This window comes from Pedosphaera parvula Ellin514, from assembly GCF_000172555.1.
Lineage (GTDB): Bacteria > Verrucomicrobiota > Verrucomicrobiia > Limisphaerales > Pedosphaeraceae > Pedosphaera.
Map to the genome: position 1 here is coordinate 230,687 of NZ_ABOX02000002.1, position 57,671 is coordinate 288,357.

General features: G+C 51.1%; 40 protein-coding genes (2 of these 40 running past the window's edge). 35 read left to right on the top strand and 5 right to left on the bottom strand.

What is annotated here, in order from left to right; genetic code table 11:
- The 9 genes from CFLAV_RS02095 to CFLAV_RS34700 form a co-directional block, all read left to right on the top strand.
- Nucleotides 1–3,366 carry the 3' portion of a sensor histidine kinase gene (locus CFLAV_RS02095; RefSeq protein WP_160164453.1) on the top strand. Its footprint begins 300 nt before the window's first position, so the window shows 3,366 of its 3,666 coding nt (coding positions 301–3,666); the start codon falls outside the window, past its left edge; it ends in the stop codon at nucleotides 3,364–3,366.
- Nucleotides 3,367–3,453: 87 nt separating this feature from the next.
- Nucleotides 3,454–4,080, top strand: a complete 627-nt coding sequence (locus CFLAV_RS02100; protein ID WP_040546602.1) for a response regulator — start codon at nucleotides 3,454–3,456, stop codon at nucleotides 4,078–4,080.
- Nucleotides 4,081–4,194: 114 nt separating this feature from the next.
- Nucleotides 4,195–5,550, top strand: a complete 1,356-nt coding sequence (locus tag CFLAV_RS02105; protein WP_007412949.1) for a CBM20 domain-containing protein — start codon at nucleotides 4,195–4,197, stop codon at nucleotides 5,548–5,550.
- Between the two features lie 73 nt (nucleotides 5,551–5,623).
- Nucleotides 5,624–6,466 (top strand): type II secretion system protein, encoded by an 843-nt coding sequence (locus CFLAV_RS02110; RefSeq protein ID WP_040546501.1) that lies wholly within the window; start codon nucleotides 5,624–5,626, stop codon nucleotides 6,464–6,466.
- 579 nt (nucleotides 6,467–7,045) lie between these two features.
- Nucleotides 7,046–7,588, top strand: a complete 543-nt coding sequence (locus tag CFLAV_RS02120) for an RNA polymerase sigma factor (protein ID WP_160164454.1) — start codon at nucleotides 7,046–7,048, stop codon at nucleotides 7,586–7,588.
- A gap of 30 nt (nucleotides 7,589–7,618) precedes the next feature.
- Nucleotides 7,619–7,816, top strand: a complete 198-nt coding sequence (locus CFLAV_RS34695; protein WP_150107223.1) for a hypothetical protein — start codon at nucleotides 7,619–7,621, stop codon at nucleotides 7,814–7,816.
- A gap of 310 nt (nucleotides 7,817–8,126) precedes the next feature.
- Complete coding sequence (locus CFLAV_RS33625; protein ID WP_007412952.1) at nucleotides 8,127–10,691, top strand: glycosyltransferase family 9 protein; 2,565 nt, start codon at nucleotides 8,127–8,129, stop codon at nucleotides 10,689–10,691.
- Between the two features lie 108 nt (nucleotides 10,692–10,799).
- Complete coding sequence (locus CFLAV_RS02130; protein WP_007412953.1) at nucleotides 10,800–13,694, top strand: serine/threonine-protein kinase; 2,895 nt, start codon at nucleotides 10,800–10,802, stop codon at nucleotides 13,692–13,694.
- Nucleotides 13,695–13,910: 216 nt separating this feature from the next.
- Nucleotides 13,911–14,156 carry a hypothetical protein gene (locus CFLAV_RS34700; RefSeq protein WP_150107224.1) on the top strand — a complete coding sequence of 82 codons (246 nt, stop codon included), beginning with the start codon at nucleotides 13,911–13,913 and terminating at the stop codon, nucleotides 14,154–14,156.
- A gap of 808 nt (nucleotides 14,157–14,964) precedes the next feature.
- Here the strand turns inward: CFLAV_RS34700 and CFLAV_RS02145 are convergent.
- Both CFLAV_RS02145 and CFLAV_RS02155 read right to left on the bottom strand, forming a co-directional pair.
- Nucleotides 14,965–16,038 carry a 3-deoxy-7-phosphoheptulonate synthase gene (locus tag CFLAV_RS02145; protein WP_007412956.1) on the bottom strand — a complete coding sequence of 358 codons (1,074 nt, stop codon included), beginning with the start codon at nucleotides 16,036–16,038 and terminating at the stop codon, nucleotides 14,965–14,967.
- 437 nt (nucleotides 16,039–16,475) lie between these two features.
- Nucleotides 16,476–16,916, bottom strand: coding sequence for a response regulator (locus CFLAV_RS02155; RefSeq protein ID WP_150107225.1), 441 nt, complete (start codon nucleotides 16,914–16,916; stop codon nucleotides 16,476–16,478).
- A 492-nt stretch (nucleotides 16,917–17,408) separates the two neighbouring features.
- Here CFLAV_RS02155 and CFLAV_RS02160 point away from each other — a divergent pair, with 492 nt between their 5' ends.
- The 3 genes from CFLAV_RS02160 to CFLAV_RS02170 all read left to right on the top strand — a co-directional run bounded on the left by CFLAV_RS02160 (nucleotide 17,409) and on the right by CFLAV_RS02170 (nucleotide 25,376).
- Nucleotides 17,409–19,589 (top strand): right-handed parallel beta-helix repeat-containing protein, encoded by a 2,181-nt coding sequence (locus CFLAV_RS02160; protein WP_007412958.1) that lies wholly within the window; start codon nucleotides 17,409–17,411, stop codon nucleotides 19,587–19,589.
- A 56-nt stretch (nucleotides 19,590–19,645) separates the two neighbouring features.
- Complete coding sequence (locus tag CFLAV_RS02165; RefSeq protein WP_007412959.1) at nucleotides 19,646–21,415, top strand: FG-GAP repeat domain-containing protein; 1,770 nt, start codon at nucleotides 19,646–19,648, stop codon at nucleotides 21,413–21,415.
- 547 nt (nucleotides 21,416–21,962) lie between these two features.
- On the top strand, nucleotides 21,963–25,376 hold the full coding sequence (locus CFLAV_RS02170; protein ID WP_007412960.1) for a non-ribosomal peptide synthetase: 3,414 nt from the start codon (nucleotides 21,963–21,965) through the stop codon (nucleotides 25,374–25,376).
- A gap of 23 nt (nucleotides 25,377–25,399) precedes the next feature.
- Here CFLAV_RS02170 and CFLAV_RS02175 read toward each other — a convergent pair whose 3' ends face one another.
- The gene (locus CFLAV_RS02175) at nucleotides 25,400–26,074 is read right to left on the bottom strand and encodes a response regulator (RefSeq protein ID WP_007412961.1); all 675 of its coding nucleotides are present in this window, start codon (nucleotides 26,072–26,074) and stop codon (nucleotides 25,400–25,402) included.
- Entirely contained in the window at nucleotides 26,071–28,182 is a 2,112-nt protein-coding gene (locus tag CFLAV_RS02180) for a PAS domain S-box protein (RefSeq protein ID WP_007412962.1), read from the bottom strand. Before CFLAV_RS02180 ends, CFLAV_RS02175 begins: the two co-directional genes overlap by 4 nt.
- A 413-nt stretch (nucleotides 28,183–28,595) precedes the next feature.
- On the opposite strand from CFLAV_RS02180, the gene CFLAV_RS31675 reads away from it, so the two are divergent.
- From CFLAV_RS31675 to CFLAV_RS36795, 23 genes are all read left to right on the top strand, one after another.
- Nucleotides 28,596–29,213, top strand: coding sequence for a transcriptional activator RfaH (locus CFLAV_RS31675; protein WP_007412963.1), 618 nt, complete (start codon nucleotides 28,596–28,598; stop codon nucleotides 29,211–29,213).
- A gap of 155 nt (nucleotides 29,214–29,368) precedes the next feature.
- Nucleotides 29,369–30,451 (top strand): SDR family oxidoreductase, encoded by a 1,083-nt coding sequence (locus CFLAV_RS02195; protein WP_007412964.1) that lies wholly within the window; start codon nucleotides 29,369–29,371, stop codon nucleotides 30,449–30,451.
- A 198-nt stretch (nucleotides 30,452–30,649) separates the two neighbouring features.
- Nucleotides 30,650–31,921: a DegT/DnrJ/EryC1/StrS family aminotransferase gene (locus CFLAV_RS02200; protein ID WP_007412965.1), complete on the top strand. Its 1,272-nt coding sequence runs from the start codon at nucleotides 30,650–30,652 to the stop codon at nucleotides 31,919–31,921.
- Nucleotides 31,922–31,952: 31 nt separating this feature from the next.
- Nucleotides 31,953–32,603: a sugar transferase gene (locus CFLAV_RS02205; protein WP_007412966.1), complete on the top strand. Its 651-nt coding sequence runs from the start codon at nucleotides 31,953–31,955 to the stop codon at nucleotides 32,601–32,603.
- A 91-nt stretch (nucleotides 32,604–32,694) separates the two neighbouring features.
- On the top strand, nucleotides 32,695–34,719 hold the full coding sequence (locus CFLAV_RS02210) for a polysaccharide biosynthesis protein (protein WP_007412967.1): 2,025 nt from the start codon (nucleotides 32,695–32,697) through the stop codon (nucleotides 34,717–34,719).
- Nucleotides 34,720–34,742: 23 nt separating this feature from the next.
- Nucleotides 34,743–35,528 (top strand): polysaccharide biosynthesis/export family protein, encoded by a 786-nt coding sequence (locus CFLAV_RS02215; RefSeq protein WP_007412968.1) that lies wholly within the window; start codon nucleotides 34,743–34,745, stop codon nucleotides 35,526–35,528.
- Between the two features lie 3 nt (nucleotides 35,529–35,531).
- Nucleotides 35,532–37,691, top strand: coding sequence for a GumC family protein (locus CFLAV_RS02220; RefSeq protein ID WP_007412969.1), 2,160 nt, complete (start codon nucleotides 35,532–35,534; stop codon nucleotides 37,689–37,691).
- Nucleotides 37,692–37,770: 79 nt separating this feature from the next.
- Nucleotides 37,771–39,057 (top strand): nucleotide sugar dehydrogenase, encoded by a 1,287-nt coding sequence (locus CFLAV_RS02225; RefSeq protein WP_007412970.1) that lies wholly within the window; start codon nucleotides 37,771–37,773, stop codon nucleotides 39,055–39,057.
- Nucleotides 39,058–39,076: 19 nt separating this feature from the next.
- The gene (locus tag CFLAV_RS02230; RefSeq protein WP_007412971.1) at nucleotides 39,077–40,642 is read left to right on the top strand and encodes an MATE family efflux transporter; all 1,566 of its coding nucleotides are present in this window, start codon (nucleotides 39,077–39,079) and stop codon (nucleotides 40,640–40,642) included.
- 312 nt (nucleotides 40,643–40,954) lie between these two features.
- A complete protein-coding gene (locus tag CFLAV_RS02240) occupies nucleotides 40,955–41,962 on the top strand; it encodes a KpsF/GutQ family sugar-phosphate isomerase (RefSeq protein WP_007412972.1) in 1,008 nt (335 codons plus the stop codon).
- A gap of 89 nt (nucleotides 41,963–42,051) precedes the next feature.
- Nucleotides 42,052–43,041, top strand: a complete 990-nt coding sequence (locus CFLAV_RS02245) for an NAD-dependent epimerase/dehydratase family protein (RefSeq protein ID WP_007412973.1) — start codon at nucleotides 42,052–42,054, stop codon at nucleotides 43,039–43,041.
- Between the two features lie 37 nt (nucleotides 43,042–43,078).
- Nucleotides 43,079–44,317, top strand: a complete 1,239-nt coding sequence (locus CFLAV_RS02250) for a hypothetical protein (RefSeq protein ID WP_007412974.1) — start codon at nucleotides 43,079–43,081, stop codon at nucleotides 44,315–44,317.
- Between the two features lie 38 nt (nucleotides 44,318–44,355).
- Complete coding sequence (locus CFLAV_RS31680) at nucleotides 44,356–45,465, top strand: glycosyltransferase family 4 protein (RefSeq protein WP_007412975.1); 1,110 nt, start codon at nucleotides 44,356–44,358, stop codon at nucleotides 45,463–45,465.
- Nucleotides 45,431–46,540, top strand: a complete 1,110-nt coding sequence (locus tag CFLAV_RS02260) for a glycosyltransferase family 2 protein (protein ID WP_040546510.1) — start codon at nucleotides 45,431–45,433, stop codon at nucleotides 46,538–46,540. Before CFLAV_RS31680 ends, CFLAV_RS02260 begins: the two co-directional genes overlap by 35 nt.
- A complete protein-coding gene (locus CFLAV_RS02265) occupies nucleotides 46,525–48,042 on the top strand; it encodes an O-antigen ligase family protein (RefSeq protein ID WP_007412977.1) in 1,518 nt (505 codons plus the stop codon). Before CFLAV_RS02260 ends, CFLAV_RS02265 begins: the two co-directional genes overlap by 16 nt.
- 32 nt (nucleotides 48,043–48,074) lie before the next feature.
- Nucleotides 48,075–48,710 carry a serine O-acetyltransferase gene (locus CFLAV_RS02270; protein ID WP_007412978.1) on the top strand — a complete coding sequence of 212 codons (636 nt, stop codon included), beginning with the start codon at nucleotides 48,075–48,077 and terminating at the stop codon, nucleotides 48,708–48,710.
- A gap of 16 nt (nucleotides 48,711–48,726) precedes the next feature.
- Entirely contained in the window at nucleotides 48,727–49,923 is a 1,197-nt protein-coding gene (locus CFLAV_RS02275) for a glycosyltransferase (protein ID WP_007412979.1), read from the top strand.
- Nucleotides 49,924–49,943: 20 nt separating this feature from the next.
- Nucleotides 49,944–51,032, top strand: a complete 1,089-nt coding sequence (locus CFLAV_RS02280) for a glycosyltransferase family 4 protein (protein ID WP_160164456.1) — start codon at nucleotides 49,944–49,946, stop codon at nucleotides 51,030–51,032.
- Complete coding sequence (locus CFLAV_RS02285) at nucleotides 51,029–52,147, top strand: glycosyltransferase family 4 protein (RefSeq protein WP_007412981.1); 1,119 nt, start codon at nucleotides 51,029–51,031, stop codon at nucleotides 52,145–52,147. Before CFLAV_RS02280 ends, CFLAV_RS02285 begins: the two co-directional genes overlap by 4 nt.
- Complete coding sequence (locus CFLAV_RS02290; RefSeq protein ID WP_007412982.1) at nucleotides 52,144–53,301, top strand: glycosyltransferase family 4 protein; 1,158 nt, start codon at nucleotides 52,144–52,146, stop codon at nucleotides 53,299–53,301. Before CFLAV_RS02285 ends, CFLAV_RS02290 begins: the two co-directional genes overlap by 4 nt.
- Nucleotides 53,285–54,736 carry a phenylacetate--CoA ligase family protein gene (locus CFLAV_RS02295; RefSeq protein ID WP_007412983.1) on the top strand — a complete coding sequence of 484 codons (1,452 nt, stop codon included), beginning with the start codon at nucleotides 53,285–53,287 and terminating at the stop codon, nucleotides 54,734–54,736. Before CFLAV_RS02290 ends, CFLAV_RS02295 begins: the two co-directional genes overlap by 17 nt.
- 55 nt (nucleotides 54,737–54,791) lie before the next feature.
- Nucleotides 54,792–55,844 (top strand): glycosyltransferase family 2 protein, encoded by a 1,053-nt coding sequence (locus CFLAV_RS02300; protein ID WP_160164457.1) that lies wholly within the window; start codon nucleotides 54,792–54,794, stop codon nucleotides 55,842–55,844.
- Nucleotides 55,845–55,866: 22 nt separating this feature from the next.
- Nucleotides 55,867–55,989, top strand: a complete 123-nt coding sequence (locus CFLAV_RS36795) for a hypothetical protein (RefSeq protein WP_272941463.1) — start codon at nucleotides 55,867–55,869, stop codon at nucleotides 55,987–55,989.
- A gap of 27 nt (nucleotides 55,990–56,016) precedes the next feature.
- On the opposite strand, the gene CFLAV_RS02305 is transcribed toward CFLAV_RS36795, so the two are convergent.
- Nucleotides 56,017–57,671, bottom strand: partial view of an Ig-like domain-containing protein gene (locus CFLAV_RS02305; RefSeq protein ID WP_150107226.1) — the 3' portion only. 1,276 nt of this gene lie beyond the right edge of the window; 1,655 of the gene's 2,931 nt are visible here — the last part of the coding sequence; the start codon falls outside the window, past its right edge — the gene reads right to left on this strand; it ends in the stop codon at nucleotides 56,017–56,019.

The window sequence follows — 57,671 nt, forward strand, 5'->3', positions numbered from 1 at the left end:
AACAAGGTTTTTGGAGATTGCGATTTGCATTCCTCTCGACTCGAGGCCTCCGGTGCCGTGGGAACCTTTTTGCCTTATGAGCTTCCCCGACGGGGAATTGAAAACACCATCGTCTTCAAGGTGCAGTACGTACCTGGCAGTAATGATCTGGTGACAGTCTGGATGAACCCGGATCTTGGCCCTGGTGCGAGCGAGGCAAGCCAATTGGCAAGTTCGACGACCTTTCTCCAAGCGGACGCTTCATTCGATCAAATCCATCTTAGACATGGGGGCGGCGGCGGCGGTTGGACTTTTAGTGACATGGCCATCGCTACTTCATTCAGCGATTTTGTAACGGCCAGCGGCATCGAATCGGAGGCGGCACCATTCGACACCCCGCATGACATGCTACCGTTTAGCTTCCGATCCTGGCAGAGAGAACAAGGATTGCCGCAGAATTCGGTGCGTGCACTAGCCCAGACGCGTGATGGGTATATCTGGGTAGGCAGTGATGGCGGAGTGGCACGTTTCGATGGCTTGCGTTTTGTTTCCTTTGGCCTGCGAGAGGGATTAGGCAGTGGACCGGTGCGCACGCTCTTCGGAGATACTCGCGGGACACTTTGGATTGGAAGTGCGGGCGGGGGACTAACCTCCTATCGAGACGGACAATTTACTACTTTTACCATCCGGGATGGTCTGCCTGCCGACTCCATTACAGCGTTAGCTGAGGATAGTCAGGGGCGTCTTTGGGTGGGCACCGAAGCGGGGTTGGTGCTCTGGCAGGACAATCGACCAGTATCTTTAAGCGGGATCGAGGAATTCAAGGGGAGGGCGGTTACCACGCTTTTCAAAGACCGGCATGGCACCATGTGGCTGGGAGCCAGAGGCGTGGGTATTTTTCGCCTTTTGAATGGGCAGCTTGCACACTATTCCGATCCATCAATGGAAAGCCTGCTTCAAGATCCTCATTGTCTGCTGGTGGACCGAGCCGGCAGAGTTTGGATTGGGGTGGGCGATGACTTGGTGCTCTGTCAAGACGGTGACCAGTGGCGGCGCTACAGAATTCCCCGTCATCTGACTAGGCCGTACGTAAGTGCCTTGGCAGAGGAACCAGACGGAACAGTTTGGGCCGGATCGGTGAGCGAGGGTTTATTTCGATTCAAGGATGGAAAGCTGACGACAGTTACCGCCAGCAGTGGGCTTTCAGACAATTTGGTTGAATCTTTGCTGATCGATCGCGAGGGAAAGCTATGGGTGGGCACGGGTGCTGGATTGAACCGATTGCGAACCAAGAAGTTTTCCTCCTTCGGGCCAGGTGAAGGATTAGGATATGGCGCAGTACAAGGTCTGGCAGAGGTTGCGCCAGGTGTGATATGGGCGGGCAAGCCCGGGGATGGATTGTATCGATGGGAAGGGAGAAACTTCAGCCGCATCACCCCGGCAGGTCTGCCTCGGAAGGATCCTCAGGCGAACTCTCTGCTGCTCGCTGGGGACGGAAGTTGCTGGGTTGGAGGAGAACAGGGCTTAGTACATTTTAAAAAGCCTAACTTGCCAGCAGAGGCAGCAGGACCGCCAGCTCTCGCAAAGCTGAACATCAGCGCGTTAGCTGAGGACGGTTCAGGAGGGGTGTGGGTGGGAACGCACGAGGGAGAACTTTGGCACCAAATCAAAGGTAGATGGCTGCCGCAGACCAATCTCATACTGGGACATGCCATTACTGCGATTGTGCCGGATAAGAAAGGGCTGACGTGGATTGCAACGGAAGGAGAGGGACTTTATCAATACAGCACCCTCGTGCAGGCGCATTATGATAAGAGCAGCGGTTTGTTAAGTGACTTTATCCGCACACTCTACCTGGACGCCGAAGGCGCACTTTGGATTGGCACAGCGGGAGGCGGTTTGAGCCGCATGCGCAACGGGATTACCGCAACCTTCACGACGCGTGAGGGATTGTCTGAAAATACAATTTCACAAATTCTTGAAGACGATGAGGGGCGACTTTGGCTGGGCGGCAACCGTGGCATTGCCGCCGTAAGCAAACATGAACTTGATGAATTGGCAGCCGGGAAAATTTCTGCTGTTTATCCACAGGCCTATGGACGGGCCGAAGGCATGTTGTCTGAGGAATGCACCGGGGGTTTTTTTCCAGCGGGGTTGAAGACCAAGTCCGGCTTGTTGTGGTTCTCAACTTCGAAAGGAATAGTCGTAGTAGATCCGCGCCCCCGACCGACAGGTTCACCTTCGCCGTCGACTGTAATCGAGGAAGTGTTACTGGACGGCGTGGTTGGGGCCGAATTCCGGAGTTCAGTTCATGGAGTTGATGGTGGCGCAGGAAATTCCCGGGAAAAGGAACAGGAGATTTTGCGAATCCCGCCTGGCAAACACCGGCTCGAACTTCGATATACGGGACTTAGTTTTAATGCACCGGAGCGGGTGCGATTTCGATATAGGCTCGCAGGACTGGACCCTGATTGGATGGATGCCGGGACGCGGCGCACAGCATTTTACAGTTATGTTCCGCCGGGTGATTACTCATTTCGAGTCAAGGCGTGCAACAGTGATGGGGTTTGGGACGCGACCGGGGCCGGTCTTGGGTTGAAGGTATCACCTCACTTTTGGCAGACGTGGTGGTTTATGGGGATTTCGGCCATAGGACTTTTGGGTGCCGTGGGCGGTGTGGCCCGAGTCGCTGAAAAGAGAAAACTGCAACGTCGTCTGGCAAATCTGGAACAGGAGCGAACCTTGCAACGAGAGCGGGAGCGAATAGCACAGGATTTGCACGATGATTTAGGATCCTCGCTTGCGCGCATATCATTGCTGAGCGGCCTGGCAAAGGCCGATAAGGATCATCCGATCCAGCTTGAGACACATGTGAACAAAATTGCACAATCAGCCAACGAAACGGTGAAGGCATTGGAGGAAATCGTTTGGGCAGTGAGGCCGGATAGCGACTCATTACAAAGTCTGGTAGAGTATATTGCGCACTTTGCCAACGAATTATTCGAAGATGGCAATGCGCGCTGTCGCCTTGATTTGCCACACAACCTGCCGACGGTTCCCATGCCGCCGGAAGTCAGGCACAATATTTTTCTGGTTGTGAAGGAAGTGCTGACCAATTCCTTTAAGCATGCCTGCGCGAAGGAAATTAGAGTGCGAGCCAAGGCATCATCGAATTCACTTGAAATTGTAATGCAAGATGATGGCAAAGGTTTTGATGTGGCTGCGCTGTCCGGACTGGAAAAGAGGAATGGTTTGACAAATATGCGCCAGCGCACTCTTTCCGTCGGCGGAAATTTGGCGGTTAAAAGCGAAATTGGAAAGGGGACGATGGTCACATTGTCAGTGAATTGTCGCCCCGAAACGGTAACAAAGATAATCAGGGAATGATCCAGACACCTCGCACATTCATGCGGTTGCCACGAGGCATGAAATTTTGTGAATTAATGTCGCATGCACGCCAACCCTGCAGAAGAAATGCAAATTAAAGTCGCAATTGTGGAAGACGATGAAGGAATTCGGTTAAGTCTCGCGACGCTCATCCGTCGCGCTCCGGCGCTCCGGCTCGTGGGCGATCATGCCGACGGAGAAACGGCTCTAAAAGAGATTCCTCGACAGCTTCCTGACGTGGTTCTCATGGACATAAACCTGCCGGGCATGAATGGAGTGGAATGCGTTCGTCAATTGAAAGGGGTTGTTCCTTCGGTGCAGTTTTTGATGCTAACGGTTTATGAAGATAGCGAATCACTTTTCAATTCCCTCAAAGTCGGGGCCAGCGGCTACCTGCTGAAACGTACTGCCACCTCGCGGTTGATTGAGGCAATATTCGATGTTCACGCGGGAGGCTCCCCCATGACTCCGCAACTTGCCCGGCGTGTAGTTCAGTTTTTCTCGAAACCCACTGGCGACACCTCACCGGTGGCTCGATTGACTCCTGGGGAAAAGGAATTTCTTGATCAGCTGGCAGCCGGTTATGCCTACAAGGAAATCGCCGAGCGCATGAGGATCAGCATCGATACAGTGCGGAGCTATGTACGGACAGTTTATGAGAAGCTGCACGTGCACTCCCGAACAGAAGCGGTGGTGAAATACTTGAAGGGCTGATTGGCTCTCCTTTGCAACGATGCGGGACTACCGCATATACATGCGGTATCTTTCCCCCGGCGAGACTAGTAAGCTCTAAGAGTTCACCCATAAAAGTTGACAGAAATGAACTCTATGAATTCATCGTTTATAACCAAAGCCCAGCGCCAGGGGCTCTGGGCCGGCGTACTGCTTGGCACAGCTCTGGCAGCACAGGCGCAAGTCGATGTGACCTTCCAGGTAGACATGACGGCGCAGGTCGTCCAGGGAAAGTTCAGTAATGGGACAGACACTGTGGAAGCGAGAGGCTCCTTTCAAGGCTGGACCGGAGGGTTTTCTTTGACCAACAGTCCCGGCGATTCCAATATTTATACCGGTACTTATACGGTTACCGATGCCGCTGCCACAGTCGAGGAGTATAAATTCGTGGTTGATGGTGGAAATGGTCTGTTAGGCTGGGAAAGTCCCTCCAGCACAGGGGGGAACAATCGTCAGTTTACTCTGACGACCAATGGAACCACGCAAACGCTTCCAGTTGTCCTCTTTAATGATCAGCCAGTTCCGTCCAGTACCAATAATGTCACCTTCCAAGTTGACATGACGGTGCAAGTCTTGAAGAACAATTTCGTTAACGGAGTTGACACGATTGAAGCCCGCGGTTCCTTTCAAGGGTGGACTGGAGGATTCCCTTTGACCAACAATGCCAGCGGTGCGAACACCAATCTCTACACGGGTACTTATCCGGTTTCCGATGCGGGCGGGACGGTCGAACAGTACAAGTTTATAGTGGATGGTGGAAATGGAAATCTGGGTTGGGAAAACCCTGCGAGCACCAGCGGCAATAATCGTTCCTTCACCCTGGCATCGGCCACGGCGCAAACGCTGCCGGTGGTTTACTTCAATGACCTAGCTTTGAGCGATGTTCTAGCCGCGGACACTCTGGTAACTTTTAGTGTCAACATGACGAATGCAGTTGGCACTGACGCGCATGCGTTCGATCCCGGCTCGGACAGTGTTTATTTGAATGGTGTCTATAATGGTATCCCAGGATCGTTCTGGGGTTGGGGCCTGTTCCCGCCAGTGCCGGCCATGACAAATAATCCACCCAGCCTGATTTACTCGACTCAGGTGTTGATCCCTGCGGGCAGCCCATTATCAGTCATTTATAAATACGGAATTAATGGTGCTGACAACGAAGCTGGCTTTGCACAAAACCATCTTCGCTACGTCCGCACAACCGGCACTTATGTCATGCCTGTGGATACATTCGCCAACCAGCTTGCCGAACCCTCCTTCGGTAATTTGAATGCAGGAGCCGTGTCAGCGGGCCATGTTCCTGTCACGTGGTTGGGCAGGCAGGGCGTGCAACTACAGACCAGAACCAGTCTAACCGAAGGCTCATGGGTTGCTCATCCCGAAACTGATGGGCTCAGCTCGACCAACTGGCCTACTGCTGGAGGAGTGCTGTTTTTCAGATTGGTGAAGCCTTGAGATTGATTTAGCAGGTCTCAACAAACCTGCCCGACCGGACAGCATTTGTCCGGCCGGGCGGATGGATAAAAATATGTTTTCAGTTTTTTTTAAACGGAGGTCGGTAACGAGCCTTCCCAAGGCGGCTTTTACCCTGATTGAACTTCTGGTCGTGATTGCCATTATTGCCATTCTGGCGGGCTTATTGCTTCCCGCCCTGGCCAAGGCAAAGCAGAAGGCACAGGCGGTTGCCTGCATGAACAACAACAAGCAGCTCGGTCTGGCCTGGATGATGTATGCCAACGACAACGGTGACACTTTGGCGATAAGCTCTGATCAATCGACTGCATTCAATGGTACTCCTTCCTGGGTCGAGGGAATTTTGAGTTGGGATGCCAACAACACTCAAAATACAAACACGCTGTATCTTACCGATGAGAGAGCATCAACCCTGGCTCCATACACCAGCAAAAGTACCAAGGTTTACTGGTGTCCGACCGATACCTATCTATCCTCTGCGCAACGCGCCAAAGGCTGGCCGAACCGAGTTCGGAGTGTCTCCATGAATGCGGCGATGGGTGACGGTGTCAAATATAATTTTGGTTGGGGCACCTTCTTCTTCGCCAGGAAGATGAGCGAGTTGACGACACCTGGTCCCTCACAAAGTTACGTCTTCACTGATGAACACCCTGATAGTATCGATGACGAGCTGCTTTACACCAATCCCGCTTACACCAATGGTACAGGTGTGTTTACGGAGCTGCCTGCCAGTGACCACAACGGTGCCTGCGGAATGAGTTACGCCGATGGACACTCGGAAATCCACAAGTGGGTGGATGCGACCACCGTTCATCCGGTCAGATATACGACAGTGAACCAGGTGAGTGTTTCAAACAACAAGGATTTGGCCTGGCTCGCAGCCCATACCCCGCGTTGAAACGTCAACGTCTGGAGGATTTTGAGGGCCGTCATCTGCGCTCAACCGCAGCCTTCCACCTTCTACCGGAGGGAAATTTCCAACTTTCTTAATCAAACAATCTTTTTGAGGGGCGATGCATCGTTCAGTCGGGCTTGAGATTCGCCTTGAGATGTGGGTTAAATTTTGTTCCATCCAGGTTGAAGAGGTAGCTTCCTGGACAAAATGGGCCCGAGCCCGGTTACGATTGTACGGTGGTATTAGATTGGCCAAACGGCCAGGAGCAAAAGTGGAGTTTCAAGGCATTGTCGATTTTCAGAAATGCCAATCCTGGAAACCATCCTTGAATTTGGTCGTGTGCTACAGCTCGTTTAGGGCATAGCCAGGTTGGAAATTGATTAGTTTTTGTAATCTTCTCTTCTATTTTGTATTGTGATTCAATGGGTTACACAAAATGTTGAAAGATTTCACCTTTTAGCAACGTATATATAATGGATAGAGAAGATATAAGATATAATGAACGATTTGAAAGATTTCATCCCGACCCGGCAATCGCTGTTAAGCCGTCTGAAGGATTGGAATGATCAGGAAAGCTGGAAGGTGTTTTTTGATACCTATTGGAAACTCATCTACACAGCGGCCTTAAAAGCCGGCTTGAATGATGCCGAGGCCCAGGATGTGGTGCAAGAGACCGTCCTTTCAGTTCTCAAGAGCATGCCTACTTTCGAATACGATAGCAAGAAGGGGTCTTTCAAAGGATGGCTATTGCGACTGACCAACTGGCGGATTACCGACCAGATGCGCAAGCGTGAGCGCAATCCTGAGTTCAAAATATCTGAAACAGATTTTTCCACGGACATTGAAGCCTTGGAGGCTCTGGCCCCTTCGGTGCCGATGGAACTGGAATCCATATGGGAAGAAGAGTGGGAGAGAAACCTATTGGAAGCAGCAACAGAAAGGGTAAAGAAAAAAGTTGATTCCAAGCAGTACCAAATTTTTGATCTTCATGTTCTAAAGGACTGGCCGGTTATCAAAGTGTCACGCTTCTTGAAAATTAATCCGGGAAAAGTGTATTTGGCAAAACACCGGATAGGAAAACTTATCGCCAGGGAGATTGAGATTCTACAAACAAAACCGCTTTAACGGCGAAGCACGCTCAAGCAACCAACATCTATGAAAGAACGTCATTCAAACAAACCATCATCGGGTCGCCACGGTCCTTTCGCGGTCACTGAAATTCCTCTTCTGGGCCACGACCGTATTATGGAAACCAAGAGGAGCATCCTTAAAAAACTATCTGCCCGTATAAGGCAGGAGAGTTGCTTTGTCAAAAAAGGACATCAGTTTTTGATTGAGAAAGCAGAGCTTTAGCCCCTAGAATCGGAAGGAATAAATTTATGCCCACAACTACTAAGCCTAATGGCTCTATCGGAGTACGAATTGAGCCTTGTTACAGCCCCAAACCCGTAAATCGCTTGAAGCGGGTATTAATTGCCGAAGACTCTCCCAGCCCGAGTCCCAGTCCGAGTCCAAGTCCGGGCCTGCTGCCTGTGTCTCCAAGTCAATCGGCGCGTCTTTCAAAAAAATAAACGACTGGATCAAAATTAGGTTCGTACCACTAACGAGCGTTGCAATGTGTTATTAGTGGAATGCGCACGCATTCTGCGTGTGCATGGGGTGAATGAAAAAGTTGCTCCTCAGATGTGATTTTTCGCCGGGGGATATAGTCATGTTGACGGCGGCGGTCCGGGATTTGCATTTCTGTTATCCCGGGCAGTTTTTAACCGATGTGCGGACTTCGTGTCCGGACATTTGGGACAACAACCCGCATATCAGCCCTCTCCGGGAGGAGGATTCGGAGGTCCAATCGTTGGATTGTACCTATCCTTTAATCGATCGTTGTAATGAGACTCCCTACCATTGTTTGCATGGCTTCATTGAATTCCTTAACGAGAAACTTGGTTTATCAATAAAGCCGACGGCTTTTAAAGGTGATATTCATCTCAATGAGCAGGAGAAAGCGTGGTACTCCCAGGTTCATGAATTAACAGGACACGATACGCCTTTTTGGATAGTGGCTGCAGGGGGGAAGTACGACGTCACCATCAAATGGTGGGAAACGAGCCGTTATCAGGAAGTTCTAGACTATTTTCGAGGAAAGATTCAGTTTGTGCAAGTTGGGAGCTCCGGACATCACCATCCCAAACTGCAAGGGGCGATTGATCTTCGCGGGCGGACCACGCTCCGAGAATTGATTCGGTTGGTCTACCATGCTCAAGGTGTGCTTTGCCCGGTGACGGGTCTGATGCATCTGGCTGCGGCAGTGGAAACCAAAAACAGCTCAATTAATCGCCCCTGTGTCGTTGTGGCTGGTGCACGTGAGCCTGCCCACTGGGAGGCCTATCCTGAACACCAGTTTATCCACACCAACGGCATCTTGTCCTGTGGTTCGAATGGTGGGTGTTGGAAGGACCGCGTTTTGCCTTTGAGGGATGGTAATGAACGGGACAACCCGGAGCGCTTATGCACCAACGTGGTGGGGGAACTTCCCCGGTGCATGGACATGATCACATCCGTTGAGGTTGTCCGTCGAATCGAGTTATACTTTTCCGGGGGAAAGATCGACTATCTTTCCAGCAAACAGCGAATTGCTGCCAGACGTGGAGTAATCAAGACCCACAGGGACGCTTTTGATCAGGAGTCATTAAATCTTCACAATGCTGGAATGGCTTGCGATCGGTTTTTAAATCAGATCGTCTCATACCCTGATCGGTTTTCAGGGCGGGGCATTGTCATCTGTGCCGGGGGGGTGAGGTATTTCACAAACGCCTGGGTCTGCATTCACATGCTAAGGCTCCGGGGCTGCAAGTTGCCAATACAAGTCTGGCATTTGGGAGAGAAAGAGATGGACCCCGAGATGGCAAATCTTCTGCTTCCTCTTGGAGTTAAATGCATTGATGCATACAAGATGCGGGAACGATTTCCTGCTCGAATTTTGAATGGCTGGGAGCTTAAAGCGTATGCGATGCTTCACTCCCCATTTGAGGAAGTCCTTTTTTTGGATGCCGACAATGTTCCGATAGTCAACCCGGAATTTCTGTTCGATACGCCACAATACCGGGAAACGGGTGCGATTTTTTGGCCTGACTATGACCAGGGGAAGAACGAAAAGAAACAAACGATCTGGAAAAGTTGTGGGTTGCGCCAGCCACAAGAACCGGAATTTGAAACCGGCCAGATGGTGGTCGATAAAAAACGCTGTTGGGTTGCGCTCTCGTTATGCATGTGGTTCAACGAGAATTCTGATTTTTATTATAATTATATTTATGGAGACAAGGAGACTTTCCACCTGGCCTTCAGGAAAGCAGGAAAATCCTATGCTTTGGTGCCCAAGCCGGTTTATTCGCTGCAAGGGACAATGTGTCAGCACGATTTTAAAGGGCGACGCATATTTCAGCATCGAAACTCCGATAAATGGGATTTGTTTCTCTGGAACCAATGCATAAAGGGTTTTCGATTCGAAAGGGAATGCCTGGGTTTTTTAGCCAACCTGCGGAAGGTTTGGGATGGCAGATCAGGGGCAACCAACAAAGCAATGCTGAAGGCACTGCGGCCTGCCAGGCGCAAACATAAAAATTTGAGCATGGAGGCCGTAATGATTTCGTTCGAGGAATCGAAACGGTGCCGGAGGCAGTCGCTGCAAAATCTCGATGCCACGGATTGGGCTCGCGGAGTTGTGCATGTGCAAATCGAGAAATCCCGGGACAATCATAATTGTGAACAAAGGCTGGCTGACTGTGCCTATCTGGCCTTAAAGGAAAGTTTGCGCAGAAATGCTGATTATATTCTTCTGCTGGAAGATGCGGTGGAGTTTAATCTCCATATCAGGCATAACCTGGAGCAGTGGAGCTTTTTGAAATCTGGATTGATTGCCGTCGCTGGCTTGTGCAATCCGGGAGTTAGAGAGCTGGCGTGCGATATCCAAAACAACGCCCGCATCGTTGATTCGGATCGTCACTTTGAAAGTGCGGCCTTTCTCTTTTCAAGAGAGGCCGTGGTTCACCTCGTCACTCACTGGAAAGAAGTAAACGGGACGTGGCACAATAAAATTGCCTATTTAGCAAGCGAGTTCAAAAAACGAATTTTGTTCCACGTTCCGTCACTGGTTCAGCGAATCGTCCGCGAACCAGCCCAGGGTAGAGTTTTGAAGCCAGCAGTGGATTTTGATTTTAATTGGAAAGCGTAGGTGGTTTTCTCACCAGATAATCTGTCGGCAGCCGGGGCCTGGAAAATAGTGTTGCAGTTGGGTTCAAGCACGATTTAACTCTGTTCAGTCCACCGCTGCGAAAAGGGAATGGATTCAAAAGCACATTTCATAGGTCAGCAGCTTGCAGGCAAACTCGAGGATAATAATCCGTCGGGAGAGGACTGTCAGCAGCCTGTCACCGTTCCTGACCATACATTGCTCAAGTGTATTGGTCGCGGAAGTTATGGAACGGTGTGGCTTGCGCGCAACATGATGGGCAACTTTCGCGCGGTAAAGGTGGTTTTCCGGAGTTCCTTTCAGAATCAACGACCCTTTGAGAGAGAATTGGCAGGGATTAGAAAATTTGAACCCATTTCGCGTTCGTACGAAGGCTTCATCGATGTGTTACACGTGGGTATCAATGAGAGTGAAGGGTACTTTTATTATGTCATGGAACCCGGAGATGACATGGTTTCAGGGCAGAATATTGACCCTGAAAAGTATGTCCCTAAAACTCTCAGCAAAGAAATTTCGCTGCGTGGAAAATTACCAGTGGAGGTTTGTCTGCAGAGCGGATTGGCGTTAAGCCAGGCGTTATGGGAACTTCACAAGCATGGGCTTGTCCATCGCGACGTAAAGCCGGCGAATATCATTTTCGTAAACGGTGTGGCCAAACTGGCGGATATCGGACTGGTGGCGGAGGCCAAAGAAGCCCAGTCCTATGTTGGTACAGAAGGCTTCATTCCACCGGAAGGTCCTGGTACACCTCAGGCGGATATTTTCAGCCTTGGCAAGGTGCTTTATGAGGCGGCTACGGGAAAGGATAGACAGGATTTTCCAGAGCTTCCCACCAGGGTCGATGAATTGCCTGATGCGCGTGGTTTTCTTGAGCTCAACGAAGTCATTCTTCACGCATGCAAACGTGACAGATCTGAGCGGTACCAATCTGCGTGGGATATGCATGCGGACCTGGTGGTGCTGGCGAACGGAAAATCGGTTAAACGACTGAAGCAGTTGGAAAGGCGAGTCACCGTCTTAAAACGGGTTGCGGGAATTTCAAGCCTGGTTCTGCTGCTGGTATTTGCTGTAAGTTACCAGGCGTATCGTGAATGGGCCAGGGTGGTCGAGAATCGTGAACGTCAGGTGGGCGCCAATGTGGCCTATGGCAATCGGGCAATGGATTCCGGTGATTTGCTCCATGCTTTGCCATATTTTGCCGAAGCTCTGCGGTTGGACGAGCACGGGAAGCAACAAAATATTCGCGATCGTCTGAGATTTGGGGTTGTGCTGGCGCATTGTCCGAAGCTCACGCAGCTATGGTCTGAAGGCCAGGAGATCGATGATGCCGAATTCAGTTCGGACGGAAAAAGGATCGTGGTTGCGGAGTATAATGGAGCAGCGAGGATTTACGAGCTTCCGACTGGAGGAACTTCTGGCAAGACGTGTGGAGCAGGAACCCGGCTGAGGAGTGCAGCCTTCAGTCCTGATGGAAAGTATATTGTTACGAGTGGGGAGGATGGTTATGCAAGGATCTGGGATGCCAATAATTTGGAGAGAATCGACGACTTGCCCCATCCAGGTCCAGTCTATCATTCAAGTTTTAATTTCGATGGCTCAAGGCTGATTACTGCGTGCGGTGATGGTAACGCCCGTGTATGGAATTTCAAAACCAGGAAGCAAGACCTCATCATCAAACATGGCACAAATGACGTATGTTTTGCCGCTTTTAGTGGTGACGGACGGTTGATTGTAACTACTGGCTATGACTATACCGCCCGAATTTGGGATGCGGTGGATGGACATGCCAAAGCCCCGCCGTTAAGACATAAAAGCTGGGTCATCTACGCTGCCTTCAGCCCCGATAACGAAAAGTTGGCAACTGCATCCTGGGACCGTTCAGCACGTGTCTGGGAAACTGGAACGGGCAGGCAAATTTTGCCAGACATGAACCATCTTGACGGAGTAGGCAGTGTGGAGTTCAGCCCCGATGGCAGAATGATCCTGACTGCCAGTTTTGATGGTACGGCGCGGCTCTGGCATGCCGATACCCTCGCACCGCTGGGTTCGAATCCACTGCTACGCCACCGGCAACGCGTTTCGCGTGCTTCTTTTGGCCATGATGGACACACGATTTTAACGGCTTCCATCGATGGTACAGTGAGAATTTGGGATCTGGCTTCAGGCGCGCTGCCCATTCCGGTTCCTTCTGTTTCGTTGAGCGATGATGGCAGTCGATACCTGGCGGTCACCAATGGCATTTTTCAAGTTCGGGAGACCATTTCTGACCGCCCTATTTCGACCCTGGTAAACACTGGCCATGCCGTGGACAAGGCTGAACTTGGTTGCCATGGATATTTTGTCCTAGGCATGTCGGAAATCCGGAGCAACTCCGCTTCAACCAATCACCTGCTTCAATTTTGGGACGCAAACACTGGACAAGTCCTCGCTTCCGGGCTTGAACTCACGAATTCCTTTTCAGGAATGGCGTTTAGTGGCGAGGGGAAGCGCCTGGCCATTTTTAGAGAAGGTTCAGCGCAAATCTGGGATATTGTCACACGAAAGCCAATCTCTCCCTGGTTGCAGCATGACGAAAGAATCAGTTCCGCCATTTTTAATTCGGATGCAACTCTCCTGGCGACTGTCAGTGGAAGCAAGCTCCGGTTGTGGAATGTTCAAAGTGGCAAACTACTGTTTGAACCGTTGAAGCATCTGACCCGGGTAAAATTTGCGGAGTTCAGTCCCGATGGATCCCTGATTATAACAGGTTGTCAGGACGATCAGTTCACGAAGTGTTATGCACAGGTGTGGAGCGTTGCCACCGGACTGCCCGTCGGACCCCAGCTTGGGCACAACGATGGTGTGATTTCCGCATCTTTCAGTCCTGACGGACGACGGGTGGTGACCGGCAGCGAGGACTTCACAGCCATGGAATGGGACTTTGCAACCGGTCAAAAACTCATACCCGATCTTCGTCACGAAATCAGTCAAAAGCGCGGATTTTAGTCCTAATGGCAATGGATTCTGACCGCCAGCCAGATAGACGGCCCGCCTTTGGAGTTGCGCAGACGGGTGATCCAATGACTCTCTTTCCATCATTTATCACCTTGGTGAATCAAAATTCCTGGGTGATGGTGTACGGTGCTCACGTCAGATATCCGCGGCAGGAGTTGGGTATGGCATCTTCCGAGCATCTCCATTCCAACGGCCGATCTAAGAGATTTGGCGCGACTACTCTCCGGGGATACCGTCAGTTCATCCACTTCGATGGAGGGTGCTCCTCTGAGTCAGTTGGAGCTGTGGCAAAGGTTGCGGAGCAAATATCCTTCCTATTTTGTGACGACTACTGGAGATGTGAAGGCATGGCATGAATTTCAACTGGCGGAGAGCGAACTTGAAGAGAATTCTCTCGGTTCAAACTTTCATAAGAGCCGACTCTCAGCCCTTTTATTTAATGGCAATCCCTGATTTCGAGGTGTCAACCTCCGGGATCACTGCATCCAGGGAAGGTGGCACTTTGAACTTATTTACTTCCCATTCCACCCAATCGCAAAAAGTTAAAAATAATTGAAAGATCAGGGCTGTCTGGAACGTATTATAGATAACGAGAATTGCAGACTTGAAATGCCATCGGTCCGGTTTTGTTGGCAACCAACGCATATTGCAGGGCTAGAGGCTGCAGGAATTGAAGGTTTTTAGTCGGCAACGCCAGGGAGGTGGGAACAAAATTAAACCACCGTTCTATTCTGGCCGGGAGTTTCTGGTTTTGGCTTCCTAAACCTGCAGAATTTTCCGAAAACAGTTGGGCTGGGCTATTTTTTTAATGTTTTGTGAAAATATTTTCATTTTTGTGAAAGATTGCAGCTTTTCAACACGTATTAATATTAACGCGGGATATTCCTAAATTTCTCCCGCAAATAACAATGGCCAGCTTCCAAGGAGGCTGGCCTTTCATTTTTTGGGATCATTGAGCTTTGAGCCAGGCTCGATATGTTTGTTCTTCTGGTAAACAATCCATTGACATGCATTCAGCCTGGTTAATCGATTTGTGCATGGTTCTGCTATACGATGGCAGCGACCTCGTACAGGTTGCATAATTGCCAGCAACAAGTCCAAGGTGTGGAATAGATCGCGAACAACATTCCCATTGATGGACAGCGATTCTTCCGGGTGAAGATTGTGCCTTGAGCAGGAGAGGGGTTGTTGATCAACTTTTGGGCTCAGGTGTTTGTGCACCTGAGCCTTGCTACCAGGAGTGAATTGGCAGGATAAATGGTTATGCGTACTCGCTTTGCTGCTGCTTCGCCCGAACATTTTGGCCAGCCGCCCAACGAATCATTCTTTCCGTTGCATCCCAGCCGAGACAGGCGTCGGTAACGGAGACTCCGTACTTTAGTTCGTCCAGGTTCCTGGGAATCGACTGGCTTCCTTCCTGCAAATAGCTTTCGACCATCAGAGCCACCACCGAGCGGGTGCCGGTTGCCCGTTGTTCAATCACACTGCGCCATACGTCCTCCTGCCGGGCATGTTGTTTGCCCGAGTTAGCATGGCTGCAATCGACCATCATCACTGGAGGAAGTCCGGCTTTTACCAGGCTTGCCTCTGCGTCACGGATACTTTCGGCGTCGTAGTTCGTGCGCAGCCGGCCGCCGCGGAGGACAACGTGACCGGCAGGATTGCCGTTCGTGCGCACGATGCCGGTAAAGCCATCCTGATCGATGCCAAGAAAACTGTGAGGTCGCATCGCTGCACCCATTGCATCAATGGCAATTTGCAAGCTCCCGTCAGTGCCATTTTTGAAGCCGACCGGCATTGACAGACCGCTCGCCATTTCGCGATGGGTTTGGGACTCCGTTGTGCGTGCGCCAATGGCGGCCCAACTGATCAAGTCAGCGATGTATTGGGGAACAATGGGATCGAGAAATTCAGTGGCAGCAGGGAGCCCCATGCTCGTGATTTCGAGCAGCAGCTGTCGTGCCTTTTTAAGCCCCGTCTCAATGTCATAGGTGTTGTCGAGCCGGGGATCATTGATGAGCCCTTTCCAGCCGACCGTTGTGCGCGGTTTTTCGAAATAAACGCGCATAACAATTTCCAGATGTTCCGCAAGTTCCTGGCGCAGAACATTCAGCTTGCGGGCATATTCCAAGGCGCCATCGACATCGTGAATGGAGCAGGGGCCCACAACCACGAGCAGCCGCGAATCTTTTTGTTGGAGTATGGCTTCAATGTTTTTACGACCGCGCAAAACAGTCGAGTTTGCAACTTCGGTCGCCGGCAGCTGCGCCTTCAATGCGCGCGGTGGTGACAACCGGACTATTTCTTTAACATGCAAATCTTGAGTCGGAACCATCAGCCAAGTGTAGCATGACAATAAATCGATGAAAGCCCTAACATATGTTTTCTAACAATCTCCTCCCCTCGGTGGTAAGCTGTTCATAGAGAAAATATTACGCTCCGCCACGCCGATCCTTAAGAACTGCATATTTGACAGTATTGAACCGAGCGAATTCCAAAAGTTGGAGTGGGTGAAACTCCACAATTGATACTGATTGACCTGTCTTGGGAGATACAACGAAGGTTGCCGCCATTTTTGCCACCTCTGGTGGTATTTTTGGTTCAGCAGGGCGCAGCAAAACTGGCCTTGCCAAATGTATTGATACCAAGGGTAAACTACGGACAGTTTCCAACCAGCTTTGGGGCAGAACTTTCAGAGTTTGCCGGCAAATAATAAATACTTCGCCAGTGCCTTGCGCTCTCACCTGGCAAGGTAAAGCGGCAGGAAGGATATCAATGGAGTTGTGTGGCAATATTGTTGATTAAACATGCGAGCAGATCAGGATTTTCGATTTTGCGGACCCAGGCTTGCGCCCCCAGCTGAATCAAGTGGTTGCAATAATCGGACATGAAGACGCCGCCCAGAACAATTACTTGCATGGTCATTTCAGGGTGATTTCTTACCCAATTCAACACACCTGGAGCCTGCCCCCCAGGCAGGATGGCATCCATCAGGAGGAGATCCGGAAGGAGGTGTTGGGATCGATTGTGGTATGGAATTTCACCTTGCAAATAGGCCATGAGTGCATCGTTTGAGTGGACCTCACCCACCAGCCTCCACTTCGAATACTGGTGAATAGCAGTTTTCAGCATGCAGCACTCTTGGTCTGCGTCATCCGCGATGAGAACATGATACGGTTTTTCTGTATGGTTCATGGTAATTTTTTGTTTCACTCCTTACCTTGAAAATCACGTTGGTTCAGCGGCAGAGAACCGGCTATTGGGGGAATGGCCCTAGAAATCTCGGAGAAAGCCATACCGCTCCCAGACGGTCCTTCAAACGAAGCAGTTTATTGGATAATCAGAAAAAGTAATCGATGGAATTAAATATGCTTTACTTTTGAAAAGTTACTACTATAGTCCATCCGACCATCGGACGGATAATAATATACCGCGCTGAAAAGAAATCGATAAAGAGGCTCGCCCGACTTTCCCATATGTAAGGAGTACGTGCAACTGGTTGTCTTGCCAAGCCGGTCCTCTAGGACTGCCTTAGGGTTGTGTAATAAATTTTAAGGCGGTTAATTACATGTGCCAGGCATGCAGGTTGGAGGAGAGTTGGCATCTGTGGGTTCAATAACATTTGCTTGCAGTCGATTGTTGTTCTGACGATTTGCGGAGCCAGGTTGACATCTAACTAATCGATTTGAGCAAGACCTTGCCAACATGCCTTCAGCACTCATTCTACTATTGGGCCTTCTTGTTTGCATTCCATTGTCGGCGTCCGATTTCTACGTTTCGCCAGGCGGCTCGCCAAAAGGGAATGGAACAATGGTAAGCCCGTGGGATTTGCAGACCGCTTTGAATCAACCATCCGTTGTAAACCCGGGTGACACAATCTGGTTGCGTGGAGGGACGCATTCCATTTCCAATCGTCCAACAAAATTCATCAGCCAATTGTCAGGGGCTGACGGCCAGCCGATTACCGTCCGTCAATATCCGGGCGAACGGGCAACCGTGGATGGCAACATCATGCAGACGTCCGGTGGCTGGGTGAACTATTGGGGCTTTGAAATAATGAATTCCCAACAGTTTGGACTTACTAATTTTCCCACCCGGCTCAGCCCGCAACCCGGACCGTTTCCGACGACCTGGTATATAAACTACAATGGCCGAATACTCGATTTCACGGTGAGCGGATTCGATCTTCGGGCGCCCAACTGCAAGCTGATCAACCTCATCGTACACGATAATATTGGCGGGGGGATTGGCATAGACATTGCCGCCGGGAATACTGAAACCTACGGTTGCCTTTCCTATTTCAATGGCTGGCAAGGACTCGACCGCGCTCATGGGCACGGGCTCTACGGGCAAAATGCAGATCCGGCTCAGAAGAGTGTGACCGACTGCATAGTGTTCAATAATTTTGCATTAGGCATGCAGGCAACGGGAGCCGGTCCGACTCCCATTGCCGATAATTTTGATATTGAGGGAAATGCTTTCTTTCTGAATGGCGCGCTCGCGGCCAGCCATCAAGCCAACCTGCTGGTTGGTCCCTTTCAAGGTGTCGCGAAAAATCCAGTCATTCGCACAAATTTTATTTACGATACCCAGGGAACCGGATCGGATTTTAATCTCGGCAATTCTGCTGGTGCATTGGTGCAAGGCAACTATTTTCAAACCAGCGTAATGCTTTCGACAAATATCAATTTGATTATGGAAGGGAACACCTTTGTCAGTGGCATTCTTCGCGTAGACCCGTGCACTTATCCAAATAACAGCTATTTAATTAATCTGCCTACCTCCAATTTTATCGCTATTCGACCAAATAAATATGAACCCGGCAGGGCCAATATAATCGTTTACAACTGGGAGAACCTTAACTCAGTCTCAGTCGATGCATCGGGTTTTCTTCCCATCGGCACTGCCTTCGAAGTTAGGAACGCCCAGGATTTTTTTGGCTCTCCCGTTTTAACGGGCACGTACGACGGCACTCCTTTGGACATTCCGCTCACGGGATTATCAGTAGCTCAACCAATCGGCATCGCTCCTCCACCGTCTTCAGGGCCGGCATTTGGGGCTTTTATAGTTCTCCCGCTGAATGCCGCGAACAGTGCCTTGCCCAGGACCTCAAAAGCGAAGACCAGTCAAAAGGTTTATATTCCTGTCGAAGCTGGAGCAGGGAAGGTTACGGCTCCCATGCGCCTTGTTCGCAATACTTCGTCCCCTGCACGCCAGTTTGCATCCTCTCGCACTGCAAAGCAGGGAAGTATTGTGTTCAACATCGAGATCCCAGTTTCGGGAACTTACGTAATTTGGGCCAAAGTTTTTTCGCCCACACCTGCACATGGCTCGTTCTTCGTCTCAGTAGACGGAGGGAGTGAAGACCTTTATGACAACTTGGAAGGCAAGTGGTCCTCTGCCTGGCCATGGACTCTGGTCAATAGTCGCGGAAGCAAGGCGGCTGTAAGCCTGGATGGAAGAAGGTTCGATCTGGTCCAGGGACCTCACTCGATCACGTTCCGTGCCCAGGAGGCAGCATCAGCCCTGAACCGTATTCTGGTAACCGATGATCTGGCTTTTATGCCCAAGGATATTGTGGCTCCGACTCAGACACTTCCTGCGCCCGCGAACAGCACAACTCGGTTCAACCAGAATGTTTTCCTGTGCAATGCCACCAATTTATTTGGTGATTCCATGACCTTAAGTATTCCGACTCCCTATACATCTCAGCGCGGAATCGTGAGCATTTCCGGAAAGGAGGTCCTTTATACGCCACGCCAAGGTTTCCTTGGCAATGATAGGTTCACTTACCTTTTAACCACCGTTCAGGGAGACAGTAGCGCAGGTACCGTGATGGTAAGAGTACAATCATCCGCCGTGATCAAAGTCGGATCTTCCCCCTGAGCAATTAAAAATGCATCCGGTCTGAGGTTTGGAAGGAGTGGTCAGCGGTTTTTACCATGAAAACACCATCGCTATTCAAATGGGTTTTGCCTGTTATCTTCATGTTAAATGGGGGCTCGGCAGTTCATGCCCAATTGTGCCCGACTTTTTCTTCCGCTTATTCCGGGCTTCCCGGATTATCGAATGGCTCCATCGCTTGGGGAGATTTCGATAATGATGGCAAACTGGACATTCTGCTGACTGGCAAAGCTGACCAAAACTCCGACGCTCCCATTTCACAGGTTTGGAAAAATGTGGAGGAAGGTCTGTTCGCCAACATCAATGCGGGTTTGCCAGGAGTGGCTTATGGCTCCGTTGCCTGGGGAGATTTCGATAACGATGGCAAACTGGACATTCTGTTGACCGGTAAAACCAATCAGAATCTAAACAGTGCCATTACTCAAATATGGCGGAATGTAGGTGACGGGACCTTCACTAATATCAATGCCGGTTTACCCGGGGTGGCTTATGGCTCAGTTGCCTGGGGGGACTATGACAACGACGGGAAATTGGACATCCTGCTCACCGGATTAGACACCAGTGGTAATGCAATTTGTCAGATATGGCGAAATTTAGGGAATGGAACATTTACAAACATCAATGCCGGCATGCCCGGCGTCTATCTCAGTTCCGTCGCTTGGGGAGATTTTGATAATGATGGAAACCTCGATATACTGGTCACCGGTCTATTGGATTCCGGTTTTCCCGTTTCCCGAATATGGCAGAACCTGGGCGGTGGCATTTTTTTACAAATTGATGCTGGTTTTGCCGGGGTTGACCAAGGGGCTGTTGCCTGGGGGGATTTTGATAATGACGGCAGATTGGATGTTTTGTTGACCGGTATCGACGAAACTGGCAATGCCGTTTCTGGAATATGGTGGAATGCTGGTTCTGGAACTTTCTATGACATCAATGCCGGACTTCCTGGTGTCTGGCAAAGTTCCGTTGCCTGGGGGGATTTTGATAATGACGGGGGGCTCGATATCCTGCTGATGGGCTATACCAACAATCCTGTCAGTAATCCGAATAACAGCCCGATTTTTCAGGTGTGGCGTAATCAGAATAATTGGACATTCGCCAATATCGGCGCCGGTCTGCCTGAGGTCCTAAATGGAATTGCGACTTGGGGAGACTACAATGGTGACGGTAAGCTGGATGTTTTCTTGAATGGTAATTTGAGGAATAATCCCATCCCAATCTCTCAGATATGGCGAAACGACACTCTTCTAGCGAATAGTTCTCCAGTTGCGCCATCCAATCTTACGGCAACGATCATGGACTCCGGTGTGATTTTGAATTGGAGCCCCGCCGCCGACAATCAAACCCCGGTCCCAGCTTTGAGCTACAATGTGCGAGTCGGCACAACCCCAGGTGGGGTCGACATTCTTGCGCCACAATCAGATGCTTTATCCGGCCTTCGTCGATTGCCTCAGATAGGGAATGGGCAACAACGGCTTTCCACTATAATCACAAATTTGCCCGCTGGGACTTATTTTTGGAGTGTGCAAGCTGTGGATAGCGTATTTGATGCCTCCCCATTCGCCGACGAAGCAAGTTTTACGCTTGGGCCGCCGGTGATTGTTGGCTGGGGGGTGCAACCTGATGGAAATTTTCGATTGCGCGCGGGCGGTGCCACGTCTTCGATTTATCTAATCGAGGTTTCAACCAACCTCGTTGATTGGACCTATTTTACTTACGTCTTTATGGGGTCAAACGGACAGAGTGAGTTTATCGAGGTAGATGCTTCGAGTTATCCAGCCCAGTACTATCGTTTGGTCCAGCCCTGATCAGGACCTGTTGAAGGCTGCTTCCTCGATGCTTTGAACCTTTTGAGTCGGCGGTCCACGTGATTACAAAGCTGGTGTGAGGAAGCGGCCTGACTGAAAAGAGCAGGTGCACTTGGCTAACATGCCTTGTCCACTCGATTCTCTGGTTTATACCGAATGCCAAAATTAATTTCCGGAATGGGGAAAAGAACCGGATGAAGAGAGGCGATAAGCCTGAAGAAAGTGGAGACTCAAAAAGCCATGGCTTTAGGGACGAGGAACACCGCTAGTCGTTGGGTGCAGGGTGCTTTTGATTTGAGGCGGCGTTGTCGGCCTGGTCGCTATCTAGAGATAGCGCCTGCGGCCTCCGCCTTGCCTCAAACCAAAATCCCTCCTGCCATTCGGAAATTACTTTCGGCATTCGGTATATTGGGTGTTTACCCACTTCCGGATTTTCCAATTGAATACGTATCATAATTCCAGGATTAGTTTACCTAGGGAACTGGTTCAGCCTCATTTTCACTGACTACCGTCACACGCCTTTCGATGAAAGGCCAAGCAATCTCTTATGAACAATGATTCGCATCCAACTGAAGATTCAAAAGGCAAGCTCGAGTTACTTGATTTCCTGCTTCAGAACGAGGGAGTTAATGTGACTGAGGAGAGTTCAATCCGACGTCGCGACAATCCGGATGATTACCCGTTGTCCTTCTCTCAAAAGCGGCTGTGGTTTTTGGATCAGTTCGAGCCCGGCTCACACTACAACGATTTTTTTCACCTGCGGATACAAGGTCCGTTGAATGTTCCCGCATTCCAAAAGAGTTTGGACGAAATTGTACGTCGTCATGAGGTGTTGCGCTCAAGCTTCAATGTGAGCGAGGGTGAGCCTGTCCAGAAGATTGCTCCTCCGAATGGCATGGAATTACCCATGATAGATCTGACTTCGCTGCCCGGAACTGTTCGCCTGGAGGAAGCCACACGCCTGGCTGTCGAACACGGCCTCGCTCCGTTTGACCTGCGAAGCGGTCCCATTATGCGAGCCAAGCTTCTGCGTATCGCAGCTGAGGATCATTTGCTCCTCTTTACATTGCATCATATTGTCATGGACGGCTGGTCCAGAAGTGTGTTCCTGAGCGAATTATCGCGTCTTTATCAAGCATTTGCTTCAGGTCAACTTTCACCACTGCCGCCGCTGCCGATTCAATATGCTGACTTTGCAGTGTGGCAGGCACGACAGGTAAAGGAAGAGGCGCTACTCAAACAACTGAACTTCTGGAAAGAGCAACTGGCTGGAGCACCAGCTTTATTGGAGTTGCCTGCAACTTTCCCGCGACCTGCCGTCCAAAGTTTTAAAGGTGCGCGGCATCCCATTCGTATTCAGAACCAGACAACTGAAGCACTAAAGGCTTTGAGCAGGAAAGAAGGTTGCACACTATTCATGACATTACTGGCTGTTTTCCAAACTCTCGTATTACGCTATACGGGGCAGACTGATATTGTGGTTGGCTCACCCATAGCCAACCGCAATCGCATGGAGACCGAGCAGTTAATCGGATACTTTGTTAACACGTTGGTACTGCGCACGAATTTGTCGGGCAATCCCACCTTCCGGGAAGTGATGCTCCGCGTGCGGGAAGTATCGCTGGCTGCTTATGCCAACCAGGATATGCCTTATGACAAACTGGTGGAGGAATTGCGCCCGAAGCGTGACCAGAGCTATAACCCGATTTTTCAAATGATGTTTGTATATCAGAATGCGCCAGCGCCGCACTTGAGGGCTGCGGACATCAGCATCAGTACGTTTGAGGTTGATTGCGGGATGGCGAAGTTTGATCTGACTTTCAACCTTGCAGAGTCGGCTGAGGGAATTGATGGATGGATCGAATTTGCGACGGGCTTGTTCGATGAAACCACCATATGCCGTTTGGCCGGTCACTACCTGGCTTTGGTGGAAACTATTTTACATGATCCTGACCAACGTGTCCTAGTTCTGCCGATGGTGACCGGCGAGGAGAGGCGGAGAATGCTCGTTGACTGGAATGAATCCGGCGTTCCTTATCCGCAGGACAAATGCCTGCAGGAACTTTTTGAGGAGCAGGTCTCAAACTCTTCCGAGGCAATTGCAGTGGTTTGTGGAGAAGAGCAGTTGAACTACCGCGAACTTAACAGCAGGGCAAACCAGCTTGCACATTACCTTCGCGAGTCCGGTATCAGACCGAATGATTTGGTTGGCATCAGCGTGGAACGCTCCATTGAAATGATGGTGGGTTTGCTGGGTATCCTTAAGGCTGGCGGTGCTTATGTGCCAATGGACCCAGCTTATCCGGCGGAGAGACTGGCGTTTATGCTGGCAGATTCGAAAGCCCGTATTCTGCTCACCCAGAATGGCATTGCCGATAAAATAACAGGAATGAGTGCCCGTATTCTTCGCCTGGATGGAGATTGGGAGGATGTTGCCAAACACAGCACGGAAAACCCGGTGAAAGCTGGAACTCCAGAGGATTTGATCTATGTGATCTTCACGTCTGGTTCAACAGGCCGGCCAAAAGCCGCTGGTGTATACCATCGAGGGTTTGTGAATTTAGTGAGCTGGCTGATGACAGAGTTCGATTTGTCGGCTGCCGATTCGGCGGTGATGGCCAGTTCCTTGAGTTTTGATTTAACCCAGAAGGGTTTGTTCGCACCACTTCTGAGAGGTGGAACTTTGCACATTCCTCCGCCGGGGCCTTATGATCCCGGACTCATTGCCAGTATCATCCGGGAAAAGAAAGCAACGTTCGTGAACTGCACACCAAGTGCATTTTATCCAGTGTTGGAAACAGGAGATCCAAAAGCCTTTGAAAAGGTTTCCTCATTGCGTTACGTCCTTTTGGGAGGCGAACCTATTTCTTTGCAACGTCTGACACCGTGGCTGGACAGCGAGCATTGCCGTGCGGAGATTGATAACACGTATGGCCCGACGGAATGCACAGATGTTTCCGCTTTTTATCGAGTGAGGAAGGAAAATCGTTATTTATACAGTTTCGTTCCGATTGGCAGGCCGGTTTACAACACGAAGCTTGTAATAGTGAACTCGGAGATGGAAATTTGTCCCGTCGGTGTCTCCGGGGAATTACTTATCGGGGGAGTTGGGGTTGGTGCGGGTTACCTGACTGATGCAGCATTGACTGCGTCCAAATTTGTTCCGAATCCATTTCCTGAGATTCCGGGTGCTCGACTTTATAAGACAGGGGATTTGGCGCGCTATCTTCCTGATGGAAATATTGATTACCTGGGACGCATTGACCATCAGGTGAAAGTGCGCGGGTTCCGGATTGAGCTGAGCGAAATCGAGAGCATACTATCCACTCACCCAGCGATCAGGGAGGTGGTGGTTATTTTGCACAAATCGGAGAGAGCTCCTATAACTGATGCCGCCCAAGGGGGTAATTTTGCTACTCCTGAACCTGTTTTAGTTGCGTACTATGCTTTCAAAACTGGTGCGTCACTTGAGATTGCTGAGATCAGGAGGTATTTGATGGAAAAACTGCCAGACTACATGGTGCCATCGATTTTTATTTCAGTGGAAAAATTTTCATTGTCACCCAACGGGAAGGTGGATCGCAAGGCGCTGCCTGCTCCTGAACGAAACCACGCTGAATTAACCCCAAGTTACGCGCCGCCGCGGACTGAGACAGAGCGCCAGATTGCCGAGATTTGGGCGAAGGCCTTGCGGTTGGAAAGGGTGGGGGTAAACGACAGCTTTTTCGAGCTGGGAGGACACTCTCTGCTGATGGTGCAGGTCCACGCCAAAATCTGCCAGTTAATCAAGGCCAGTCTTCCCATCGCGAAACTATTTCAGTATCCCACCATTAGTTCGCTGGCCAATCACCTGGCTCAACCGTCCGCAGAAAGTGGTTCGTTGCAAAGGGTACGCGATCGCGCTCGACTGCAAAAGGGGGCTTTGACACGGCAGCGCCAAATAAAGGAAATCGCTCTCTGACCGGAGCGACAACCGGTATGCGATCATTGATTATTCATCCAATGAATGGCATGTCGAACCAGTTCCATGCCATTACGCAACATGAGCTTTTCCTTGATGTGGGCACGGTATGTTTCCACTGTTTTGATGCTGAGATGCAATTCCGCGGCGATTTGGCCGGTCCTTCGACCGCTGCCAATGAGCTGAAACACTTCGAGTTCTCTATCGCTGAGCTGTTCCACCCCAAAATGGCCATGGGCTGGCTCACCATTTAAGAATTTTTGTACCACGAGTGATCTCATTTGCTTGCTTAGGTAGACTTCGCCGCGCAGCACTTCCCGAATCGCTCTCATGATTTCTTCGGTGGTTTCGTTTTTCATCACATAGCCACGGGCGCCTGCCCTCAATGCACGTTCCCCATACACAGATTCCTCATGCATGGACAGGGCCATGAGGAGTTGGTTGTTCCAGCGAGAGTGAATATTTTTTATCACTTCAATACCGCTGCTGCTCCCCAAGGCAATATCTATGATGGCTAGATCCGGCTTTAAAGATCCGATCGAATCAAAAGCCTTGGTGGCATTTCCGACGTGAGCGCAAACATGGAGGTCCGGCTCATTGTTTATTAACTGAGTGAACCCTTCGCGCATGATGGGATGATCATCCACAAGCAGAATTTGATATTTTCTTTTCTGAGGCGGTAATTTCTTGGCGCTCATTTGGCGCTCCTTTTTGTAGAGGGTGGATGGGGCAGGGTGCAGGTTAAAATTGTACCACCTTCGCGTCCCGGTTTTATCGCAATGGTGGCTCCAATTGTTCGTGCCCGGTAATTCATGAGATGGAGCCCCATGCCCGTCTTCCTGTTGTTGTCAGGAACAAATCCAATGCCATCATCCTCCACGGAAAGAATCAGTTGTGCATTTCTTTCCATAAGCCGGATGGCGACTCTCCCTGCCTTACCGTGTTTGATGGCGTTGATGGTGGCTTCTTGTGCAATACGGTATATATGAATGGCAATGGTGGCATCCTTTACTGCCGAAATTTTGCCCATGCGGCAATAGCAATCACAATCATAGATGTTCGACTGATGCGCGGCCAATTCTTTCAGGGCGGAAACCAATCCGCCAGCTTCGACCTGAACTGGAGAGAGGCCGCGGGCCAGACTGTGGGCCTGATCTATTGAACGGTTGAGCATGGTTTCGATTAAGCCGGCTTCGCGGGCTTGAGCAAGCTTCGATCGAGCCAGCCTTCGCTGAAGCAAACCACACTTGAACTTTATTGCCGCGAGGTATTGGCACAGTTCGTCATGCAAATCCTGTCCGATCCGTTGCTGCTCCCTTTCGCTGATTTCCAGAATCTGCCTTTCGCGTTGTCTTTGGCCGGTAATATCCCTCGAGAAGCAGCGTGCGTGAATGAAGCGGCCTTCGTCCCAAAGCACATTCAGGTCTATGACGACATTTTTGATGGATCCGTCTTTACAGCGAACACGGGCCTCGTAGTTCTGAATTCGGTTGGTTGGAAGTTTGTCCAGAACTTCGTTGATTACCTGTTTATCGACGTGAAAATGGGAAACGTGATGTCCCACGTATTCGTCCGCGCTGTAGCCGAGCATGAGAAGCTCGGCTTTGTTCGTGCGAAGAATGCTGCCGTCAGGGCCCAGCAAATGCAAACCCACCGGTGCATTATCAAAAAAGTCCTTGAGAGTGGCTTCGCTTTGGCGCAAAGCCCATTCGGCGTCCTTTCGTTCCATGGCTGCTGCCAGGGTGTTCGCCATGGCCTGAACAAAATGCATCTCCCCTTTTGAAAATATGCGTTTCTTCCGCGTGAATACGCTTAAAACACCCCATGCGTCCTTGCTCCTGGAGATGATTACCTCCATGCCGCTGACAAGTTTATGCTGCAAAAGAAATGGCGAAGGCTGGAAGCGTCTCTCCGCGGCAAGATCTTCAATAAAGATGGGCCTTCGCTTCCTTAACAAATAGATCATTTGAGAGCCGGCATCCGTTGAGAAAGTGGACTGGATTTCCCCTCTTTGGGTGGGCTTAATCGACCGCACGCAGAGCTTTTTCCTTTCGCTTTGCAGTTCTGACACAGCGCAAAAATCCGCTCTGAGAATTGTGCTCACCAAAGCGGCCGCTTCATCCATCAGGCATTGAGGGCTCGCGCCGCTGAGGGCCTGCTGCCCAAATTTGGCAATGGTCGCCTGTTGAGTTGCGTGTGACTTCAACTCCGCAGCACCACGTTTTCGATCGGTGATATCGAGGGCCACTCCGCCTATAAAGGGACGCCCCCTTGGATCGAAGTATGGAAACTTCACAGTCAGCCAGGAATTAAGCTGGTTTTTGCCTGCTGGGCGGCTGCGAATGATCTCGGAGTTTTTTCCAGTAGCCAGGATTTCCCGATCCTCCTTGCAAATGCGTCCGGCATTTTTGCGGGAATACAAATCGAAATCAGTGCAAACCCTGGTTGCCGACAGCTCCCTGCCGAATACTGACTGCCAGCGCTTGTTGCCATAAACGTAATTGCCGCGGTCATCTTTTATGAACGTCATCAGGGGACTGTGGTTCATAAATAACATGAAGCGTTCCTCGCTTTCATGGAGGGCTATCTCGGTTTGTTTGCGCGCCTGAGTTTCCTCCCGCAATTGTGCGCGGATGCGGGCAAGCGTCGACTCCTGCTCTGCGAGGCGGTTTCGTAAATCCCGGCATATTGCTTCCCAGGACTCCTCATTCAGTTTTCCCTCCGCGTAATTTATTGGGGCGGGAGTCCGCTGTGCCTCGCGTGTCACCGGGAGAAAATTCTTATCCAGTTTTGACGGTTGGCTCATAAGAGTTGGTGGATGCTTCCGTCGAATACTCCGTGAATAATTATGAATTCGAACATTCAATTAAAATTGTTTATTCCCATGCAGAGTGGTGGACCTCCAAAGCCATCCTGCACAATTATCAGCCGTGTAATGATGGTCTAATAATTTTCCAGGGTCTGCGGCGGAACTTCAACAGCAAGAAGGCGCATAGTGACATTGCTGAATGCTGCGCGTTTGGGTGCCTCTTATAAAAACGCCTGATTTTACGCAGGCGATACTTATCGAAATAGCTGAAACACATGACAAATGTCAAAGAGTAAATGGAACAAAATTCAGATAGTGTGGTGCCGGAACGATCAGATAGGGGGATGGATGATGCTGCATCGGGCGTTCCCTGAAGGCAAATTCAGGTGGGGGCCTGATTGCATCCAGGGATGGCGTATTCTAATCTGCTGCGCATCGTAATTGGAGTGGACATGGACAAGTCAAACAATTCAAAACAAACCTTTGGCGCAACTGACGGTGAACCGGCTTGGTATTGTGTTCGCTCAAAGCCCAAGCATGAGCATATTGCGGCGGCCAACCTGAGCAAATTGCAGGTGGTCGAGACTTTCAATCCAAGTCTACGTTCGCGCAAGGCCACACGTCGAGGGCCTGTCTGGATGACCGAATCCTTGTTCCCAAACTACATTTTTGCCAGGTTTCCATTTGAGCAGATGTTTGATGAGGTCAAGTACACCAGGGGCGTAAGTTCTTTGGTACATTTCGGCACTGGTTATCCCGAGGTTCCAGCAGATGTGATTGAAGAATTACGTCGGAACTTCCCTGCCAACGAATTGAAATTGTCATCCGAAGTGCCCACCGCGGGCGATCAGGTCACGATTACGAGCCGGGCCCTGTTCGGTTTGCAAGGAGTGGTGCTCCGGACGATGCCTGCTCAAAGGCGAGTACAGGTTTTGCTCGATATGCTTGGGCAGACCAGCGCAGTGGAATTAAATTTGAATTCTGTCGTGGTAGAAAGGCAGCCGCTGCCCTCGCAATTGCTCTCTTGAGCCACAAAACGAAGTATGAGTTGCCTCAGGAAGGCTTCCGCTGTTCGTCCAGGCGCTCTGAAAGTTTCAGTCGAAGCTCCCAGTATCAACCAAGTGCGGAGCTTTATTTGCATCTGAGCCAACTATTTTCCGAATCTTCCAGCCCGGTTCAACTTATGACTTCTTATAATGATATTTTGAGCTCTCTCAAAAAGGAGCCAAGAACATGGCTTATTACTGGCGTCGCGGGTTTTATCGGCTCAAATCTGCTCGAAATGTTATTGGATGCAAAACAGAATGTTGTGGGCCTGGACAATTTTTCCACCGGCAAACTACAGAACCTGGAGGAAGCTCTGCGATCGGTGCAGCCTGCCGAGCAGAAGCGTTTTCAATTCCTTGCAGGGGACATCCGGAATCTGGCAACCTGTCGCCATGCTTGTGAAAAGGTAGACTATGTTCTCCACCAGGCGGCCTTGGGTTCCGTCCCGAAGTCGGTGGAAGATCCGATTGGAAGCAACGAAATCAATGTCACTGGCTTCCTCAACATGCTCCAGGCGGCACGCGAAAATAAGGTGCGTCGATTTGTTTACGCGACCAGTAGTGCTGTCTATGGTGACTCACCCGAGCTCCCCAAGGTGGAAAGCAGATTAGGCAACCCGCTTTCGCCTTATGCGGTCACAAAATTGATTAATGAGTTTTATGCCGATGTGTTTACGCGAACCTACGGAATGGAGACCATTGGGTTGCGCTATTTCAACGTTTTTGGACCACGACAGGATCCTGAAGGTCCATACGCGGCCGTGATTCCGCGATGGGTGGCGGCCATGATCAAGAATGAACCAACCGTAATCTACGGCGACGGCTCCACGAGTCGAGATTTCTGCTTCGTGGCTAATGTGGTTCAAGCCAATATTCTGGCAGCGACCACTGGCAATCCGGAAGCTTTGGGAAAAGTTTTCAATGTGGCCCTCAATAGTAACATCAGTTTGATGGAACTCTTCGAAATGCTGCGCTACAAATTGGTTCGCACCTTCCCTCATCTTCAAGATTACAAGCCACGATACCTAGATTTCCGTCCGGGTGACATCCGTCATTCACAGGCAGACATCACCAAGGCTTCAGATTTGCTTGGCTATGCTCCTACTCATTCTGTTGAAGAGGGGCTGAACACGGCTCTCGACTGGTATAGACGAAGTGTGATCACAGATGCTGATGAGCGGAGCGGACTCAACACCTCTCCTACGTTTGTGGGGGCTTGAACGCCATTACTCAGAAAGCGCGTCTTCATCCGTAGGGGAAGTCGGGAGTAAACGACCGGCAGTTGGCCAATCTGTCCGGGGCAAAGTGAGTGTCGCGAGCGAGAATTGCCGGAGTCTTCCATATGCCCCGTAATTATTAATTTGCAACGATTAGTTACCACCGAATTTGTTACAAGGATTTCCCGATCAAATCAATTTATGATTAATGTCCCTTTCCACAAACCGAGTATTGGTCCCGAGGAGATCAACGAGGTGGTGGATACATTGAAGAACGGCTGGCTTACAACCGGACCGAAAGCAAAGCTCCTGGAGAAAGAGTTCGCCTGCTACCTGGCGCATCAATATGCGGTAGCCGTAAATTCGTGCACGGCCGCGCTCCATTTAGCCTTGGAAGCGATCGGGTTGCAGGCAGGAGAGTGCGTTCTGGTGCCAAGCATGACTTTTGCTGCCACTGCGGAGGTGGTCCGGTATTTTAATGCCCGACCAATACTGGTGGATTGTCGATCAGAAGATTTCAACCTGGATGTGGCGGATGCTGAACGCAGGATTCTATCTGCGTTGAGTCATGGAGAACAGATTAGAGCCATCATTCCGGTCCATTATGCCGGGCAGATCGGCGATGTTGCTGGAGTTGCTGCCCTGGCCAAGCGCTATGATTTGCGGATAATTGAAGATGCTGCTCATTGTTGTCCTGCATTTTATCGACTGGATAATAGTGCGGTCTGGCAAACTGTCGGAACGGGAGCGGACATCAGCTGTTATTCTTTTTACGCCAACAAAGCCATCACCACGGGTGAAGGGGGAATGGCCTGCACCCATAAGTCTGAATATGCAGAACGGATGCGGGTGATGTCGTTGCATGGAATTTCGAAGGATGCGTGGAAGCGGTTTACCTCCGAGGGCTCCTGGTATTATGAGATTACCGCGCCCGGGTTCAAATATAATCTCACGGACATAGCGGCTTCCATTGGGTTGCATCAATTGCGCAAGTCAGATGATTTGCACCGGAAACGAACCTACCTTGCGAATCGATATGCCGAGCTGTTGGGTGACGTTGATGAATTGGTGCTCCCGGTGGCACAGCCAAACCGAAATCATTCCTGGCACCTGTATGTCATCCGGCTGAAACTCGACCGGCTGCTTCTGGATCGTGCGGCTGTTATTGAAGAACTCAAGCGTGCGGGGATAGGCGTAAGCGTCCACTGGTTGCCGTTGCACATGCATCCGTATTACCGAAATGCTTACGGCTATGAACCGGCAGATTTACCCCGGTCGGCCCAATTGTATCCGGAAATCATCAGCCTGCCGATCTTTCCGGACATGAATGATGCGGAAGTTGAACACGTTTGCAATCAGCTCAGAAGAATCATCTCTGGGCATTTAAAGATTTCACCCAAGCTGTCCGGAAAGCTTTTAATCCATAAACCATCGAAAATAATCAAGACAGGCAATGGTGAACTCAAACTTTAATGGCCAGGCATTTCTGAAGTTCCCATAAGGCATGGACGCAATGGATAAAAAAACCAAAGAAGATGTTTGGAAACGCTGCTACGATTTGTTTTTTTCCGCAATCGGGCTGGTGTTACTCAGCCCCTTCCTCGCCTTGATCGCCGGTGCAGTAAAGATTTCGGATGGAGGACCTGTTTTCTTTCGCCAGAGGCGGGTAGGCCGGGGCGGAGAATCATTCCATATTTGGAAGTTTAGAACGATGATCGTGGATGCTGAGCGCTCCGGATTGAGCGTCACCAGGGATGGCGACGCGCGGATTACTCGCATTGGCCGGGTTCTGCGGAAGACCAAACTGGATGAACTGCCGCAGCTTTGGAATGTATTCAAAGGGGAGATGAGCTTTGTGGGGCCGCGTCCGGAAGTGCCAAAATATGTTGAACGCTACACCCCAGAACAGAAGCAGGTGCTTGCTCTTAAACCAGGTATAACCGACCTTGCCACCCTCAAATTTAGAAACGAAGAGGAACTGCTCAAATCCGCCAAGGATGTGGAACTCTTCTATCTAACGTATTGTGTTCCGCGGAAGATTGAATTGAACTTGCACTATGCCCGCAAGGCTAATCTGTGGAGAGATTCAATCATCATTTTGCAAACCCTTCTTCCGCAAAAAGCTTTTCTACAGCCCTTGGAAATTGCTGAGTGATTGGAGCCATTGAATGCTTTGATCATTTCCAGCACTCCTGGAGCTTCGAACCTATCCCGCTTACCGCCAAACGGCTTTCCATTCCAAAGCCATGGACATTTATAAACTGCGGTATTTACGTCTCTTGTTAATAGTGTTGATTTATGGTGTGGTGCTGGCCAGCAGCTTATGGCTGGCCTACTGGTTGCGGTTTGACTTTGTAATTCCGCCAGATCAGCGACAGCAAATATTCCGCCACCTATTGTTCATCGTATCGTTCCAGCTGGTTGCGCTTCTGGTTATTGGACAGTTCGCCGGCCTGCTTAGCTATTTTAGCATCCCCGACCTACGACTGCTGTTCTACGGACTTGCCGTTCCACTTTGCGGTCTGCTGGGACTTTGGCACTTCAGTTTTTCGGAACATCTTCCGCCACGCAGCATTTTATTGCTGGACTTCATTCTGGCCTTTGGCGGTCTTTCGGCATGCCGTTTGACCTTTAGATTAATCCGGGAGCGGCATCGATCCGTGCAGGGTCAGTTGCAAAAAGCCTCCATTCGAGTGGGCATTATCGGAGCGGGGGATGCCGGAGCCGCCTTGATTCGGGAACTGATTAGTAAACCTGGATTGGGGATGCAACCCGTGGCTATTTTCGATGACGACTGTAATAAATGGCAATCCCGGGTGCATACGGTTCCGGTGGTCGGTCCTCCCGAAACCATAACTGCCATCCAGGCAAAACTACGTTTGGATGAGATTGTGATTGCGATGCCCTCTGCGCCAGCAAAGAGAATTAGAGAAATTGTCAGCTTTCTGCAGCAGTTAAAACTCAGATTCAAGACTGTGCCCTCATTTGATCAATTGGCGACAGGAAAGGTCAGTGTCACCCAACTCCGCCCAGTCGAAATTCAGGATTTGCTTGGACGTGAACCCATCCAATTGGAAAGGCGCAATATTGAACAGTGCCTCTCCGATCAGGTTGTAATGGTGACTGGGGCGGGGGGCAGCATTGGCAGCGAACTCTGCAGGCAAATTGTTCAGTTTCATCCCCGGAGGGTTTTATTGGTTGATCAATCAGAAGTGCAGTTGTTCCAGATTGAGCAGGAACTCATTGAGCTGGGGAAGGGTAATATCATTCACCCGATTGTCGCGGATATTGTGGACTGTTCACGTATGGAGCACATTTTCAAAAGATTTCGTCCTTCAGTAATTTTTCACGCCGCTGCTCATAAGCATGTTCCCATGATGGAGTGTCAACCCGGTGAAGCCATTCAAAATAATACCCTGGGAACGGTCCACCTGGCGCAACTTGCCATGGAGTTTGAAGTGGAACGATTTGTTCTGATCTCGACAGACAAGGCAATCAATCCTACGAGCGTGATGGGAGCCACCAAACGATTGGCAGAATTATTTGTTCAGGCTTTGCACGCGAGCAATCCCGAGGGCACAAAATTCATGGCCGTTCGATTTGGAAACGTGCTTGGTTCTTCCGGCAGCGTGGTTCCCATCTTCAAACGCCAGATTGCGGCGGGCGGGCCGGTGAAGGTTACACATCCCCAGATGACCCGCTATTTTATGACCATTCCCGAAGCTGCCAGTTTAGTGCTGCAAAGCGGGGCTCTGGGGGTGGGGGGAGAAATCTTTGTTCTCGATATGGGAAAACCAGTCAAGGTCGCAGATCTGGCAAAGCAACTCATCGAACTCAGTGGATACAAGCCAGGTGAAATCGAGATTCAATACGTGGGTCTGCGTCCAGGAGAGAAGCTTTTTGAAGAACTGCAACATGAGGCGGAAAACCTGGCGCCAACGCATCACCCAAAGATTTTGCGTTTTACTGCCGCTCCAATGTCCCTTGAAGATATTCAGGAGCATATCAGGAAACTCATGGATGGATTGCACAGCATGGATGCAAACCATCTAAAGCTGCTAATCAAGCAGGCGGTGCCGGAATATAATCCTCATTTACTGACAAATGGTGAAATTGTTGCCTCGACCAGAACGGTAAGCATGACCATTAAGTCTCCTGGTCAGGAAAAACGACGACCGGTCAGCGCGCGATTCCCGATGATTGCGAGTTGGAATCATCCGGAGCATGAGCGTAAGGGGGAAAATGCCCCAGCAGAATCCCTCACTGTTTAAAATTCAAAACGGGAGTTGTCTCCATGAATAAAGTTCGCATTTTTTACGCCTCCTTAGCCTGCTTGATTTGCCTCGGATTGTGGAGTTGTTCATCAATGGACCAAGGCTATGATCCCAGGTTCAATCCTGGCGTTGCTGCGAGCCAGTCCAACGGAACCGGAACGCAGCTCCCTGGAGGAAACCTGGCAGGCAGAACGGAAAGGCCTTCTCAACCGCTTCCGGTAGATTCCCAACTTGCAGTCCGTAAGGCGACAGGATCAAAAAAGCAGGAGATTCCTGAAGAGGTTGCAGGAAATGCACTCGTGAATGAAAGACCCAAGCTCTCTCCTGGTGATGTGGTTGAGCTTAAGGTCTATCAAGAGGATGAACTGAGCGCCCGCGCTCGTGTGGACAACGACGGGATGGCAACCTTTCCGTTATTAAAGCCTCTCGTCGTGAAAGGCAAAACGTTGGAGGAGGCAAGAGTCATGATCAAGGATATCCTGGCAAAGGAGTATTTGACCGACCCACATGTTTCTCTGACGGTGGTCGAGTTTGCCAAAAGGCGATTCTCAGTCATGGGAGAGGTCAAGGCTCCAGGTTTTTATAGCATACCGGAGGATACAAACTTGAACCTGCTTCAGGCTCTTTCCATGGCCGGAGGCTATACGGCTTTCAGTAAAGGCACCCGTGTCAGGATCAAAAGAATAATCGATGGCAGGGAAAGTGTGATGCGGGTTGATGCGCAAGCCATGGCAAATGAAAAGAACGTCAAGGTAATCACCATTCAACCCGACGATGCCATAGAAGTTGGCTCAAGCATTTTTTGAAATATGAAACTTAGACTTTCCAACGAGCGAGAGATCGCAGAGATGACGGAGGTGGATCGCCCCCTGGATGTACAAGAGTTCCTGCAAACCTTGATAGAGAAGTGGTGGTTAATTGTTTTGGTGACTTGTGCGGTAACGCTCCCGGCATTTTGGTGGGTTCGTAATGTCCCGGTCGGCTATCAGGCCAGGGCGGTGCTCCAAGTGGAGCAGGAAGAACAACGGTTGGTGGGCATAGAGGAAGTATCGCGACAGGATTTACGGACGGGCGAAATGCTGAACACCATTGTGCAGAATGTAAAAAATACCAAAGTCCTGGGACGTGTGGTGCGAAATATCGGTTTGGCCACCAATTCATTTTTTCTTCCAGGCAACACAAACGTTCTGTCAGAAGCCAAACTGGTGAATGCTTTGGCCGGAATGATTGTAACAAAGCTTCGCCCCGAAACCAGGCTGGTTGATATCACAGTGACACATCCGAACGCCGAGATGGCTCAGAAGCTTGCAAATGCAGTGGCGCAAGAGTTTATCCTGGAGAGCCTCGATCAACGGTTTAGCAACACCAAGGCCGCCAACGAGCTCCTTTATGCAGAAGCCGGAAAGTTGAAGCAAAAAGTGGAGATGTCTGAACGAAATCTCCAGGCATACAAGGAATCCAATAAAACGGTATCCTTGGAGGACCGTCAGAACATTATTGTGGAGAAGTTAAAGGGATTGAACCAGAAATACACCAGCGCGAAAGCGGACAGAATTCAAATGGAAGCGGACCTGAAGCTGATTCAGAGCCTGACCAATCAGCCCGAGGCCATCCTGACGTTGCCCAGCATTTTGCAAGATCCGGCCGTGATGGAAACTCGTCGAAGGGTTGTGGAACAGGAGGCTCAGGTGGCCACGCTCTTACTACGCTACAAGCCGAACTATCCGAAAATGCTGCAGGCACAACGACAACTGGACGATTTGAAGGATGCCCTGCGCAGCCTCGCCTCGAAAGCGCCGAAACTGGTTCAATCAGCTTATGATGGCGCTTTGGCCCGGGAAAATAATTTGGAAGCTGCGCTAAAAGAGGTGCAGATGGAGTCATTAGACCTCGACAGGAAAGGAATCGAATACAACGTACTTATGCGGGAGGTTCAATCCGATCTAGCCCTTTATGATTCCGTTTTAAAGAGATTGAAAGAGACCGATTTGAGCAAAGGGTTGGAAAAGGCCAGCATCGCGGTTGTAGAGCCGGCAATGCTGCCTGGCGCAACCGTTAAATGGTCATTGTTGCTTGTGATCGGGGGGGCAGTTGTAACCGGTCTGCTCATGAGTTTGTGCATGATTTATCTCATGAGCTTGTTTGATAGTTCGATCAGGACGGTGGATCAGGCGGAATTTGTTCTTGGCCTGCCTGTTTTGGCCGCCATACCGGTAGCCAAAAAGGGGCGCAATGGAACTCCGGCGCACATTGTAGCTGACGATCCTGGTTCGATCTGCTCTGAGGCATTCCGGACACTCCGAACCACGACCGGCATTTTGGGGCACGAGGAAGGAAAACGGATCACACTTTTCACCAGTGCCGACCCGAATGAAGGGAAAACCTTTTTTAGTCTGAACCATGCCATCTGCCAGGCACAAGGTGGCAAGCTCACCCTATTGATTGATCTGGATTTGCGCCGACCTTCCGTGGGAGAAAGTTTTTCACATCCTCCCGGAACTCCCGGGGTGACCAATTATCTTTTGGGTAAGGAGTCATTATCCACCCTGGTTCTTAAAACTCCGTATCCCAATTTATACATTCTGACGGCTGGTCCCAAAGTGGCGAATCCGGCAGAAGAACTGGGCGGGGACGCAATCAAACAGTTGCTCCTGGAAGCCAGCAATCAGTTCGACCGCATCGTGATTGACACGCCACCGATTAATGCGGTCAGCGATACCTTTATTTTGTTGCCGCTGGCTCAAATCATATGTCTGGTGGTTCGAGCGGGCAAAACTCCCAAGCATGCGATTATGCGGGCAGTGGAGTTGATGGCGCGGGCGAATGTTCCGCCTACAGGCATTGTCTTGAATTTTTTGCCGCAGCACAGCGGCTACAGATATTATTACCACTACACTCCGCGCAATGGCTATAAGAGCATCGGAGTTTACGGTAACGATTACCCTGCTAAAATTCCCCTTAACACCTGATTGCAACTGTAATCAACCACCCCGGAAGAAAGGGTGCAACTGACAGTTGTTCTTCTCTAAAACTCAAACTTTTCAATTGATGAATATTGCAATTATAGGACTTGGTTATGTCGGCTTACCTTTATCGATCCACTTTTCACAGGCTGGTAACAAGGTGTTGGGGTTGGATGTTGATCCCACAAAAGTAAGCTGTATCAATGAAGGCAGGAGCTACATCAAACATATCGAGTCCCAGATGGTGGCCCGACAAGTCCAGGCAGGATTTTTTAGAGCATCCACCGAATTCTCACTCATACGGGATGTGGATGCGGTGATCATTTGTGTGCCCACTCCACTCAACAAAAACCGCGAACCGGATATTTCCTACATCGCCAAAACCGGAGAATCTATTGCGCCCCATTTGCATCAGGGAATTCTGGTGGTACTTGAATCCACCACCTATCCGGGGACAACGGAGGATGAATTACGTGAAATACTGGAAAAAGGCTCCGGACTGAAGGCGGGCACAGATTTTCATCTCGCATTCTCACCCGAGCGCGAAGATCCGGGAAACCCGGCCAGTCGCGTTTCAGAGATCCCGAAAGTAGTCGGAGGTTTTACCCCAACCTGCCTGCAAAAGGCAGTCGCACTTTACAGTTTGGCGATAAAGAATGTTGTTCCTGTCTCATCCTGTCGGGCGGCGGAAGCCACCAAGTTGCTGGAGAATATTTTTCGGAGCGTAAACATTGCGCTGGTCAACGAGCTCAAGGTGGTTTACGCGGCGATGGGGATTGATATATGGGAGGTGATCCTGGCCGCCAAAACAAAACCTTTCGGATTCATGCCATTCTATCCCGGACCTGGCCTGGGAGGACACTGTATTCCAATCGATCCATTCTACCTGACCTGGAAGGCCCGGGAATTTGGGCAACATACCCGGTTTATTGAACTCGCTGGTGAGATCAATCATGCTATGCCTGAGTACGTCGTGGGCCGGGTGGGAGAAGCACTCAATGCCGTTGGCAGGCCATTCAAGGGCAGTCGGATTCTGGTTCTTGGCCTGGCCTATAAACCGAACGTTGATGACGATAGGGAGTCTCCCACTTATCAACTTATGGAACTTCTGGATCATCGCGGTGCCGAGGTTGCCTACCATGATCCATACGTTCCTGTTATTAGACACTCTCGTGAGCATTCACGGTGGGCAGGTATGCGGTCGGTTCCATGGCGTCGCGAAGTCATCAGGAATTTTGATGCCATCCTCATCGCCACTGCCCATGACGCTGTAAACTACAAGCAGTTGGCAAACTGGGCCACGAACATCGTTGATACCCGGAATGTGGTCAAAGCCGTGCCGGCAAATACCTGCCGGCTTTGGAAGGCATAATTCTGCCGACCAAACGATTATGGCCACGAAATCACGTTCCTACCACTACCTCGCCGGAATCAGTACGGGCTCAGCCAGGATGTTGCTCCAGGTGATAGTGGGCGTCTGCCTCACCCCCTTCACACTGCGATTTCTGGACCGTGAAGAGTATGCAATTTTTGGCCTCACGCTGGAGTTGCTCACCTGGTTGACCTTGTTGGATGTCGGTATTTCAGCCGGGCTGCGCATTCAAGCTGCCAGGCTAAGCGGAAAACCTGACCCAGACAGGTTCAATCGGATGGTCAGCACGGTCTTCTTTGCACAGAATGCCATCGTGCTGGTCGTGCTGGTTGCTGGCTTGGGCATGGCACTGGCGTTTCCCCACTTCTTTCCCATCCGGGAAAGTCTGCGACATGATGCCACGTGGCTCATGGTGCTTTCCGTCTTCGGTGCCGCTCTTTCAATTGGCAGCCAGACTTTTTCGGCAATTTTGGTGGCGAACCAGCAGATGCACATCGACAACCTGCTCGGTTTATTGATGGTCATCATCCGGACTGTGCTCACAGTGGTGCTGCTGGAATTGGGTTGCGGAATATACTCGCTGGCCATCGCGCATCTCGTCTCGAAAGCGGTTACCGCAGTGATGGCGGTTGTGCGGACCTATCGGCTGCTGCCAGATTTGCAGATTAAGTTCCGACTGGCTTCCTGGGATATTCTTCGGCAAATCGGCGGGGTCGGCATCTATTTTAGTCTGGGCGGGCTGGCTGGAATTATCATTCATTCACTCGATACCACAGTGGCCGCCAGGGTGGTTTCGATTGAGGCGGTTACTTCCTTCCTGCTTACCGGTAAATTCTACGAATTGGTCGGCGGGTTGGTGTGGCTTATTACTGAAAATGCCCGCCCCATGTTGGGGCAAATGTTGGGCCAGAATAAGATGAAGGAAAGCCTGGCTGCCTATAGGCAATTGTTTGCCTTGTCAACTGGCCTGGCCGTAGTAGCCGCCTTCAGTGTGTGGTCCGGGAATGGCAGTTTTGTAGCCAGATGGGTTGGAGAGGTGAACTATGCTGGCACGTTTGTGGATCTGGCCCTGGCTTTTGGCATGATCGCGGGGCTTTGGATAATGCCGAATCGAGCAATTCTATCCGCGAATCTTGCTGTGCGTAATCAAACCATTGTCCGGCTTGTTGAGGGAGCACTGAATCTGGGATTATCCATTATTTTTGGCAGGATTTACGGCCTGTTAGGTATTGTTGGAGCCACGGTCATAGCCAGTCTGATCACCTCAATGTGGTTGCTTCCTTTATTCACTGCTCGAATGTTCGGTCGTCCCTTCATCAGATTTGTTTGGGATGATGCGGCGAGGGTTTTCATCCTTATGTTATGCTTGTTGCCTGTTGCATTGGCTGCCCGCCGGATTTCAACGGACCTGGGGGGGTATGTGGGTGCTGCTCTTGGCTCTGCGACCACCGGCGCATGCGGAGTCGTAATGATCTGGTTTTTGATGCTGGATAGATCCCTCCGCGCACGTTTTCCAATCCGACAGGTGTATGAGAGGATATATGCTCGCACGGCTCGCGTATTTACCGGGACTCCCGCAAGCTAATTCAACCTGCTTCCGGTTGGAATTTAAAAAGAACTGCAATCATGAAAGGAAGCCAGCCAGTTGCAAACTGGCCGCAAAGGCGATTTCGTTTTCATCGATGGAGATCACTCCTGTATTGCATTCATCACGAGCTGGCGGACAGCAGGCCGTTCTCCACCCGGTGGACTCATTTGGCCCGCCTGCGAGATGATCTTCTTTCTATTCTTTCAAATCAAACCAAGGAGCTGGAGTTGTTGGATGAGGTTGACTCGCTCCCCAGCTTTAAAAAGAGAAACTGTGTCTGGAACGACATCAAATAACCAGGATTGCCGAATGCTTCACTCACCCGAGACAGCTCCTGATAAATTCGAACAGATGTTGGGCTGGGCCACCAAGACCATGTTGGTGGAGGCGGAAGCGCTCAAGGATGCGGCGGGACGCTTGGGACACGGCTTTCTCAAAGCGGCGGATTTGATTCTTTCTCATCCCGGCAAGGTGGTGGTCAGCGGGCTGGGAAAGTCTGGAATAATCGGAAAGAAGCTGGTAGCCACCCTCTGTAGCACGGGAACTCCGGCAGTCTTTCTTCATCCAGCGGAGGCCTTGCATGGTGACTTGGGCGTTTACTCGCTCGGAGATCCAACCATCTTGATTTCCAAGAGTGGGACTACCGCTGAACTCCTCAGGCTGGTTCCAATGCTGCGTCAGTTTGAATCCCCCCTCATTGGAATCTTCGGAAATACCTCCAGCCATTTGGCGCGTCGAATGGATGCCGTTTTGGATGCGAGTGTCCGATGTGAAGCTGATGCCTGCAATTTGGCCCCGACCAGCAGCACGATCGTGGCCATGGCATTAGGAGATGCTCTGGCGTCCGCATTGATGCAGGCGAGGAATTTTGGACCTGAAGATTTCGCCAGGTTCCATGCGGGCGGACAGTTGGGACGCAATCTGCTCATGAAAGTGCGGGATGTTTTACATCCCCTGGATGCGGTCGCTTGCGTAGGTGTTGATGCCACAGTCAAGGATGTGGTGATTGGCATGACCCAATATCCCTTTGGGGCCGCATGCGTGATCAGATTCGATGGAGTGTTGGAGGGGTTGATCACAGATGGGGACTTGCGGCGGGCTTTGCAGGAACATGATGACATTCGATCCCTGCCTGTGACGGAAATCATGACTGCGTCGCCAGTCGCCATTCGGCCTGAGGCCAGACTCAAAGAGGCATTGCAATTAATGGAGGAGCGGGAATTGCAAATTTCTGTTTTACCGGTCGTGGATGCGCAAGGACTTTGTCTCGGATTGATACGCATCCACGACATCTACCAATCCCCGCACGTGGGATAAATCAGGTGGGATTCCGCAGATTCGACATGGAGACACGCCGGTCTGCGATTGTAACAAACCAAACAGGATAACAACTCAAAAGGAGTAGAATGAAATCTTTAGTTACTGGGGGAGCCGGATTTATCGGATCCCATGTCGCACGGTATTGCCGTGATATGGGCCACGAAGTCGTTGTGCTGGATGATCTGAGTGGAGGTTTTAAAGATCAGGTGCCGGAGGATGTGGAGTTTGTTGAAGGATGCATCACGAATCAAAAGTTGGTGGAGAGCCTCTTTCTAAAGCATCGCTTCGACTATGTTTATCACCTGGCTGCCTATGCTGCGGAGGGGCTTTCCCACTTCATCCGGAGGTTCAATTATACGAATAATTTGATCGGCAGCGTGAACCTCATTAATGCGGCGGTCAAATACGAGGTGAAGTGCTTTGTCTTCACCTCCTCAATAGCCGTTTACGGAGCGGGGCAGGTGCCCATGATTGAATCCATGGTTCCGAGACCGGAAGATCCATATGGGATCAGCAAATTTGCGGTTGAAATGGATTTGGCGGCCGCTCATGAGATGTTTGGTTTGAACTACATCATTTTTCGGCCTCACAATGTTTATGGAGAAAACCAGAACATTGGCGACAAGTACCGGAATGTGATTGGCATTTTCATGAACCAAATCATGCGCAAAGAACCCATGACCATCTTTGGCGATGGAATGCAGACCCGGGCCTTCAGTCACATCGATGATTTGGCGCCGCAGATTGCGCGCTCTGTGAAGGTCCGCAAGGCTTATAACGAAATAATCAACATTGGAGCTGATAAACCCTACAGCGTAAATGAACTGGCATATGTGGTGTCCAGCGCGTTTGGGGTAAGCCCCCGCATCAAGTACCTCACCCCGCGCAATGAGGTTCAGCACGCATATTCAAATCACGACAAGGCAAAGAAAATATTTGGCAGAGGTTCGGGCGTTTCTCTGGAAAAGGGAGTGGGGCGCATGGCCCAGTGGGCGTTGAAAGTCGGTGCTAGACGGAGCGCTCCTTTCAAGAACATAGAGGTGAAAATGAATTTACCGGCCAGCTGGCAAGTTTGATGGCGACCCGCATTTTACTTCGATTCGCCTCCAACTCATGCAACCGATAAAAATATGGTGTTTGTTGCGCGACCAGTTCGGCCACGTGCAACCGGTGGAGTCAGCCTTTAAACAGGAGGCCGAATTCATTTTTGACGAAATCTGGGATCCGAATCACCTGGTGTCCAGCCATCCGGATATTGTTCTTTGCGTTAATGACTATTATTATGATGTGGTTCGCTGTCTTGATGAGGCGCGCAAAGCAGGAATTCCCTCCCTGGTTCTCCAGGATGGCATTCTGGAATGGCGATGTCAGTACTCCAACCCTCTTTTTGGAGCCGGGGACGGCGCCCCCCAACATCAGCCAGTGATGTCAGACAAAATTGCAACCATTGGCCACCAGAGCGCACGCCTGATTGCGGGCTGGGGAAATGCGGACAAGGTTGAGATCACAGGCATGCCGCGGATGGACTATTTGCTCAGCCACCAGACCGGGCGAATTAGAACACCGGGGTCTCGCCTGCTGGTAATGACGGCAAAGAATCCGGGCTTCACGCTGGAGCAAAGAGAGACCACGCTGCGCTCCTTGCAAGATACCAAAGCCTTTTTGGAGACTCTGCCCGGAGTAGAAGTTGGTTGGAGAGTCAGCCGAGGATTGGCGTCTGCCCTGGGAGTTGAAAACCAGTTGGAAAAGATTTCAAGCCTGGAGCTTGTCAAAGTTCTGGAGGGTGTTGATGCAGTCATATCCACACCCAGCACGGCGGTTTTGGAAGCAATGCTGTTGGGCCGGCCGGTAGCTGCGTTGGATTATCCAAATTCACCGCGCTTTCTGCAGACGGCCTGGACAATCTCGGCCAAAGAGCACCTGGCAGCTGTGGTTCCAGAACTGTTAAACCCCAGTGCCACGAAACTGGCGTTCCAACGTGATTGCCTGGCTGACAGTCTGGAGTGCGATGGCCCTGCGGCTCAGCGTGTGTGTTCCTTGATTCGCCAGATGATTGCGATTGCAAAAGAGGCGCGCCGGACTGGGCGCGAACCAGGTTTTCCTGCTGACATGCTCGCGAGCACGGGATCTTTTCACACCTTCAAAATGCCACCTCTTGGCGTGATGTACGAAGGACATTCCGTTTTTCAAGAAAACAACCAGACCACGTTGCAGTTGAGGCTGGCGCGAGCGGAAAACGAAAACCGGATTTTAAAAACGGAAAATGCGGAACTCAAAAAGCGAATGCAGTTCGGATCGTGGTTGAGACATGGAGTGCGTCAGCTGGCGAATAACGTAAGTGGCAGCCGCTGAGTGACGTCATTCCGTGCCGCCAATAAACAAGGAGTTTTATGCCAAGCATCATGGGGATTACCCAGAGCGGATTTGATCCAGCAAGCCGGTTTCGTTTTATACAATTTATACCGTACCTCAAAAAAGCCGGTTGGGTCGTCAAGCACCGTCCGAATTGGCCCGACCGTCAATGGAGCAGTCCTTTGCGGTTACGCATGGCCCGGGCGCTGCATTACCGCGCTGGCCGGTTGCTGATGAAAGCCAGCCGATTCAAAGATGCTCTGGAAAGCAGAAAGTACGATGTCATTTTTGCGAATCGGGATTTTGCCGGTGAAGGTCCCATTCTGCATCGATTTTTTCGCCCGCTGGCCAGGCGATGCATATATGACTTTGACGATGCGATCTTTATAGGACCGAACGAGAAGTTGGTGCGTTGGATGTGTGCCAATGCGCAATGGGTCACGCCGGGAAATGAATATCTGGCCGATTATGCCCGGCAGTATACTGAGCGTGTAACGGTGATTCCCACCGTTATTGATACCGAAACCTATATTCCCCGGCTCTATTCCAACTTTGAGAAGCAACAGGTGGTTCGTGTTGGTTGGAGCGGTTCGGATCAATCAATTCAGGCAACGCTTGTTCCTCATCTCGAAATGCTGGCCAAGTTGCAGGCCAAGGTGGATTTCGAACTTGTGGTCATCACCAATACCAAACCGCAGTTGCCTGTTACTGATTTGCGCTGGTCGTTCATTCCCTGGTCGCAGCATCAGGAACCCTTTATGGGTTCCAAGTTCGATATCGGTATCATGCCCCTCCTGGATAATGAGTTTCAGAAGGGAAAATGCGGTCTGAAACTTTTACAATACATGGCGGCTGCGCTACCAACGGTGGCCTCTCCGGTGGGGGTAAACAAAGCGATCGTCAAACATGGTGTAACCGGGATGCTGGCTGCAAAAGAGGAGGAATGGCACCGGGCATTGGAGCTTTTGATCCGTGATGCGCGGGTGAGATCAAGGATGGGACGGGCTGGCAGGCAGATCTGTGAACAGGAATATTCCGTGAACCGGTGGTTACCCATCCTGATAGGCATTTTCAATGCAACCAGACAACGAGAGGTTCTGAATGCAGCCAAAGATGATGAACTCAACCGGAGCACTGTGCCGTCTTAGCGGGTGGCGCAAGCCGAGCGACGATTCCGCCGCCTTTTCGGATTGTACGCTGATTGTGCCAACGTATCGTCGCCCGAAGGAAATAGTCGCCTTGCTCAATCTGCTCACCACATTGCCCGATGTTCCCGGGGAAGTGGTAGTGGTGGATGGTTCGCCTGAAGACAGCGTAAATAAGAGCATTTCTGAATGGGCAAATGCGCAGCGGTTGCAATTTGATCTAGTGTATGTAAAGAGTCCGCCGGGACTTACCCGGCAGCGCAATGTTGGACTCGATGTTTGTTCACGCAGTTTTATCTTTTTTCTGGATGATGATTGTCTCCCTGAACCGGGCTATTTTGGGTCGATTCGGCAGGTCTTTGCCGAAGATGTCAGGAGTGAAATTGGAGCGGTGCGGGGCTTTCTGACCAATGGTATCAACAAGCCTCTGACTCTCCTCTGGCGATTGCGGTATGCATTGAAGTTCGTGCCCCGCGGAGAACCTGGGCAATACCATGCTTGCGGGACATCGGGCACCTGGGATTCAGTTCCCAGATTTAACGGAGTTCGCAAAATCGATGTTCTGGCGGGCGGGGCTTCAGCGTACCGCAGGGAAGTATTCCAGAAACACCGTTTTTCCGAGTTCTTTTACGGCTACGCCCAAGGTGAGGATTTGGAAATGTCCCGGCGCATAGCCAGGGATTGGAAGTTGGTGATCTGTGGGGATGCCTTGGTAGACCATCATCATCAGGATACGGGAGGCAGACCCTCTGGTTTTCCCCGGGGCAGAATGGCGGTTCGTAATCGATACTTCATTTGGAAGCGACATTCCCCGGAGGCAGGAATGATGGATTGCATCCGGTTTTGGGGCGACCATCTGCTGATATTCTGCTACTACCTGCTTGGATTTTGCCGGCATCCTTCTCAAGGTTACTATCTCTCCTACACATTCGGAACTTTGTATGGAGCTATTGAATCCTTGATTACGCCTCCGCATTACGAGGAGCCTCCAGCCAAAAAGGAATTTGAAGTTTGTTTTACCGAACTGAAGACCAAAACCAGGTCAGATAGTGCAGAAAGCTTATGCGCGCAGGCTTGAAAAGCTTTACTCCAGCCATTCGATACTGGAATCCACCTGGATTGCCATCAGCATTGATTGTTTCTGCAACGCGCACTCCCGCGAAAGCTGCCTCATTTAATCCGACTCCAATATTGGCTCAGGTGCTTTTTTGTGTGCTGTTGACAGGAGGAGTGCTGGCCACAGGCAGGGCCCGGTTGGCAGGCATCGTTTTCTGGGGAGCATTGGGCCTGATCCTGGTACGGCAATTCGTCTGGGGAGGAAGCCTGAAGGTGTTATGTCTATTGATCGGGACAGCGCCTTTCATCAATTTGCTCAGAGGTTTCGCCTTATATAACATCGTCATTCTCCTGTTTGTTGCTGCGTTGACATATCACATGATTAGCAGGCCGGGGGAGATGAGACTAATCTGGCGCAAAGCCTCCTTACTCAAACCGATGTTTGTTTGCATCGCCGCCTTCTATGCACTGAGCCTGTTCAACACGCGCGATTATTCCGTAAATTTACGATTGTTTGAGTTGGCTCTTACTCTGATGGTATTGTTGATCCTGGGACAGAATCCGGTAGCGCTTGGGACTGCGCTGACAGCGAATTTGGTTTCTGCCTGGGTGGTGGGGTTTTCACTGCTGTCGCAGATGAATTCCAGCTCGGTAGCGCGGCTGGGGATGATTGTCATGGACGGCCAGACCCTTGGCAATCCCATCCAGCTTGGTTTGCCGCTGGCTTTTGGCTTTCTTGCGTTGATCATTGACCGGGGTTATTGGCTGAATTTGCAACACAGACCGGTTTTACGGTACTGCATGCTGGTTCCAACGTTGCCTCTGCTGGCGCTCACGACTTCGCGATCAGCCTGGTTGGTCGCTGCGGGGGGGATCATGGTTACTTTCCTGGCTGGCAAAAAGCAACGGATCATCATGTTGATGACTATCGCATTGGGCTTTCTTGCCTTTCAGGCGGTCCTACTCAGTCCCTATGGGAAATCTTTGAAAAAGGGTTTGGACCGTACGTTTAGTGAACGGCGCACTGCATCACAACGGACCAGCGGGCGGTCGGATCAGTGGCGGGTTTCTTATTACGCCTTTACGGAATCACCCGTTACGATGCTGATAGGCCATGGGCCCGGGAGGGGGGCGGAGGTGTATGCCGACTATTCTCATGAGGTGGGAGGAGTCAAATACGCGGTTGGCAAGAAAGTGGCTCTTCATTCCTTGTTCATGCAGGTGGCAGTTGAGGCTGGATGCTTGGGACTATCACTGCTGGGGCTCTGGCTGTTTCTAATTTTTATAAGAATCACACGTCAAACGCTGTTACATCGGGCAATGCTGCCACTGGCCTGCTATTTCGGATATTTATTCGTGGTGATCACGGTCTCTGGAAACGATGTTAACTCCGGCATCCTCCTCGGCCTCGCCTTACTGGGAAGCATGGTCGTGCCTGCCCAAACCACCAAACGGCAGGCCATGCGAGTCCAACTGGAGGGCCGCGCTCGTTTGAATCATAAGACAGCTTTCTCCGCCACCTAACCATTCATTCGCCTGACAGATCACATTTAATCATGAACTGGCTTTCGGATTTTCGATGCGATTTGCAAAAATACGCCCTGCTCAATCAAGGGAGCTGGTGGAAGCAATTGTTGTTGGAGCAGGGACTGTGGGCATTGTTGGAATATCGAATTGAGGCGGCTTTGCAGCGGAGTAATTTGCCGGGGATTATCAAAATTCCCATGCGAGTTCTGATGTTGCCGTGGCGCAAGTTGGTGGAAATTGCGACCGGCATCATTCTTCCCTGCACGGCAGTGATCGGACCAGGATTGCACCTGCCGCATTGCGGGTTTCGTGTAGTGAATGCCGCAACGGTAATTGGGGCTGATTGTTGCATCAGCCAGGGGGTTACCATAGGAGTTTCCGGCAGGGGGGAGCGACGAGGTGTGCCGGTGATTGGAGATCGGGTTTACTTCGGTGCCAATGCCGTGGTGGTCGGAAAAATTATCATAGGCAGCGATGTCTGCATCGGAGCGAACTCAGTTGTAAATCGAAACGTATTACCTCATTGCACCGTTAGCGGCATTCCCGCCGTGACCATCAACAATTTGGGTTCCGAAGATTATATAACCGTAACGACTGGCAGCGTTCGCGAGAAGAAGATGGCTGGACTGGCTTTCGTGGCCAAAGTGCGGAATCAATCGGTATAGGGTGCTTAGAACGTATATGCTCCATTCCAAAAAGCTTCTGGTGGTCGCCAGAGTCAATCATTACCAATACCAAGGGAAGCTGTATGCGTCTGGCCCTTATGCTCGGGAACTGGAGAAATGGGCGGAGATTTTTTCCGAAGTCACAATTGCAGGCTCACTCCTGCAAGGACGACCGACCGGGGATTGCATTCCATTCCAGCGAGAAAATATCCGGATTGTTCCAGTATCTGAGACCCAGGCCAGTGGGGTTGGGGCCAGGTGGAAACAATTTTGTTTGTTGCCTCGAGTCATCTGGCAACTGGCAGGTTATATGCGACGGGCAGATGTGATTCATGTGCGGTGCCCCTGCGACCTTGGATTGTTGGGAATTATTTTGGCTCCAATTTTTTCACGTCATCTCATTGCGAAGTATGCATCAGAATGGCTGCCGTTTAAGGGTGAAGCATGGGCATGGAGGCTTCAAAGGAACATCCTGCGGTCATTCTGGTGGCGCGGGTTGGTGACCATTTATGGACGATGGCCGAATCAGCCGGCTAAAGTGAAACCTTTTTTTACTTCGGTTCTGACCCGGGACCAGCTGGCGAGGGCTCGTCAAGCTGCAAGCCAGTATAAACCCTTTAATTCTCTCAAGGTAATTTATGTCGGACGGCTTTCCGCTTCCAAAAATGTGGATGTGTTGTTGACGGCCGTGGCGAAGGTAAAGGCTGCCGGCAAAGCAGTGGAATGCACCATTGTTGGTGACGGACCAGAAAGAAGTGCATTGGAGGCGCAGACAATCCGCCTTGGTTTGAGCCAGCGAGTAACTTTTACAGGGGGACTGGCATTCGAAAGCGTCTTGAACTATTACGAACAGGCAAATGTTCTGGTGCTGGCATCCAGCGTCGAAGGTTGGGGGAAGGCCCTGGTTGAAGGAATGGCTTTCGGTCTGGTTTGTATCGGAACTGAACGCGGAATAATGCCACAAATGCTCGGAGAGGGACGCGGCCTGCTCGTGCCTGTGAGAGATGCGGAAGCGCTCGCCAGGAGGTTGGAATGGATCACGGAGAATGAGAAGGAGTCTGCTGCCATGGCGGTGAGAGCAGCAGCATGGGCTCAATGCTATTCTCTCGACGGTTTGTGCGAGGCACTCCGTAAGCTGATGAGCGAGGAGTGGGGCTTCGAGATGGCTCCAAAAGCGGCGGATAAAAGTCAGGAGGAGGTGTTTGCCAAATGAAGCTTGTAGGCGTTATGCAGGTGACAGACTCACTTGCTCCGGGGGGATTGGAACGTGTGGCAGTAAATCTGGCAAACAGCCTGCCGCGGGAACGTTACCATTCGCACCTCTGCTGCACGCGTGAAGGAGGGCCGCTGGCCAGCCTGGTCAATTCAGATGTTCATAGATTGGATTTGCAACGACGGGGCAGACTGGACTTACGGGCCATCCGGCGTCTCGCGGAATACATTCAGGAACATAAAATCAAGATTTTACATGCGCATGGGACGTCCCTATTCACGGCGGTTCTGGTTTCCCTGCTGAAACCTTATCCAGCAGTTGTATGGCACGATCATTTCGGCAGATATGCAACCGAAACGCGACCGGTCTGGCTATATAGATTAGCCACGCGCCGAGTTGCGGGGGTGATCACCGTCAGCCAGCCACTGGCACAATGGTCGAGAGAGCGTTTGCGCGTGGAAACCGACCGAGTCTGGCGCGTTCCAAATTTTGTATCGGAACCCAGAGCAATTGGAAAACATCCTGAACTTCCTGGTAATTTCGGGCTGAGAATTGTTTGTGTGGCAAACCTGCGCCCTGAAAAGGATCATCCCACACTGTTGGAAGCGATGCGGTGGGTGGTAAAGGAAATGCCTGAAACCCATCTGCTGCTGCTTGGCAGGTCCGGAGATAAAATCTATTCGGCACAGGTCCATAAAATCATTGCCGAGAGCGGACTGGCCGCGAACGTTACGTGGCTGGGTTCGCGCGCTGACGTTCATGAGATCCTGAGAAATTGCGAAGTGGGCGTGCTGAGTTCCTTATCTGAGGGAGCGCCATTGGCATTGATCGAATACGGTTTTGCGGGATTGGCGGTGGTTGCGACGAGGGTGGGGCAGTGCGCTGAAATTCTGGATGAGGGGCGGTGCGGGTTGCTGGTGCCGCCTTCAGCCCCGGAATTGCTGGGCAAGGCGATTCTGACATTAATCAAATCCTGCGTGAAACGAGCGGCGCTGGGCAACCAGTTTAAGCAGCATGTATTGGAGAACTACAGCGAAGGCCGAATAATCAAGCAACTGGATCAAATATACGAAACGGTTTTGAACGGTCGGGGACAGGAGAGAATATGAATGTTCCCGTGTTGTTGGTGGGAAACTTTCTTTCCGCTTCCGGTGGGTCACGCGGCGTATGTGAGGAGCTGGCTTTAAGGTTGTCCGCCAGCGCAACCAAAGTATTAACCACGTCGAACAAGCCGAATAAAATCCTGAGAATCTGCGATATGCTCCGAACCATATTCAAGGTTCGGCATGAATACAAAGTAGCCCAGGTGGATGTTTACAGTGGGCCAGCCTTCATTTGGGCTGAACTTACCTGCGCTTTGCTGCGGAGTTTGAAAAAGCCATATGTCCTCACACTCCACGGCGGGAATCTTCCCAGGTTCTCCAAGGAATGGCCGAAGCGTGTAACAAAATTACTATCATTCGCGGAAGTGGTGACCACTCCATCCAGATATTTGTTGGAGCAGATGATTCATTATCGAGGTGATCTTCTGCTTCTGCCCAATGCATTGGATCTGCAGCGGTATGAATGTAAAATCAGAGATCCGGCGCAACCAAAGCTGGTGTGGCTACGCGCGTTTCATGAGATTTATAACCCCTCGCTCGCTGTTCGGGTGGTTCGGTTTTTGGCAGACAAATTTCCGGAAGTACAGCTAACCATGATAGGCCCGGACAAAGGGGATGGGAGTTTGAAGCAGACTCAAAATCAGGCATACGCCCTGGGAGTTGCGGATAGAATTACGATTGCGGGAGGGGTGCCAAAGGAGAAGGTTGGGGAATGGTTGAACCGCGGAGATATTTTTCTGAACACCACAAATGTTGATAATGCCCCGGTGAGTGTGATTGAGGCGATGGCCTGCGGGTTGTGTGTGGTCAGCACCAATGTTGGCGGATTGCCTTACCTCCTGGATGACGGTTACAACTCCTTATTGACCCCGTCCAATAATGCCGAAGCGATGGCGCTCGCGACGAGACGCATATTAACCAACCCGGCTCTGGGCAGACAACTATCCAAAAATGGACGCACAAAAGCTGAACAGCACGACTGGTCGGTTGTGTTGCCTCAATGGGAAGCATTGTTTCAGTCCATCGCAAAGTCACGACTCTCAGATCATCATCATCGGGATGTATTCAGGAGCAATGAAAACGAGGCGTTGACTCCAATGACGAAGCGGCGATCGTTGTGAAATCACACTGTTACTTCATAGGGACCACACTGGCGGACAATCCGGTGCCTCACCATTTTGTTGCTTTGGCAAACGAGTTGGTGCGGAGGGGAGAGCAGGTCGTAATTCTTGCGCCGCATCGCCGACTGGACCTGGAGGATCACACAGCCAATCCCGCCATCTACACCTGGCCTTCAGAGCGGCCAACCCGAATTGTTGACATGCTCTTTTTATTCCGGTTGATCCGGAAATATCGGCCGGCCTGCATGATTTCAAATTTTGGTGCCGTCAATATCATGATGTTAACTGGATGGCTTACGAGGGTGCCTGCGCGTATAGCATGGTATCACACGATTAGCGGTCAATTAGCGCAGGATAACGTGGCGCCACAATGGAGACAGAAGTTACTTCGGCTGCGGAAGCGGGTGGTGTACCGTGCTGCCACTCACGTGGCGGCGAATTCAGTTGCCAGCGCGAAAGATGTTCAGGAGACGTATGGAGTTTTGGCCTCAAAATGCAGTGTTCTCTTTAACTCGCTGGCTGATCCAAAACTGACGACTCAACTTAAAGACCTGCATCCTGAAAAGGGAAGGTTTGTTTGTGTCGGGAGGCTATTCCCATCCAAGGGACAGGACGTGCTGATTCGGGCACTCGCAATTCTAAAAAGTAAGACCGCGTCATTTCATGTCGATTTTGTAGGGGATGGGCCTGCCCTGGTTGATTTACAACAATTGGCCCGCAGTCTGGGCGTCGAGAAACACTGCACATTTGTCGGCAGGCTGGCACATCCCAAAGTTCTAAATCGGATGGCGACCGCGGTGGCTACCATTGTGCCAAGCAGAAATGAGGCTTTTGGCCTGGTTAACATCGAATCGATGGCCGTGGGAACACCCATCATTGCTTCGAAAGTGGGAGGCATTGTTGAAATTGTAAGAGATGGCGTGGATGGGTTCCTGGTCTCCCCGGATGATCCGCAATCCCTGGCGGATAAGCTTTATGCTCTGATGAGTAATCCCGACCTGCGTAGGGAAATGTCGTTGAATGCGAGAAAGCGTTTTCTCGCCACGTTTGAACAACATCATGTTATCCAACAACAGGCGGATTGGCTGGAAGCAATCATGGCAGGTGAACCCAAGCCGGCAATCGTGGATGTGAGCTATGGCACATTATCTTGAAAAGATTTATCCCTTTGTTCCCATTCCAATTCAAAACCTTGGAATATCGCTCTATGGCCTGGCTTGGAGGCACGAGCGATTAGGCGGGGATTTCGGTAAATATGTGACTGGGTTTCAAAAGCGCTCGGGCTGGACAGCAGAAAGAATGCAAGGATATGTCGCAGGGGAGTTGCAGCGGGTTCTCATCCGAGCTTATAAGGAGGTGCCCTATTACAAGAAGGCATGGGCCTCCGTCGGCGTTACTCTTTACGACCTGGATCGGATGACAGTCGAGGGGTTGTCGAAGTTGCCGATCACGTCCAAATCAGATTTAAGAGCGGCTCCGGATGCATTTGTTGCCAGTTGTGCCCTGGCGGGAGGCAAGCTCCATCGCTATCACAGCAGCGGCAGTACAGGAACGCCGATCACTTCCATATGCTCAGCGGAGGATCATAGGAGATTTATTGCGGCCAGGGAGGCACGGTCGTTTAACTGGGCTGGGTCAACGATTCATGCGTCTCGGGCCATGATCGGCGGCAGGATGGTTGTTCCCAGAGGAGTGGCCCAACCTCCGTTCCATCGGTATAATTGGGCTGAGCGCCAGGCTTATTTTTCAGCCTATCACATTGCACCCGCGCACGTGCCGGATTATGTGAAGGCGTTCAACACTCACCAGCCCCGGCTGCTGACCGGGTACGCGAATTCCTATTACCAGCTCGCCAGGATGATGAATGAGCAGGGAATCAAACTGAATTACGCACCAGATGCCCTGGTCTTGTGCAGTGAGAAACTGACGCCGGAAATGAAGGGAGTAATCAGGCAGGCTTTCCGGGCGCGTGCCTATGAAGAGTATGGCGCCGTTGAAAACTGTGTGCTGGCCACGGAATGCAAGCATGGCAGTTTGCATGTCAGTCCCGATTTTGGAGTGATGGAAATTGTCGATGATGAAGGAAAACCCGTTCCTCCAGGGCAGGAAGGCAGAATTTTATGCACCTCGTTGCTGAATGAGACGCAGCCACTTATTCGATATGAGATTGGAGATATCGGCGTCTGGGCCGAAGGGAACTGCCAATGTGGGCGGGATCAATTACCAATACTAAAAGAGTTGGTTGGACGATTGGAGGACGTGGTAGTAGGACCTGATGGTCGCGAAATGGTTCGATTCCATTGGATGTTTATCAATATGCCCAATGTTTTGGAGGGGCAGGTCGTTCAGGAGGATTTGGATCGATTTACAGTCAAGGTGGTGGGGACAGGCAGTTTTAATGCAGAAGATGAGGCAATGATACGAGACGGTTTGTGGAAAGGTTGGGGGAGAGTAAATGTGGTCATCGAGAAGGTTAACGAGATACCCCGGACAGAACGGGGAAAAATCAGGGCGGTTATTTCCAAATTGAAGCCGGAACAACATAAACAAATCAAGATGAACGCTGAGCAGGCGGGTCTCGTTTCCTGAAACAAGAGCGAGCGGCCATTCAAGGAATATGGAAGCGGGATTGGAAAAATCTTTTTTGCCTCAAAACGAAATCGCGCGGGAACTTCCGTTCGTGAGTATTATCATGCCGGTGTTTAACGAAGAGCGTTACATCGGAGGCATACTCGATGCAGTGCTTAAGCAGGACTATCCATCCGAGCGGATGGAAATCATTGTTGCTGACGGAGCATCGACCGACCAGACCCGTGATATTATAGTCTCGTTTCAAAGAGGACATGGGAACCTGCGTTTGATTTACAATCCTGACCGCATCGTTTCGACAGGATTGAATCGGGCGATCGGCTGCGCGCGAGGGGAGATCATTGTTCGGTTGGACGGACACTGTGAATATCCCAAGGACTATCTCCGCCGAGTGGTGCTACTGAGAGAGCGACTGGGGGCCGATAGTGTCGGGGGCACCCTGGTTCCGATCGGATCGGGGTATATACAAAGCGCCATCGGAGCTGCGTATTATTCTCCGGTGGGAATTGGCGGAACGGCGCTCAAGGCTGTGGATGGGGTGGAAACGGTGCGCGAGGTCGATGCAGTGCATGGTGGTTGTTGGCGGGTGGAGAGATTACGCAAGGTGGGAGGTTTTGATGAGGAAATGGTGCGAAACCAGGATGATGAACTGAGTTTTCGGTTGCGCAAGGCCTCCGGTCGCATCTATCAGTGTACCTCCATCAAGGTGAAATATCACGTGCGTGACAGCTTTAAAAAATTGTTCATGCAGTTCGCGCAATATGGTTATTGGAAAGTCAGGGTGGTGAAGAAGCACCCGAAACAGGCCAGCGCGCGGCATTTCGTGCCGGCCTTGTTCGTGTTGTTCATCACCGGTTGCGCATTGGCTGCCCCTTTTACCCTGTACGCATTGTATGGGTTGTCGGGTGGCTTGGGGATATATCTTTCCGTGCTCGGTGTGGTGTCATTCCTGCAAACAGCATCAAAGGACCGAAAACTTTGGCCGGGAATAGTGTTGGCGTTGTGCTCGATGCATTTCGGATACGGAGGAGGGTTTGTTCTGGGTTGGGTGAGGTCGTGGATAGGGCCCCTGCCAACGGATTCCATATTTGAGCGAACCACACGTTGACTTAATGCCGGTGGATTACAGCATGCCAATCGCGCCAAAAGGTTCCTCGAACAGCCTGGCGACAGAGGATGCGAAGGCTTATAAAAAGTTTTGCGCCGCTGGCAGGCAATTCGGTGAAATTGCCCGACCAGCGGCGCAGATTTAAGACCAGTGCTCGACTGGCTGGTTATACTTAGATAGTGCGATAGAACTTGGACCGAAAGGACGATGCACTGTTATCAGTGAACGCAATCAGTCCGTCGTTGCCGGCACTTACATTGCCCAAGGTCACCCAGGTCTGCAGATCGGAGGAGACCTGGAGATTGTAATTGGTTCCAGGATTGCCCTTCAAGACCACCTGGACTGAGCCGTCGGCCTGTTTTTGCAGGGGAACGCTGGCTGTGCGAACGGGAGCCGCCTGAACGGTGATCGTTGCAGTAGCACTGCTGCTATTACCCGAGCTGTCAGTCAGCGTGAAGGTAAACGTATCCGAGCCGGTAAAACCCGACTTGGGCGTATACAGGATGCCGCCGTCACAGGAACTCACGGTACCGCCTTGAGTCGTGTAGGGGCTGGCAATGCTGACCAGGATGGTGTCCTTGAACAGATTGGTAGTTCCCTGGAACGAGGTGGAGGTGAATTGAGTCGTGGTGTTGCCATTGGCCGTCAGAGTGATGCTGTTCGCAGCGACGTCTTTGGGCACGAATGTTGGATCGTTCGAGACGATAATACGATCAAGTGTCGCATTGGCTTCGCGGCCGCGGAACTTGATCGAGTGGCTACCCTGGGAGAGGGTGAAGGTTCTCGGGTTCAGCGCGAGTGGCTGTCCAGTGGTGCCACGTCCGTTCACGGCTGTCCATTGCCAGTTATTGGACCAGACACCTTCGGCATCGTCATAGACATCTTCGGTGCCGCCATCCACGGAGACATAGAAGGAGTCGGCTGCGAACGAAGGTGAAAGCACCTTGCCCCAGATGTAGTAAGTGCCGGCGACAGGAACGTTCACGATGAACGTGACGCTGCCCTGTTCAGCAGTGGTGGTCGCAACGTAACGCTGAGAAGAATTCTGAGCGTTGGTGAATACCGTCATGGGGGCGACGAGGAGACCGGCTTCGGCTTCCAGAGGAATTGTGACCGTCTGGGCTGGAGCAGTGGGGGCAGTCACCGTGAGCGGGAACGTGGTGGTGCTGGAGGCGCTACCGTCGTTCACAGTAATGGTGATGTTGGCCGTGCCGGACTGGTTAGCAGCCGGAGTAACCGTGACCGTGCGATTGGAGCTGCTGCCGCCAAAGACGATGTTCGCATTAGGAACAAGCGTCGGATTGGAGGAAGTGCCCGCGAGGGTCAGGCTGGTGGCAGCCGTTTGCGCATCACTGACTGTGAAGGCAATCGCCGCGGTGGCCTTATTGGTTACGGTCGTCTGAGCGGTGATGGTAGAAATCACCGGAGGCGTATTGACGGGAGTAGCCGAAACAGTAACCGTGAAGGTTTTGCTGCTCGTAAGGCTGCCGTCGCTGACGGTGACCGTGATGTTGGCTGTGCCGGACTGGTTGGCAGCCGGAGTAACCGTGACCGTGCGATTGGAGCTGCTGCCGCCAAAGACGATGTTCGCATTAGGAACGAGCGTCGGATTGGAGGAAGTGCCCGCGAGGGTCAGGCTGGTGGCAGCCGTTTGCGCATCACTGACAGTGAAGGCGATCGCCGAAGAGGCAGTGCCCGCATTGAGGGTCTGGTTGGCGATGCTGGAGATCACCGGCGCCGAATTGGTGGCCGGAGGAGGTGTATTTGTTACCGAGCTGGTGGGCAACAGAACATAGGCGCCGAAGTTCGGCCCGGCAGCAGGAGGAG

Bases quoted from the DNA above. Each gene is read 5' to 3' on its own strand.
- CFLAV_RS02100 (WP_040546602.1), top strand. From the start codon at position 3,454: ATGCAAATTAAAGTCGCAATTGTGGAAGACGATGAAGGAATTCGGTTA.
- CFLAV_RS02105 (WP_007412949.1), top strand. From the start codon at position 4,195: ATGAATTCATCGTTTATAACCAAAGCCCAGCGCCAGGGGCTCTGGGCC.
- CFLAV_RS02110 (WP_040546501.1), top strand. From the start codon at position 5,624: ATGTTTTCAGTTTTTTTTAAACGGAGGTCGGTAACGAGCCTTCCCAAG.
- CFLAV_RS34695 (WP_150107223.1), top strand. From the start codon at position 7,619: ATGAAAGAACGTCATTCAAACAAACCATCATCGGGTCGCCACGGTCCT.
- CFLAV_RS33625 (WP_007412952.1), top strand. From the start codon at position 8,127: ATGAAAAAGTTGCTCCTCAGATGTGATTTTTCGCCGGGGGATATAGTC.
- CFLAV_RS02130 (WP_007412953.1), top strand. From the start codon at position 10,800: ATGGATTCAAAAGCACATTTCATAGGTCAGCAGCTTGCAGGCAAACTC.
- CFLAV_RS02145 (WP_007412956.1), bottom strand. From the start codon at position 16,038: ATGGTTCCGACTCAAGATTTGCATGTTAAAGAAATAGTCCGGTTGTCA.
- CFLAV_RS02160 (WP_007412958.1), top strand. From the start codon at position 17,409: ATGCCTTCAGCACTCATTCTACTATTGGGCCTTCTTGTTTGCATTCCA.
- CFLAV_RS02165 (WP_007412959.1), top strand. From the start codon at position 19,646: ATGAAAACACCATCGCTATTCAAATGGGTTTTGCCTGTTATCTTCATG.
- CFLAV_RS02170 (WP_007412960.1), top strand. From the start codon at position 21,963: ATGAACAATGATTCGCATCCAACTGAAGATTCAAAAGGCAAGCTCGAG.
- CFLAV_RS02175 (WP_007412961.1), bottom strand. From the start codon at position 26,074: ATGAGCGCCAAGAAATTACCGCCTCAGAAAAGAAAATATCAAATTCTG.
- CFLAV_RS02180 (WP_007412962.1), bottom strand. From the start codon at position 28,182: ATGAGCCAACCGTCAAAACTGGATAAGAATTTTCTCCCGGTGACACGC.
- CFLAV_RS31675 (WP_007412963.1), top strand. From the start codon at position 28,596: ATGGCGTATTCTAATCTGCTGCGCATCGTAATTGGAGTGGACATGGAC.
- CFLAV_RS02195 (WP_007412964.1), top strand. From the start codon at position 29,369: ATGACTTCTTATAATGATATTTTGAGCTCTCTCAAAAAGGAGCCAAGA.
- CFLAV_RS02200 (WP_007412965.1), top strand. From the start codon at position 30,650: ATGATTAATGTCCCTTTCCACAAACCGAGTATTGGTCCCGAGGAGATC.
- CFLAV_RS02205 (WP_007412966.1), top strand. From the start codon at position 31,953: ATGGACGCAATGGATAAAAAAACCAAAGAAGATGTTTGGAAACGCTGC.
- CFLAV_RS02210 (WP_007412967.1), top strand. From the start codon at position 32,695: ATGGACATTTATAAACTGCGGTATTTACGTCTCTTGTTAATAGTGTTG.
- CFLAV_RS02215 (WP_007412968.1), top strand. From the start codon at position 34,743: ATGAATAAAGTTCGCATTTTTTACGCCTCCTTAGCCTGCTTGATTTGC.
- CFLAV_RS02220 (WP_007412969.1), top strand. From the start codon at position 35,532: ATGAAACTTAGACTTTCCAACGAGCGAGAGATCGCAGAGATGACGGAG.
- CFLAV_RS02225 (WP_007412970.1), top strand. From the start codon at position 37,771: ATGAATATTGCAATTATAGGACTTGGTTATGTCGGCTTACCTTTATCG.
- CFLAV_RS02230 (WP_007412971.1), top strand. From the start codon at position 39,077: ATGGCCACGAAATCACGTTCCTACCACTACCTCGCCGGAATCAGTACG.
- CFLAV_RS02240 (WP_007412972.1), top strand. From the start codon at position 40,955: ATGCTTCACTCACCCGAGACAGCTCCTGATAAATTCGAACAGATGTTG.
- CFLAV_RS02245 (WP_007412973.1), top strand. From the start codon at position 42,052: ATGAAATCTTTAGTTACTGGGGGAGCCGGATTTATCGGATCCCATGTC.
- CFLAV_RS02250 (WP_007412974.1), top strand. From the start codon at position 43,079: ATGCAACCGATAAAAATATGGTGTTTGTTGCGCGACCAGTTCGGCCAC.
- CFLAV_RS31680 (WP_007412975.1), top strand. From the start codon at position 44,356: ATGCCAAGCATCATGGGGATTACCCAGAGCGGATTTGATCCAGCAAGC.
- CFLAV_RS02260 (WP_040546510.1), top strand. From the start codon at position 45,431: ATGATGAACTCAACCGGAGCACTGTGCCGTCTTAGCGGGTGGCGCAAG.
- CFLAV_RS02265 (WP_007412977.1), top strand. From the start codon at position 46,525: ATGCGCGCAGGCTTGAAAAGCTTTACTCCAGCCATTCGATACTGGAAT.
- CFLAV_RS02270 (WP_007412978.1), top strand. From the start codon at position 48,075: ATGAACTGGCTTTCGGATTTTCGATGCGATTTGCAAAAATACGCCCTG.
- CFLAV_RS02275 (WP_007412979.1), top strand. From the start codon at position 48,727: ATGCTCCATTCCAAAAAGCTTCTGGTGGTCGCCAGAGTCAATCATTAC.
- CFLAV_RS02285 (WP_007412981.1), top strand. From the start codon at position 51,029: ATGAATGTTCCCGTGTTGTTGGTGGGAAACTTTCTTTCCGCTTCCGGT.
- CFLAV_RS02295 (WP_007412983.1), top strand. From the start codon at position 53,285: ATGGCACATTATCTTGAAAAGATTTATCCCTTTGTTCCCATTCCAATT.
- CFLAV_RS36795 (WP_272941463.1), top strand. From the start codon at position 55,867: ATGCCAATCGCGCCAAAAGGTTCCTCGAACAGCCTGGCGACAGAGGAT.